Consider the following 56,638-nt stretch of genomic DNA (forward strand, 5'->3'; position numbering starts at 1 on the left):
TGCCGGGCTATTGTTATTGTTGCCGCCCGGGCACCAGCTTCCATCTGCTGGGCAGTTCATCGATCCAGTAACGTCCAGCACGAACATCACGTCGGTATTCGGAATTTCCATCTTGGCGGTGCAGGTTACGTGCATGGTGCGCTCGGTGATGCCGAAGATGCGCATGATGGTCATGGGCACGGAGACGTCCGCAAAGCCGGTGACCTCGCCGTCATCCTCAGAGAAATCGTGGTCGAGCAAGGTCGTGCCGTAGGCGCCGTCCGTGAAATTGGCGTTGAACAGTTCGAGCGCGCGGCTGCGGGTGCTGGTGCTGCCTTCTTCGGTCCAGCTTCCCGATCCCATCGCGCGGCGACCGGCCAGCACGCCGGCGTCACAAGCCTGTTGCAGTCGCGTCTTTGTGAGGTAGAGACGGCTCATGTCCACGCCGCCGCCAATCAGCCCCGCCAGCGGAATGAGTGCCGCTGCCGAGATTGCGATAACGTTGCCGCGCACGTCGCGGCCAAGCCTGGTCATGAAGCTTGCGCCTGCCCGGTTGCGCATTCCTGTCCTCACTGCCCTTGAAGCCACCCATCCGGCGAACGATTGCACCGCCACCGGCCCGATCCTCGCCTTATTCAGAAGTGGTGGACAAATGCCTAATTCGGTTGGTTGATCGTTGGTGAATGCGCCGCCTACCGCGCTCGGTGCCGATCACGAGCCCGCCCCGTTGCAGCGCCTGTTGCTCGCGCACGCGCCTGCAGCGGAGCGCTCATGGCATGCGCTGTGCTGGCAATTGGACGCCCGGTTGGCCGAGCTGATCCGTCGGCGGGCCGATCCGACGATCGCCGCCATTCGCCTTGCCTGGTGGGATGCCGTGTTGGTGGAACGGGATGACGCCAAGGGGCGCGGCGAGCCTCTGGTCGATGCCTGGCGCCAGCAAGCGGACGCCGGTGCCAGCACGGCGGCAGAACGGCTGATCGACGGATGGCGCGTGCTTGCCTCGCCCGATCCTCTCAGCGACGAGGATTTGCTGGACTATGCGCTGGCTCGTGGCGGGGGGCTGTTTGCGCTGCTGGCCGGAGGAGAGAGCGAGGCGGCCAATCGGCTCGGCGCGCTCTGGGCCTTGTGGGATCTGGCCGGTCACGCCAGCGAGGAGGCTCTTGGGCGCCGGAGCCTCACGCTTGCCTCGGATTTTCTGCCTCGGGATGCACGATCAGCCCGCAGTCTGCCGCGCCCCCTGCGTTTGCTCGCCGCTGTTGCCATGCCGGACGTCCGCGCCGCCCGGCTGCCATCGCGCGGCTTCACGCCCCGCCAGTACAGCCGCTTGCTGATCGCCGCCCTGCGCGGTTAATCTCCCTGCGGGGGGCCTGCGATGGGGCGATTCTTTGCCGGTGTACTTTCCGCGCTGCTGTTCGTCGCGGCGGGGCTGTTCTGGTGGCAGTCCGCCGTGGATGCGGACATGCAGCCGCGCGTCGCCAATGGTGGCCTGCGCGCAGAAGCGCCGCCCTTGCCCGGGCCGGGCGATCCCAATGCACGCGGGGCGCCGCCGCCCGACGTCCCGGAAGCCACAGAGCGCACCCGCGAGCAGAAGCGCTTCGACCGCTATGATCGCAATCGCGATGGCGTGGTGACGCGACTGGAAATGATGGCAAGCCGAACGAGCGCGTTCCGAAAGCTGGATAAGGACGGCAACAACCTCCTCTCGTTCGAGGAGTGGGCCGTGGCGACATCGACCCGGTTTGCCGGAGCGGATGCAAACCGCGATGGCCGGCTGGTCCCAGTCGAATTCGCGACGACTGCACCCCGGCCCAGCGCGACGCGCGCGGGGCCGGTTTGCAAGTGTGAAGAGGATTGAGCCGAAGAGGATTGAGCCGAAGCGGATTGGGCCGGAGGCGGGAAGGGGGCCGTAGCCCCCTTGGCCTTACTTGGCGGCGTCAGTCTGCTCGACCAGATCGAGCAGGCCGTTGACGATGCCACTTTCCGCGCAGCCGGGCTTCAGGCGCGAGGACACCACCTCGAAGGTATATTGGCCAAAAGCCGCATCGTTCGGGATGTAGCCCGATGGGCCAAAGCCGTTGGTCAGCGTCGCCATCATGGTGCGGCGCGAGGGCGCCTGTGCCTTGAAGCTGGTCGCGACGGGATTGAACACCTCGCCATTCACGCCGCCGATGAAAACATCGCCGATCTTCAGCATGCTGAGGTGAATGGGGATGTCTGCCGCGTCGACATAGGTGCCGGCATAGCCTGCGCGGCCCTTGTCGGTGCGCTCGCGACCGGGGCACACCAAGGTCTTGCTGGCGCCGGCGATGCCGTTCACCTTCTCGGGCCGTTCGAGGCGCAGGCGCATCGTCTGCAGCACTTCCTCACCGAGCATCTGGCCCATGGACTGGGCCATCTGCTTTTGCTGCTCCATCAGCTTGGCGACCTGCGGGTTCTTGCGGTCCATGCCGACACCACCGGGCGGCATGGCATTGCTGATGTCCTCACCGCGCTTGGCATAATCGGCGATGCGGATGGCGCGCAGATCGTAGGTCTGCTGGAAGAAGATGGGGTTCTGGTCACCCGCGGCACCCTCGGACCACACCGCCACCACATCATCACCCATCGCATTTTCGATGTAGCGGGAGGCGGCGCCGGGCAGATCGCCGCTCACCAGATCGAGATTGCCGGTGAGCACGGCATGGACCGCATAGTTATAGTAGACGGCGACCGGCTTTCCGGCCGCATTCTCGAAGCGCAGCACGGCCACGGTCTTGTCGGACGGGCCATCGACATTGGGGCCTTCCCACCAACGGCGGTTGTCCGGGTCGATGATGTTGCGGTTCACGTTGATGTAGGATTTGCCTTCCCCGAAGGCGACCTTGCCCGGCTGCATCTTGCCGACCGCTTCGCGCACCGCCTGGACGATCTGGTCCTCCAGCTTGGGGTGCGGACCCCAGGGCACGCTGTGCGTATGGGTCGCGGTGAGCATGACGCGCTCCGGCGCGATGCCGAGATCGCTGCTCAGGCGAGCGGTGACGCCGCTCCACAGGTCCGTCGGGATTGCACCCACATCCACCGTCACGAGCGCAGCGCGCTCGCCATTGCTCTCCAGCGCGATCGCGCGCACGTAGATGGGGTCGAGAACGCCGGTATAGGGTTCTTTCAGACTCTTGGCGGCCGGGGTCCAGTCGACCTTGGCGGCGCCGACTTTCAGTTCTGCCTGAGCGGGCGCAGCGAGCGCCGTGCCCATGGCCAGCATGGCGGCGCCGGCGATTAAAAATCTCTTCATTTCAAAGCCTCCTCATCCTCGTGCGGCTGCGGCGAGTCTCGCATCCAGCGGGTCGATGGGTGGGAGGGGTAGCGAAGCGAGGCGGGCAGGGCCAGTAAAAATGCAATCGATTGCCGTGAGAACCTCCTCCCTCAGCAGGACTGCGGCGGGGCGATGCCCAGGATCAGGTCAGCAGCCTTTTCCGCGATCATGATCACCGGCGCATTGGTATTGCCGCCCACGATGCGGGGCATGACAGAGGCGTCGGCCACGCGCAGGCCTTCGATGCCCCGGACCCGCAAGCTCGGGTCGACCACCGCCTGCTCATCGGTGCCCATGGCGCAAGTCGAGGAGGCATGATGGGCGAGCACGCTGCTGCGGCGGTTGTACGCGTCGATCTCCGCATCGCTCTGCACGCCACTGCCCGGCATGATCTCACTTCCGGCAAGGTTGCGCAGGGGCGCAGCGGCGAAGAACTCGCGCAACATACGCACCGCCCGGCGCATCGTCACCAGATCCCGTTCGTCCTCATACATGTTGATCCGGATCTCGGGCGCGTCCCCCGGGTTGGGCGAGCGCAGGCGCACGCTGCCCCGGCTTTCAGGCCTCAGCAACACGGCGAACGCGCTCATGGCATGGCCGGCGCCCTTGCGGATACCGGGAAACCAGACGCGGGCATCGAGCCGGGTGGGGTAGATATTGGCCTTGATATCCGGCCGCGCCAGTCCGGGCTTGGTCGGCATGAAGCCAAAGGCGGTGACCGGCAATTGCGTCGCCCGGTTCCCCAGGCCGAGGAAAAAGCGTCCCACGTTCAACAGCAGCCGGTCGAAGCGCAGATTGCTCTCGAAGCCGATGGGCTCGGTCAGCGTGTAGCCAATTCCGGTGAGGGGATGCTCCTGAAGATTGCAGCCAACCCCGGGCAAGTCGGCGACGACATCGATGCCGAGCGCGCGCAAGTCGTCCGCCGGGCCGATCCCGGAGAGCATCAGCAATTGTGGCGAGTTGTAGGTGCCAGCGCACAATATGACCTCGCGTCGCGCGCGCAGCAAAGTCGGGCGGCCTTTGTCGATGATCTCGACGCCCACCGCGCGCCCGGCCTCGATGACGATCCGGGTGACCGTGCAGCCCGTCCGAATGGCCAGATTGGGCCGGTGCGCGACGGGATGCAGGAACTGCCGCGCACTGCTGGCGCGGCGGCCCTTGTCCACCGTCACTTCCGGCGGCGCGAAGCCGTGACCGCTATTGGGTCCATGCTGATCGTCGAGGATGGGATGGCCAAGGGCGCGCGCGGTCTGCATCACCGCATCATGCAAAGGCCCAGTCGTCTCGACCGGGCTGACCGTCAGTGGCCCCTCGACGCCATGATCCGCGCTGTCGCCGCGCCAGCTCCGTTCGGAGCGCCGGAAATAGGGGAGCACCTCGTCCCAACTCCAGCCGGTGGCGCCGAGTGCCGACCATTCATCATAGTCTGCTGGATGGCCGCGCGCGTAGACCATGCCGTTGATCGAGGAGGTGCCACCCAACACCTTGCCGCGCGGCAGCCACAGGCGCCGGCCATCCAGCCCCGGCTCGGGCTCGCTCCAATAGGGCCAGGTCAGGAACGGCATGAATTGCAGCTTCATGAAAGCGAAGGGCATGCGGATCAGCGGGTGGCGATCGCGCCCGCCCGCCTCCAGCAGAAGAACCCGGTTTTCCGGCGCGGCCGACAGGCGGTTGGCGAGGACGCATCCCGCCGACCCCGCGCCGATGATGATATAATCTGCGCTTTCCGATTGCGGCACCGGCGCCTCTCTGAAATAGTATATTCTCGTGCTATACAATCCTCACGCCAAGGTGTCACGACTTTGAATGCTCCGCTGTATCAGGATCGTCTCTTCATCGGCGGCGCATGGGTCGAACCGCACGGCCGGGACATCGTCGAGGTTCGGTCTCCGGCGGATGGAACGCTGCTCGGGCGCGCGGCGCTCGGCGATGCGGTCGACGCAGATCGAGCCGTCGCAGCAGCCCGGCAAGCGTTCGCCTCATGGTCGCAGAGCAGCATCGCGGAAAGGCTCGACGTGCTCGCCCGGATGCGCGGCGCCTTCGATGTGCTGGCACCCGCGTTTGAGGATCACCTCATGCGGGAGATCGGCCTGACGCGCATGGTCGCGCAGGGGCAGAGCATGATGTGCCGGGCGCATTTCGATAGCATGACGGAGATTCTCGCGCGCTATCCCTTCGCCCGGACGATGCCCGGCGGCTTCGAGATCGTGCGGGAACCGATTGGCGTGGTGGTGGCAATCACCAGCTGGAATGCGCCGGTCAACCAGATGCTGTGCAAGGCCGTGCCGGCGATCGCTGCGGGATGCACGGTGATTGTCAAGCCGAGCGAACATGCGCCATTGTGCGGCGGCCTGCTCGCGGAGGCGATGGCACAGGCGGACCTGCCGCCCGGCCTGTTCAATCTCGTCAACGGTCGCGGCGCGGATTGCGGGCAGCGCCTCGCCGCGCATCCCGATGTAGACATGATCTCGATCACCGGATCGGTGGCGAGCGGCGCGGCGGTCGCGGCGGCGGCCGCACCGACGATCAAGCGGGTGCATCAGGAATTGGGCGGGAAGGGCGCCAATATCCTGCTGCCGGAAGCTGATTTTGCGGCGGTCGTCCCGCGCAGCGTGGCGGCGTGCATGATGGTGGCAGGGCAAGTCTGCGCCGCGCCGACCCGGCTGATCGTCCCGGCCGACCGGTTCGAGGAGGTTGCCGCGCTTGCCGTGGCCGCCGCGCAGGGCCTTGTCGTGGGGCCGCCTGATGATCCCGCGACGAGCTTCGGCCCGCTGATGAACGCGGCGCAGTTCGATCGGGTGCAGGGCCTGATCCGGCAGGCGATCGATGGCGGGCAGCCGCTATTGACCGGCGGCCTTGGACGACCAGACCATCTGCCGACCGGCTATTACGCCAGGCCGACCATTTTCGGCCCAGTCGCGCCGGATGCCGCCATCGCCACGCAGGAAATCTTCGGCCCGGTCCTGTGCATCCTCACCTATCGGAATGTTGACGAGGCCATCGAAATCGCCAATGCCACCGACTTCGGCCTCGCCGCCTATGTGCAGTCGGCTGATCCCGCGTCGGCGCGGGCCGTCGCAGCCCGTGTGCGGGCAGGCTATGTGTCGATCAACTTTCCGCCATGGACGGCGGCGGCGCCGTTCGGGGGATACAGAAGGTCCGGCAATGGCCGGCAATATGGTGTCTGGGGACTGGAAGAGTTTCTGGAGACCAAGACAATCATCGCAAGCTGAGAGGGCAGGAGCAATCATGGGTGTGGTCGTACAGAATATCGAACGTGCTGATCCTGAGGTGATTGACGGTTTGGCGGCGTGCGGTGTTGCGACGGTTCATGAGGCGCAGGGACGCACGGGTTTACTGGCCAGCTATATGCGGCCGATTTATGCCGGCGCGCGGATCGCGGGCAGTGCAGTGACGATCAGCGCGCCTCCGGGTGACAATTGGATGGTGCATGTCGCCATCGAGCAGTTGAAGGCCGGCGACATCCTGCTGCTGGCCCCGACCAGCTCCTGCGAGGATGGCTATTTCGGCGATCTGCTGGCGACCTCGGCGCAGGCGCGGGGGTGCCGCGGCCTGATCATTGATGCCGGCGTGCGCGATGTGCGCGACCTCACCGAGATGAACTTCCCGGTCTGGTCCAAGGCCGTCTATGCGCAGGGCACGGTCAAGAACACCCTGGGCAGCGTGAACATCCCGGTGGTCTGCGCCAACGCGCTGGTCAATCCCGGGGATGTGATTGTCGCTGATGATGACGGCGTGTGCGTCGTCCCCCGCGCCAACGCCGCCAAGGTGCTGGAAGCATCGCGGGCCCGTGAGGCGAACGAGGCTGGCAAGCGTACGCGCCTTGCAGCCGGAGAGTTCAGTCTAGACGTATTCGATCTGCGCCAGCGGATCATGGACGCCGGGTTGCGCTACGTCTGAGCCAAAGATTCGCTCGGATCGGGCTGCATCCAATATCGGCCTTGCGCGTTAGGCTATCGGGTTTCCGATCAAGCGTGGAGGCAATTGTGGCCGATCTCAGCAACGTCAAAGAGCATATGTCCATCATCGGCGCGGATGGCGTGCATATCGGCACGGTCGACCATGTCGAGGGTGACCGCATCAAGATGACGCGCGCGGACAGCGGTTCGCATGGTAAGCACCACCATTATCTGTCGGGCGGGCTCGTCGCAGAGGTGGAAGGCGACAAGGTGCGCTTGTCCGCAACCGGAGCAGCGGCCCTGCTGTTCGAAGAGGAGCAGGACGGGAAGCCGATCGCGGACATGAATCCCTGAGATGGCGAGCCGCGCGCAGGTCGCCGAGGCATGTTCTGCAGACCTGGCCGACCGCTTCCAATCCGTCCGCTCGCTTTCTGTCGATCTGGCGGCGCCGCTGAGCGATGCCGACGCGACGGTGCAGTCGATGCCCGACGCGTCGCCGGCCAAGTGGCACCTCGCCCATACGACCTGGTTTTTCGAAACCTTCCTGCTGCGCGACCATGTGCCGGGCTATGTCGCGCATGACGATCGCTGGGCCTATCTCTTCAACAGCTATTATGAAGCGGAGGGGCCGCGACACCCGCGTCCGCACCGCGGCCTGCTCACGCGCCCGACGCTTGCGGAAATCCGCGATTATCGGGCGCGGGTCGATGAGGCGGTCCTGAACGCGATGCCTCGGCTCGCGGCGGTTTGCCCGGACTTGCTCACCCTCGGCCTCCATCATGAGCAGCAGCATCAGGAACTGATGCTGACCGATCTCAAGCATCTGTTTTCGTGCAACCCGCTCGATGTCGCCCTGTGGCCAGCACAACCGAGAGGACATAGCGAGGCGCCGGCCGTGCGTTGGATCGAGCGGCCGAGCGGCCTTGTCGAGGTCGGTCATGCAGATGGCGCTGGCACCTTCGCCTTCGACAATGAGCAGCCGCGTCATCCCCATTATCTCGCGCCCCATGCGCTCGCCAATCGACCGGTCAGCAATGGCGAGTGGCGCGCGTTTATGGAGGATGGCGGTTATCGCACGGCATCCCTGTGGCTGTCCGACGGCTGGGACTGGCTCAATCGTGAGAGGATCGGCCATCCGCTGTACTGGCGGGAGTCGGATGGCGCCTGGGAGCAGTTCAGTCTTTCGGGCTGGCAGGCCGTGGATGATGCCGATCCCGTCACGCATATCAGCTTCTACGAGGCCGATGCCTTTGCGAGCTGGTCCGGCGCGCGCCTGCCCACCGAGCAGGAACTGGAAGCGGCGGCGCAGGGTGCCGATCCTCACGCTGGTATCCAGCTTGACCGGCCGGGACCGGTCGCGCCGCGATGCCCGGAAGACGGGCCAGGCCTTCTCTCGCTGTTCGGCAATGTCTGGGAATGGACCGGTTCGGCCTATCGACCCTATCCCGGCTTTCGTACCGCCGAGGGCGCGGTCGGCGAATATAATGGCAAGTTCATGAGCAGCCAGTTCGTGCTGAAGGGCGGGAGTTGCGCCACGCCGCGCGGCCATATGCGCGCCTCGTACCGGAATTTCTTTCACCCCCATCAGCGCTGGCAGTTCACCGGACTGCGGCTCGCAAAGGACTGCTGACCATGGCGACGATGCCCAAACTCGATCTGCTGGACCGATGCGCACCGGATGAAGGCACCAGTGCATTTTGCGAGGACGTCCTGTCGGGCCTGTCGCAGCGGCAAAAGGCCATCCCGGCGCGCTGGTTTTACGATCTTGTCGGCTCGGAACTGTTCGAGGATATCACGCGGCTGCCCGAATATTACCCGACCCGCACGGAAGTCGGCTTGCTCAAGGCCCATTGCGGCGATGTCGCAGGCCTGATCGGGGAGGGGCGGGTCGTTGTGGAGTTCGGCTCCGGCAGTTCGCTCAAGACCCCGCATCTGCTGCGGCAGGTCAGTCCTTCCGCTTATGTGCCGATCGACATTTCCGGGGAATTTCTCCTCCAGTCCAATGCCGATCTCGCACAATTGCTGCCGGACCTGCCGATCTATCCGGTCGAAGCCGACTTCACCAAAGCCGTGGCGCTGCCCTCCGCGCTGCGGGGCAGTGCGATGCTCGGCTTCTTTCCGGGCTCCACCATCGGCAATCTCGCGCCCTTCGCCGCGACGGACCTTCTGCGCTCGATGCGCGACACGCTCGGCCATGGCTCGTGGCTGCTCATCGGCATCGACCGGGTGAAGCCAATCGATCGCCTGATCGCCGCTTATGACGACGCGCAAGGCGTGACCGCGCAATTCAACCTCAATCTCCTGCACCGGATCAACCGGGAGCTGGGCGCCGACATTCCGGTGGACGATTTCCGCCATGTCGCCCGCTGGAACCCCTCCGCGAGCCGGATCGAAATGCATCTGGAGGCGCAGCGGGACGTCGCGTTCCAGGTCGAGGACCGCCTGTTCTTCATGCGCGATGGGGAAACCATCCATACTGAGAACAGCCACAAATATACTGAACAGTCCGCTCGCGCTCTGCTTTCAGCCGGTGGCTGGACCCCCCGACAGGTTTGGACAGACGCCCGGGAGGACTTCCTCCTGATCCTCGCCGAGGCTGAGACGATTCCCCTCGCTCCCTGACCTCGCTGGGGGGTCTGGTGCTCAGAAACCGCCATCCGAGTGGACTTTTTCAACGCAACACGCCGGTTTTGTGACGGATATGTCACACCTCGCCAATGAGGCAGTTAACTCGCGCTAAAGGTGTTGAGGGATCAATTCTCCCTTGATAGTCCGTCATCGTTGTTTTTCCAGCATGTCGAACGGGGGCGGGCATTGTCTTTGCGCGCGCGTCGTTCGGCAAAGCTTGTGCCTAGTGCCTGATCAGGAGAGGAGATTGTCCATGTCCCCATTCATTACCCGTTCGCGCGTTTTGAGGGCCGGTGCCGGTGCCAGCCTGAGCGCTCTCGCGCTCGGCATGGCTTTTGTCGCCACGCCCGCTTTCGCCCAGGACGTCGCGCAGCCGCAGGATGATGAGGCCGGCGAGGCGATCATCGTCACCGGCTCGCGCATCGCGCGCACCGGCTTCGATCAGCCCACGCCCGTCTCGGTCGTCGGCGGTGAGCAGATCGCGCGCCAGGCTGCCGTCAACGTCGCGCAGGTGCTGAACGAGCTGCCGTCTTTCCGTCCGCAGGCGACGCCGAGCACCAACGCGATCTTCGCCAACAACATCGGCGCCTCCACAGCCGACTTGCGCGGCCTTGGCGCCAACCGCACGCTCGTGCTCATCAATGGCCGCCGCGTGGTGGCCTCGACCGTGCAGGGTAGCTCCTTCGCCAATGCCGGCGCGGTCGACCTCAACATCATCCCGACCTCGCTGGTTGAGCGCGTCGACGTGGTGACCGGTGGTGCCTCGGCCGCTTACGGCTCGGATGCCGTCGCGGGCGTCGTCAACGTCATTCTCGACACCAACCTGACCGGCCTCAAGGGCTCGGCGCAGTACGGCATCAACGATGCGGGTGATGGCAAGGAATATCAGTTCGCCCTCGCCGGCGGCATGGGCTTTGCCGGTGGCCGTGGTCACATCGTCGCGGGCGTTGAATATTCCGACAACAAGGGCACAGGCGACTGCTACACCCGCGACTGGTGCGCGCTGGGCTACAACACGGTTGCCAATCCCTATCGTGTCGCGACCAATCCCTCACTCGGCCGGGTGGCGCCGGGTCTGCCGGCAACATTGATCCTGCCGAACACGACCACCGGTTCTTCGTCCTATAATGGTTTGATCCCTCTGGTTCCCAACACGCCGGCAAACGCGGCACTGATTGCCTCGGGACTTCCGGGTCTGGAGTTCCGGTCCAATGGTACGACGGGTCGTCACGACTTTGGAACCTACTACGGCTCCGGCCTCTTTCAGAGCGGCGGCGGTGACGGGCGTCAGCCTTTTTATGATAACTTCCCCATTGCCGCGCCTGTCGAGCGTCTGAACGCCTTTGCTCATGCAAAGTTCGAGGTCGCAGACGGCATCGAGCTGTTCACCGAAGGCTCGTACAGCCGGGTGAACGGTTCCACCATCGGCGCCCAGCGCCGCGATCTTGGCAATCTGACGATCCGGCAGGACAATGCCTATCTTCCTGATTCCGTCGCGAATACCATGGCGACGTTCGGCCTCGCATCCATTCCCTTCGGGCGTGTATGGGAGGATCTCGGACCGCAGCGTTCGACAGTGAAGCGTGATACGTACCGCGCGGTCGTGGGTATCAATGCCGAAATGTGGGGCGACTGGAAATTCGATGCTTATTACCAGTTCGGTCGCACCGATTACTGGCAGCGCGGTTACAACACCTCGATCACGCCGCGCATTCAGCTGGCGATCGATGCCGTCGATCAGGGTGAATTCACCACCGGCGTCGCGAATGGCAACATTGTCTGCCGCGGCACCCTCCAGGGCGTTGCCGCTGCTGCAGGCTGTGTGCCTCTGAACCCGTTCGGCGAGGGTAATGTCTCGGCTGCAGCCAAGGCTTGGACGCACGGCACGGTGGAGCAGGATACGCGCCTGACCCAGAACGTTGTGGCAGCCTCGATGAACGGTACGCTCTTCCAGGGTTGGGCTGGCCCGATCAAGGCGGCGACAGGCGTCGAATTGCGCCAGGACATCGCACGCGGCCGTGCCGACGCGATTTCCCGCGCGCTCCAGTTCTACACCGGTCCGGGCGCGCCGATCGATGGTAAGGTCGACATCTTCGAGGCATTCGGCGAGCTCGATGTGCCGCTCGCGCCAGGTGTGTTCTTTAACGGTGCCGTTCGCTACACCGATTATTCCACCAGTGGCGATGTGATTACCTGGAAGGCCGGGCTGGAAGCCGCGCCGCTCGACTGGCTGCGCTTGCGCGGTACGCGGTCGCGCGACATTCGTGCGCCAAATCTGTTCGAGCTGTTCGGCCCGACGCAGACCAGCTTCCAGAGCGTCAACCCGGCAGCCGGTGGCCAGGTGCTCGCCTCGGTACTGCTGGGCGGCAATCCCAATCTCGTCCCTGAAGAAGCGGATACGCTCACTGTTGGCGTGGTTCTCCAGCCCGACCTCGGCAGTGCCGGGCGCCTTCGGTTCTCGGTTGATTACTTCGACATCAAACTCAAGAACGCCGTTTCTCAACTTGGGGCGCAGGTGATCGTCACGGGTTGCGAGGTGAGCAATATCGCGACACTGTGCGATCTTATCACGCGCGCGCCGGTGCAGTCCGGTCAGACGCTGGGTACGATCCAGTCGATCACCAACCGCAACATCAACCTGGGTAGCCTCATCACGCGGGGCTGGGATATTGAGGCGGCCTACACGTTGCCGATCAACGTGTTGGGTGGTAGCGTTTCGCTGCGCGGCATGGCCACGATCATCGACGATCTGATCACCGACTCGGCAAGCGGCGTGATTGACCGTGCGGGCATGAACGGCTCGCCCGTGTCGCAGCCCTCGGGCATGCCGCGTTACATCATCAATGGCTATGTGACGTTCAACGCTGATCCTGCGACCCTGCAGGTTCAGGTGCGGCACATCTCCGGCGGTACCTACAACAATGCGCTCGTGGGGCCGGGCCAGTACGGCTACGATCCGAACCGTACGGACAGCATCAACGACAACTACATCGCGCCCTGGACCTACGTGAACCTGAACGGCAGCGTCGCGGTCTGGAACCGTGGCGACCAGAAGATGGAGATCTTCGGCGCGATCAACAATCTGTTCGACAAGGATCCGCCGGTGGACGCACCGTCCAGCTTCGGTCCGACCAACAACGTGCTGTATGACGTGGTTGGCCGTTCCTACCGCATCGGTGCCCGGTTCAAGTTCTGATCCGTTAATGATGTGCCCGGCGGTCCAACCGATCGCCGGGCATTTTTAATTTCCAGACGAGAGGATAGTCGATGAGCGATACGGCCGGCTTCACGCTGATCATGCAGGATAGCATTGATCCCACGACAGCACCGGGCAAGCCGCCACTGCCGCCGATTGCCCATGAGCAGTGGGAAGAGGACGGCCTCCTCATCGATCGCAATATCCAGGTGACGCTGCGCGACGGCGTTCACATCTATGTCGATCTCTATCGTCCCGCCGATGCCGCCGACGGCCCGCTGCCCGTGCTACTGGGGTGGAGCCCTTATGGTAAGCACGGCCTGTCCGATAAGCTCTTCCCGCCTCATTCGGGCGTGGAGGCCGGTTGGATGTCCCGCTTCACCGCCTTCGAGGCGCCCGATCCGGCCTTTTGGTGTGCGCACGGCTATGCCGTGTGCAATGCGGACTCGCGCGGCATGTGGCAGTCCGAAGGCGAGGTGCGCCACAACGGCCTTGGCGAGGGGGAAGATTGCTACGATCTCATCGAATGGCTCGGCGTGCAGGATTGGAGCAATGGCAAGGTCGGCATGACCGGCGTCTCCTATCTCGCGGCGATCCAGTATCTCGTCGGTCAGCTCAAGCCGCCGCATCTGGCCGCCATCAATCCGTGGGAAGGCTTCTCGGACTGGTATCGCGAATTCGCCTATCATGGCGGCATTCGCGAAACGGGCTTCCTGCCGCGCGGCAGCAGCAACCTGCGCTTTGGCCATCAGCGCTACGAGGATACCAACGCCAATGTGCAGGCGCATCCCTTGTACGATGCCTATTGGGCCAGCAAGGAAGTCGACCTGTCGGCCATCGACATTCCGGCGCTGGTGGTGGGCAGTTGGGCCGATCAGGCGCTGCACACGCGCGGCACCTTCGAGGCCTTCCGCCAGTTCTCCTCGGCGGACAAATGGCTGATCGGCCATGGCCGCAAGAAATGGGCACATTACTATATGCCCGAGAGCAAGGAGCTGGCCCGCGTCTTCTTCGATCGCTATCTCAAGGGCGTCGAGAGCGGCCTTGCCGACTGGCCCAAGGTGCTGCTCGAAGTCCGCGAAAGCGCGCAGACATGGACCATGCGCGGCGAGCAGGAATGGCCGCTGGCACGCACGGTCTACACGCCGCTCTATCTCGATGCCGCGACCGGCACGATGCAGGGCGAGCCCGTGGGCAATGCAGCCAGCGCCTCCTATGATCCGCTCGACGAAGCCGGCGAGGCCCGCTTCGATATTCGCTTCGACACGGACACCGAGCTGACCGGCTACATGAAGCTGCGCCTGTGGGTGGAAGCGCAGGGCGCGGACGACATGGACCTGTTCGTCGCGCTGCAGAAGCTGGATGCCGATGGCAATGCGGTGGGCATGACCTTTTACGCCTTCTTCGAAAATGGTCCGGTGGCACTGGGTTGGCTGCGGGCCAGCCATCGCGCGCTGGATGAAGCACGCTCGACGGCGTTCCAGCCGGTCCACAGCCATCTGGTCGAGGAGCCGCTGGAGCCGGGCGTTACGGTGCCGGTCGATATCGAGATCTGGCCGTCCTCCACGCTGTTCCGGGCGGGCGAGCAATTGCGCGTCGTCGTGAAGGGCATGGATATCTATCGCGAGGGCCTGCCGATGCTGCCCTTCGCGCGCCACGAAGAACTGCGCAACGCCGGCACGCATATCATCCACACCGGTGGTCAGTATGACAGCCATCTGCTGGTGCCGGTCATCCCCAAGGCGTGAATGCGAACGCCCGCGACGAGGAGCTTCCGCGTCGCGGGCGCGCTGGCGCAGTCTCAATGCTGGTGGAACTGAGAGGGTAGGCGGCCGCGCGTTGTTCAGGCTTTCGCTCTCTGATTTGCGGCGCGTAGCGTTTGAATAGCGGGCTGCTTCAGAGGTAGCGTTGCGACCAATTAAAATGCCTCCATGCCTTGAAAGGCATGATATACCATATCATAATAGTAGCATGGAATTGAATCACGCAGCCGCCGCATCTTCCCTCACGCAAACCCGGAGCAGAAACGACTGGCTGGATGGCTTTGCCGTCTGCGCCTCCGTCGCCTGCATGATCCACTGTCTGGGACTGCCGCTGCTGCTGGCAGCCCTCCCGGCCTTCGCCGATCAGATCGATCCGGGCGAGAGCTTCCACGCCGTCGTCCTCGCGCTCGCGGTGCCGACCAGTGCCTTCGCGCTGGTGAGCGGTTGGCGCAGGCACCGGGCGCCCGTGCCTTTGGCGATCGGCGCGGTCGGCCTGGCGCTGATGGCGGTCGGCATCCTGTTCGCCAGTCTAGAGATTCTGGAAACGGCGATCACGGTCTCGGGCAGCCTGCTGCTCGCGGGGGCGCACATCGCCAACTGGAGGCTACGGCGTGCGCGGAACCGGTGATGTCCTTCACGACACCGGAAATGGCTCCCGCCCGACATGCGCAAGGTCGAACGCGGTGGTTTGATAGGCCTCGTTGATCCAGTTGGCGAACAGCAGATGGGCGTGACTCCGCCAGCTGTTCAGCGGTGGACGCGTTGGGTCATTTTGCGGGAAATAGTCGACAGGCAAACAGGCCCCGCCATCGCGGGCATATTCGCGCGCGAGCGTGCCCGTATCATATTCCAGATGGTTGAACATGTGGAGCATGTGCCGGGCCTCGTCATAAACCAGACCCGCGCCTGTTCCGGCCGCATCGGCAAGGATCTGCAGATGCGGCGCCGTCTCCAGCTCCATCTGCGGCACCTCGGTCCATCGCGACACCGGCACGTCGAACACGTCGGACATGCCCCGCAGATATGGCGAGGTCGGCACGCAATTGCGATGCGGGAAGATCCCGAACGCCTTCTGCTCCAAGGTGCGCTTGCGCAGGCCATGGAAGTGATAAAGCGCCGCCTGCGCCGCCCAGCAGATCGTCAGGCTGCGGTGAACATGCGTTTGCGTCCAGTCGAAGATGTCGGTCAGTTCCGGCCAGTAGCGCACATCCTCATAATCGAGCCGCTCCACCGGCGCCCCGGTGACGATGAAGCCATCGAACCGCTCATGGCGTACCGCGCTCCACGGGCGATAAAAGGCGGCCATATGATCGGCGGAGGTATTGCGGGTGGCGTGATCCGTAATCCGCACCAGTGTCAGCTCGATCTGGAGCGGCGTGGCGCCGAGCAGCCGGGCAATCTGCGTCTCGGTGCTGATCTTGTCCGGCATCAGGTTCAGCAGGCCGATCCGCAATGGCCGGATGTCCTGCCGCGTGGCGGTGCCTTCGTCCATAACGAGGACGCCTTCCGCTTCCAGGGTACGGCGGGCGGGGAGGTGGTCTGGTATCTTGATCGGCACAGTGCGTCGGTCCTTGTCCGGGTCGACGCTGAGTGGCTTGATCCGCATAATTGCCGTTCGGCCACATCCTCCTTGCGGAGTGCCACCTTGCCCGGATTGGCAGGTTGGCGTTGGGCGTCGCCCCAACTCTTGATGTACGGATACTGCTAGAAGCTCGCGCGGGCTTTGGCAACCGCGCCTGCTATCAGTCTGTGAGATCGATGCCGAAAAATGCCTCGCCTTCCACCTGCTTGCCATCGACGAACCGCATCGTCTCCAGCGCGCGCCGGGATCGGCCGTTCCGCCGCGCGAGATAATGGACGTCCAGCACCTGTGCCTCGATGTCGCACACCGCCGCGAGGAGGGTGAAGTGCATGTCCGTGGTGACCGCAAGCGCATCGGACCAATAAGCGCGCAACGCGGCCTTGCCCTCGATAATGGGCGAGCCGGCAATCTCCCTGGCCAGGGGGCTGATGAAGCGCGCGTCCTCGGCGAAGTGCGAAAGCACCGCATCCAGATCACGCGCGTTCCAGTTGGCGATCCACTGGGTAGCGAAGCGCATCATCTCGTCGCGTGTCATGCGCCTATCTCCCTAGATCAGAAACAGCAGAGCGGTGAGCGCCGTGATGATGGCCATGGTCCGCACGAACAGGGTCATAGCCTTGCGGCTCTCGAGCAATTCGCGCGCGCCGGCGCCCATGGCCGCCCAGCCCGCGATGGAGGGCAGGCCGACCAGCGAGAAAGCGGCGACGATCACCGCAAGCTGCAGACCCAGCGGACGGTCCGGCACGGTAAAGGTGGCGATGGCAGGCACGGTGATGGCCCATGCCTTGGGATTGATGAACTGGAAGGCCGCCGCCTGCCAGAAAGTCATCGGATGCGCGCCTTCACGCCGGGCCATGCCTTCGGATTGCCAGAGTTTCACTGCAAGCCAGGCCAGATAGGCTGCGCCCACGATGCGCAGCACCCAGCGCAGGATCGGCCAGGCTTCGAAGATCGCGCCAAGGCCCAGCCCGCTCAAGGCCAGCATCGCCGCACAACCGAAATTGATGCCGAAAATATGGGGCAGCGTCCGCCGGAATCCGAACACCAGCCCGGATGAGGCGAGCATGATGTTGTTAGGCCCGGGCGTGGCCGTGCAGACGAAACTGTAGAGCGCCAAAGGCGCGAGCAGGCTGGTATCCATGATGATCTCCCGCTTCCGGAAATGATCGCGATTGATCCATGTGTCAAATGTGATATTGTACCGGTTTAATCTTATTGAGGATGGCAAATGAAGGGCTGGCGGCCGGAAGTGTCGGGCGACGATGCGCCGATGTACGAGCGTCTCGTCGCCGCGCTGGAGCGCGACGTGCGCGAGGGGCGGCTCGTCCCCGGTGATCGCCTCCCGCCGCAGCGGGACCTTGCCCATCGCCTGGCGCTGAGTGTCGGGACGGTCAGCCGCGCTTATGTCGAGGCGGAACGGCGGGGCTTTATCTCCAGCCATGTCGGGCGCGGTTCCTTCGTCGCGGACCGGGCGCGGCGGCAATCGCCGGCCGAGGCGGGCGGGCCATTGGACATGGCGCGCAACATTCCGCCGCTCGCGCCTGCCGCGCGCTGGATCGGTGAAGGGTTGAGTCGTGTGCGACAGCGCGCGGATCTGGCGACAGCCGTCAATTATGCCCCGCCCGAGGGGCTTGAATCCATCCGCGAGGCCGGCGCCTCCTGGCTCAGCCGTCGCCATGGCGTTCAGCGCGCCACGCGGGATCGCGTGATTCAGTGCAATGGCGGGCAACACGGCCTCGCGCTTGCCTTCGCAGCGCTGGCGCGGCCCGGCGATACGATCTTGTGCGAGGCGGCTACCTATCCCGGCATCCGGACGCTGGCCGATCATGCCGGCTATCGCCTGCGTGGTGTCGCCATGGATCAACGCGGGCTCGAGCCTGAGGCACTGGCCCGGGCCGCCCGCGAGACCGGTGCGCGCGTGGTGGTGTTGATCCCGACCCTGCAGAACCCTACCACCATCACGCTCGATGCCGCGCGGCGCGCAGAGATCATCGAGGTGGCGCGCGCGCAGGATCTGATGATCGTCGAGGACGATGCCTATCGTGTCTTCGCGGATCGGGACGCCCCGGAGAGTTTCGCCGATCTGGCGCCCGAGCGCACGCTCATGGTCGCGGCCGTGTCCAAGGCCGTCGCGCCGGGCCTTCGCCTCGGCTTTCTGCTGCCGCCGGAGGATACCGGGATCCTCGACCGATTGCTGCTCGGCGTCCGCGCCTTCGGTTATACGCCGCCGTCCTTGGGCGGTCTGGTGTTCAGCCAGTGGGAGCAGGATGGCACGGCCGATCGCATCGCCGACGAGCTGGTCGCCGAGACGGAGATGCGGACACAGCTTGCCCGCGACATTCTCGGCAAGGCCATGGCCGTGCCCGGCGCGTCGCGCAGCCTGCATGTGTGGATGCCGATGTCGATGCTCGATGCCGAGCGCCTGAGCGCCCGCGCCCTGCGCGCCGGCATCGCGCTCACCCCGCCCGACGCGCCGGCTGTCGATCCCTGTGCGCCCTCGGGCGTGCGGCTGTGCCTCGGCGCGATCCCGTCACGGGATCGTCTGGAACAGGCGCTTCACGAGGTGGTGGAGATGCTGACGCCGGCGGGCGACAGCGCCGCGCGAGGGCTGGTGTAAAGCGCGGTCGTCGGTCAGGCTGAGGCGTTGGCGCTGATCCTGCGCAGCACGAAATCCGCGCGCTCGTCCGGAGTCGTAAACGGTAGCGGCACGAGATTATATCCAAGGTCGGAATAAACCCGGGCCATGACCTCATGGGTTGCCAAGGCTTCCGACCAGTCCTGTTTGCGCTCGGTATCCTGCGCGTAAATGTCCGCCCAGGGCGGGGCGATGAAAACGTCCTTATTGTAGCGGCGCGCGCTAGCGGTTCGGTGCAAATTGTCGGGAATGGGAAGGCCGCACAGAGCACGATAACCGATGACATCCGGGATGCCTCGGTCGAAGAGGATCGGGCCCGATCGTCCCTTTGCGGCTTCATAGGACTTCACGTCGAACGCAAGCATCTTCTCCGCGAACGCCTCCCGGTCGGCCCAGGGCACGGCGCTGCCGCCTGCGGCCATCTGTTGCTGGATGATCGTGCGCCCGGCCTCGGCCATGGTCGCGATGCCGTGCCGGGCCAGCGCATCGAGCAGTGTGGTCTTGCCCGATCCGGGGCCGCCGGTGACGATGAAGAAGCGATCCACGCCGGCCGCTCAGCGCCCCGCCGCATTCGCGAAGGTCAGGACCAGCGTATCTCGCCAAGCCGGCAGATCCCCGGCCTCCGACTGGATCGGCGTGGTTCCGTGGCGCACCTGTCCATCATTGAGGAGCAGCGCCTCGCCGGCGTGCGCGAGCCGGTGTTCGATCAGGCACGCGCCTGAAACAGTTTCGACGCGGGTCTCACCGCCCGAATAATTGTTGCCGCCGACCAGCAGGATCAACACCCAGTCGCGTCCATCCTGATGCATCCCCTCAGGCGTCGGAAGGCCGGGGAGGTCGGGCAGGGCCTCAATGCGAAACTGATGGGCTTCGACCATCCATGCGTGCTCTTCGCAACCGCTGGCCTGCGAAATGCGCGCCGCAGTATTCCGCATCAGATCGCGCAATAACGCGCTCGTGGCCTGCCCGTCCGCCATGGGGGCAAACCAGCGTTCGACGCCGCCATTCAAGGGATTGTGATCGCGATCCTGATAATGGGCGCGATGCGGCAGGCGCGCGCAGGCGTCGCCATCGATCTCAAAGGCAGCGTAGCGGCGGCGGCGATAGGTTCCGCCATCGGCCATCCACATGTCGCGGGGCAGGTCGTCCCAACTCTGCGCGAACGAGCGCCATTCGGGCCGGGCAGGGAGCGCCAAGTCGCCGGGCTGCAGCAGCAGGGCTGTGGGACGAGTCAGGGTCTCGATGCGTGGCCTCATAGTGTGAGGCCGGCGTTTGTCGCGAATGCGCATGATTGAACCAATACATTAGTTCGTTTGGTCGGCGGACCTGCTGATACAATGACGCCGGCCTGTGGGCAACCCTGCCGCGCTCGTTCAGCTTGAAAGATCGTGCGCGCAGTCAGCGGAACCGGTCAAACGGCCTTGTCATCATCATCTTCCTGCTTGGCCGGCCCATTATCCTTCTTTGCGATGAAGCTCATTTTGCCATTGGGTTCGAGGATTGCCCAGGCGACCTCGGATATGTTGGCGATGCCCGCCAGCCGCATCTCGATTTCAACCTCGGCCCGGGTCACGCGATCGCGGCGCATGTTGGGGGTAATCAGTTCCCCATCCTTGATCAGCACGCGCGGTACGCCTTCCAGCAGCCGTTCGGCGCGTGGGGAAAGATAGGTGATCCAGCTCAGCGCCAGCGCCCAGAAGGCAATGGTGCCAATGGCGAGCGCGGCGCCGGTCATGCTGAGATCATTATGGGTGATGCCCTGCTGGACGAGATCGCCCATCACCACCAGAAGCACCAGTTCGAACGGTGTGACTTGGCTGAGCTCGCGTTTGCCCAGCAGCCGGAGCAGCATGTACATGATGAAGAACATCACGCTGGCGCGCAGGATGATATCCATCAGGGCAAGACCTTGATGTGGACGGGCAGGGCAGCGAGTTCGCGCTCCCCGTCGAGGGCGGCGATCCTGCCGCGCGTGCCGGCGAACAGCGGCGGGTTGATTTGCCCGTCGATCTTGAAGCGGAACGTCTCGCCGGGCTTTGCCTCGCCGAATGAGAACTGCCGAGAGCCGTCTTTATAGCGTTCCTCGCTTGCAGCCGGGATCATCGTGTTGATGGTCATCTCCCGCCAGAGGTCATCCGACACGGCAATAACCAGATCACCGATCGGTTTGCGCGGCGTCACCTCGACGATGGTCTCGAAGACCATGCCGTTGCGCAGCGTTTCCGGCGTTTGCACGAGGAGGGTGATGCGGTCGTTCGAGCTTTTGCGCACGGCAGGGGCCTGCCCCGCAAACAGACCGGTCAGACCGGCGCCCAAGATCACCGTGAGCAGGACCAGCGGCCAGGGATTGGCCCGCCGGCTGTTGCTCTCATGCTCTTGCGTGATGCCATCGGGTGCCGGTGTCGCCATGGGCGGCCTCACGCGGCCCGCTGCGGATCGGCGGCCACCTCGGCGAGCATCTCGCTCAACATGGCAAGCGCAACGCGCAGGCATTCGATCCTGGTCGCGCCGCGCCCGATGTCGCCGAAGTGATGGACGCTGTGGCGCGTCTCCGCCCGATGCGCGGCGCAGGCGAAATGGACCAGCCCCGGCTCATCGTCGGAGGAACCGGGGCCGGCAAAGCCGGTGATCGCAATCGCCAGTCGCGCTTTGGATCGGCGCAAGGCCCCTTCAGCCATCGCGCGCGCGACGGGTTCGCTCACCGCGCCGTAATCCTCGACAAGCTTATGGCTGAGCCCGAGCAGATCGCATTTGGCATCCTTGCTGTAGACGACGAAGCCCCGGTCAAAGGCGTTGCTGGTCCCCTCGATATCGGTCAGCAGCGATGCGAGCAGGCCCCCGGTGCAACTTTCTGCGGTGGCGATCCCGATCGCCGCCTGCCTGGCGGTTTCGAGCACGGCCATGGCTGCCGCAATGATGTCATCGGGTAGTGCCGGGGATAGGGTCTCGGCATAAGCTTCTGAGGGTTTCTCCTGCGGAAACATCATCTCTCGACCTGTTATCCTCATCGCTGGAGAGAAACTTCCATCCGTTCGACATCGTTCCCGGCGCCGGGGGGCTCCGCGAAGAGGCGACCGGCGGTCGCCCCGTCCCTTGACCGTTCCAGTCCAAGCTTGCGTTGCATCTGAGACCGCGCAGTTATTTGGTCTTCTGATGCCTTTGCGCTTCCTCGCCGGCTTCGATCAGGCTCTCGCCCGTGGCAACGGCTGCGTCCGCCGTCATGGTTACAGCGATCCCGCCCGGGCCCTCGAGGATGACATGATCCTCCTCAGCCGTGGCGACGCCGGGTTCGGCATAGGGCTCGATTGGGGAGTGGACAGTCATGCTGGTCCTCCTTGCTGGATATCTGCGCAGGGGGCGAGATACAGATAATCTGATGAAAAATTGCCCCGGCGGGCCAGACCGGCATAATCGTTGATCTGGACCAGTGAGGCGTGCCTCTCGCACAGTCCGGCTTCTCTTAATTGGCGGAGCACCCGATTGGTGTGAACGGTGGTCAGGCCGCAAATCTCGGCAATGTCGCCCTGCGTCAGGGTCAGCACGAAGCGATGTCCGTCCGATAATCCCACTGCATAGAGTCGGGCATTCATCTCGCACAGGAAATGGGCGACACGCCCGACCGCGTCGAGCCTCCCGACCCGGAACAACCAAGCACGATGAAGGGCGGCATCGATCAGCGTCGAAAACCACAGCTTGCGCGCCAGATCGGGCCGGGGGTCGAGTACTTCCCTCAAGGCTTTGTGCGGCACGATGGCGATGCTCGCGGTTGTGAGCGTGCCGATAGCATGGTCCAGCTCCCGCATGGGATAAGCATGGAGATCAACGAATTCGCCAGGCACATGGATGGCGACGAGTTGCCGCAAGCCTTTGCGATCATCGATATAGCGCGACATGATCCCTTCGACCAGGAAGCTGCTGACATCCACAATCTGACCCGCGTCGACAATCGTCGTGCGGGGCTCAAAGGTGCGAACCTCGAGAATCGTGTCTTCGAGCGCGGCTCGTTCTTCCGGCGTCAGGGCCACGCCGCGGCGGTTTGCAAGGAGGCGATCCATCAACATCGAGTGGCTAACGGATAAGCCGCGCTGGCGATCCAGCCCCGATCGGCTTTCACTATGATCAATGTTAATTCCTAGCCTTAACAGGCAACTGTCATCCGGACGGCGTGTTGGTGAAGCACGAGACGAACTCGTTCACATCCCAGCAATGACAAGGAACCGCGATGGCGAAACAGGCAACGCGTGCGGCGAAAGGCCGTGCGCCTATGAAATCCGATCAGCAGCGGTCATCGGCAAACAGCCCTTCTGCAGATGCCGCCTTTGAGGACATGCCTGTTTTTGAAGGACCGATGGGCGAGGGTGGCGAAACGCGGCAGACCGCTGGCGGTGATGTCGCGACGCTGACGACCGCGCAGGGCGTTCCCGTTTCCGATGACCAGAACAGCCTCAAGCAGGGCGCGCGCGGCCCCGCGCTGCTGGAAGACTTCCATTTTCGCGAGAAGATGTTCCACTTCGATCATGAGCGTATCCCGGAGCGCGTGGTTCATGCGCGCGGTTATGGCGCCCACGGCTTTTTCGAGCTGACAGACAGCCTGTCCGACGTCACCCGTGCCGATCTCTTCCAGCGGGTAGGCGAGCGGACCGAGGCCTTCGTGCGCTTCTCGACCGTGGCTGGGTCCAAGGGCTCGTTCGATCTCGCGCGCGATGTGCGCGGCTTTGCGGTGAAGCTCTACACCAAGGAGGGGAATTGGGACCTCGTTGGCAACAATATCCCGGTCTTCTTCATCCAGGACGCGATGAAGTTTCCCGACCTGATCCATGCCGCCAAGCCCGAGCCGGATCGCGCCTTTCCGCAGGCCCAGACGGCGCACGACAATTTCTGGGATTTCATCAGCCTGACGCCGGAATCGATGCACATGGTCATGTGGATCATGTCCGACAGGACGATCCCGCGCTCCTTCCGCTTCATGGAAGGCTTTGGCGTCCACACCTTCCGGCTGGTCGATGCAGACGGAAAGTCGACATTCGTCAAGTTCCACTGGAAGCCCAAGCTGGGCCTTCAGTCGGTAGCTTGGAACGAAGCGGTCAAGATCAACGGCGCCGACCCCGACTTCCATCGGCGGGACCTCTGGGCCGCCATTGAAGCCGGCGACTTCCCGGAATGGGAACTGGGGCTCCAGCTTTTCGATCAGGAATTTGCTGACAGCTTCGATTTCGATGTGCTCGATGCCACCAAGATCATTCCCGAGGAACTGGTACCGATCCGCGTCGTGGGTCGTCTGGTGCTCGATCGTCTGGTCGATAACTTCTTCGCCGAGACCGAGCAGGTTGCTTTCTGCACGCAGAATGTCGTGCCGGGCATCGACTTCAGCAACGACCCGCTGTTGCAGGGGCGCAATTTCTCCTATCTGGATACGCAGCTCAAGCGCCTCGGCTCGCCCAATTTCACGCATTTGCCGATCAACGCCCCGCGCTGCCCGTTCACGCATTTCCAGCAGGATGGGCATATGGCGATGCGCAATCCCGTCGGCCGCGCCAATTACGAGCCCAATAGCTGGGGCGCGGAAATCGGCGGTCCGCGTGAGGACCCGCAGCGCGGGTTCAAGAGCTATGCGGAGGCGGCCGACGGCGACAAGCTGCGCATCCGCCCGGAAAGTTTTGCCGATCATTATAGCCAGGCCACGCAGTTCTATGCGAGCCAGACGTTGATCGAGCAAAAGCATATCGGCGATGCGCTGGTGTTTGAGCTCTCCCGCGTGGAGCGGCCGGACATCCGCTCCCGCATGGTTTCGCATCTGCTGAACATCGATGCGGACCTCGCGGCGACCGTCGCAAACGGGCTGGGGCTGGCCATGCCGCAGGCGGCGACCGCGGCGGTACAGCCGCGGACCGATCTGGCGCCGTCCGATGCGCTGAGCATCATCAAGCGTGGGCCGCAGAGCTTTGCCGGCCGCAAGCTCGGCCTGTTGGTGACCGACGGCGCCGATGCGACGCTTGTCCAGGCGATCATCAATGCGGTGGATGAAGCCGGTGCGATGATCGAGTTCATTGCCCCCAAGATCGGCGGGGTCACCCTGTCCGACGGCAAAATCCTCGGCGCCCACTACAAGGTGGATGGCGGGCCTTCGGTCCTGTTCGATGCCGTCGCGGTCGTCGCCTCGGCCGAGGGCGGGCAGTTGCTCGCGCTCGATGCCACGGCGAAGGACTTCGTGACGGACGCTTTTGCCCACTGCAAGTTCATGGGCCTGAGCAAGGAAGCAGAGCCGCTGCTGACCAAGGCCGGTCTGATGCCCGACCTCGATGAAGGCTGCTTCGCCCTCAAGAGCAAATCCGATGCGACGGCATTCGTCGCGGCGCTGGCGCCGCTGCGGTTCTGGGCACGCGAGCCGCTCGTCGATCTCGATGCCGTTGCCTGAGTTCCTTCGGAAAGGAGATTAATCATGTCCATCATCGATAAGGTCATCGCCGCTGTCACCCCGCCCGAAAGCGAGGAGGCGCGGGCCGAGGCCCGGGCCAAGGCCGAGGAGCTTGCGACGCGCGGCAGCTGGCTTGCGCATATTCTCGATCATCATCGGCAGATCGAGGCTCTGTTCGCAGCCGCGAAGGCCGCCACCACGGCCGAGACGCGTCGCGATGCGCAGGAGCGGCTGGCGCTGCTCCTCACGGGCCATTCCATCGCGGAGGAAGCGGCGATCTATCCCGCGCTGGCCGCGGACAAGCAGGTCGGCCATGCCGAGCTTGCCTATCAGGAACAATCCGCCGCCAAGATGGAGATGGGCTTGCTCGAACGACTGGACCCCATGAGCCAGGATTATCTCGACAAGCTCGAGCATATCCGCGGCGCAGTCGCCCATCACATCTATTCCGAGGAGGGAACCTGGTTCCCCAAGCTGATGGAGGACGTCTCGTCCAGCGAGCAGGCGATGATCACCCGCCGCTATTCTGAGGAGTTCGTCCGATATGTGGGCAACGGTCCCAGCTGAGACGCGTTGACTGATCATACGCTCACTGAGCCAACCCGCGACAGGAGAAGTAGAATGCCCGATGCGCGCGACGACGCACCGCTGACGACCTCCAAAGATCGCCACGCGGTCGATGAGGCCGCGGCGACCCTGGTCGAACCCAAAGGCGACAGTCTGGTCGGCCGCTCCGTGACGATCAATCGCCCCCGTGCGGAGCTGTATGCTTATTGGCGCGACTTCACCCGGCTGCCGACCTTCATGGACAATGTCGTGCGGGTCGACATGATCGATGATGTGACCAGCCATTGGGTGGTGAAGGCGCCTGGCGGCCGGACCGTCGAGTGGGATGCAGTCATCACCGAGGAGCAGCCCGACGCGTTCATCGCATGGGCCTCGACCGAGGGTGCCGACGTGCCGAACAGCGGTCGCATCGATTTTCGCGATGCAGGCACGCGCGGCACCGTGGTCACGGCGACGATCCTCTACGATCCGCCCGCAGGGTTCATCGGCAAGGTCATCGCCAAGATGTTCCAGCGCGAGCCGGCCATTCAGGCCCGGCGCGACCTGCGGCGCTTCAAGCAACTCATGGAAACCGGCGAGATCGCCACGTCGGCGTGGACGCACAAGCAACTGGAAGAGGAGACGGCCTGATGCGCGCGCTCACCTGGCACGGCAAGCATGACGTCCGCGTGGACACCGTGGACGATCCCGAAATCATCAATCCGCGCGATGCGATCATCAAGGTCACATCCACCGCAATCTGCGGCTCGGACCTGCACCTTTATGATGGCTACATTCCCACGATGAAGTCCGGCGACATTCTCGGCCATGAGTTCATGGGCGAGGTGGTCGAGACCGGACCCGGCTCGACGCTCCAAAAAGGGCAGCGGGTGGTTGTGCCGTTCACCATTGCCTGCGGGAGCTGCTACCATTGCGGCAAGCACCAATATTCCGCCTGCGACAATTCCAACCCGGCCGACAATCAGGACATCGCACAGACGCTCTACGGCCAGCCGATGAGCGGGCTGTTCGGCTATAGCCACATGACAGGCGGCTATGCCGGCGGGCAGGCGGAATATGTCCGCGTGCCATTCAGCGACGTTGGCCCGATCGTCATTCCCGATGGGATCGACGACGACAAGGTGCTGTTCCTGTCCGACATTCTGCCGACAGGCTGGCAGGCCGCGGAGTTCGCGCAGATCGAGCCCGGCGATACGGTCGCTGTCTGGGGATGCGGGCCGGTCGGACTATTCTGCGTGCAGGCGGCTTTCCTGATGGGCGCCGAGCGGGTGATCGCCATCGACCATTTCCCCCGCCGCCTTGAGCTGGCGGCAAAGTTTGGCGCGGAAACCATCAACTTCGAGGAGAGCAAGACCTACGAGGCGCTGATGGAGATGACCGGCGGCATTGGCCCCGACGCCTGTATCGACGCGGTTGGGCTGGAGGCGCACGGCCTTTTCGCTGACAATGTCTGGGACCAGATCAAGGTCTCCACCTTTACAGGCACCGACCGCACCCATTCGATCCGCCAGGCGATCATTGCCTGCCGCAAGGGTGGCCGCGTATCGATGCCGGCGGTCTATGGCGGCTTCGTCGACAAGTTTCCGCTCGGCGCCTTCATGGAGAAGGGGCTGACGCTCAAGACCGGCCAGACCCATGTGCAGCATTATCTGCCGGGCCTGCTCAATGCGATCATGGAGGGGAAGATCGATACCACGTTCCTCATCAGCCACCGCATGCCGCTGAGCGAGGCCCCGCAGGGCTACAAGATGTTCCACGATCACCAGAACGAAGTGACCAAGGTGGTGCTGAAACCAGGGCTCGACCGGGTCGCCGCATGACTCATGCAAGGAGACGGATGATGAAACTCTATTTTGCGATACCGTTGGCGGCCTGTGTATTGGCTGGGTGCAGCCAGGGCAGCACACCGGCAAATGATACAGCCATGACCAACAACGACATGGCCATGACGGGAAATGCCACGAACATGTCCGTGGGCGCGCCGCCACCGGGCGAGATGTCCGCCACGCCCACCGACGCGACGGGCTATCTGGCCAAGGCAGGCGCCGGCGACCTGTTCGAGATCGAATCGTCCCGCGCCATCCTGGCGAAAAATCCGGACAAGCCGGTTGCCGACTTCGCGAACATGATGGTCGATGCGCACGGGCAATCCACCGCTAAGCTCAAGGCAGCGGCTGAGAAGGCTGGCCTGACCGTCACGCCGCCGGCGCTCGACGCCAACCAGCAAGCCAAGCTGGACGCCATCAAGGCCGCGGACGGCTCTGCTGCCACCACGGCTTATCTGACGGCCCAACGCGAAGCCCATGCAGCGGCGCTTGCGCTCCATCAGGGTTACGCCGCCAACGGCGACACGCCGGCGCTCAAGGCTGCTGCGGGCGAGATCGCTCCGGTCGTCCAGAAGCATATCGACATGCTGGCAAAGATGCCGGGCGCATAAGGAGGCATGGGATGGGCGAGAAATTCGCAATCGTCACGGGCGCGTCTACCGGCATCGGTTTCGAACTCGCCCATCTCATCGCGCAGGATGGCTATGACCTGCTCGTCGTCGCTGACGAGCCGCTGATCGACGCGGCCGCGCAGGACTTCAGGCGCCATGGCGGCGACGTGCGATCGCTTGAGGCCGATCTCTCCACGCTCGACGGCGTGGATCGGCTTCTGGCCGCAGCGGAAGGCCGGAGGATCGAAGTGCTTTGCGCCAATGCCGGGGTCGGCACGGGCGGACCCTTTCTGGAGCAGGATGTCGCCATGTGGCGACGGTCTGTCGACACCAATGTCACCGGCACCGTCTATCTTCTGCAGAAGGTGCTGGCCGACATGGTCGCGCGCAATGACGGCAAGATTCTCGTCACCGGCTCCATCGCGGGCTACATCCCGGGCACCTTCAATGCCGTGTACAACGCGACCAAGGCGTTCATCGACAATTTCACCGAAGCGCTGCGCAACGAGATCAAGGAGGCCGAGGGCGTTACCCTCACCACATTGATGCCCGGCCCCACGGACACCGAGTTCTTCGAGCGCGCCGGTCTGCTGGATACGCAGGTCGGCCAGCAGGACAAGGCCGATCCCGCCAAAGTCGCACGCGATGGCTGGAAGGCGCTGCTGGATGGCAAGGGGCATATCGTCTCGGGCCTCTCCAACAAGCTGCAGGTCGCCGCCGCCGGCGTCGTGCCACAGGCGATGCTCGCCGAGCAGCATCGCAAGCTGGCTGAGCCCGGCAGCGGAAAGGACTGAGCCATGGCCGACAAGAAATGGTCTCAGGATGTGACCGAACATTCGGACGCGCTCGATCTGGATGAGGGCGTCTTCAAGCAGGACGATCCGGCGAAGATCGCAGCCTCGCTCAAGCGCTCGGCGGAGCATAGCAAGCGGCGCAAGGGCACCGCGCTCCAGTCCGCGATGAGCATGCTCACCTTTTACATCAACCGCGCAGGCGACAATCTCGGCAAGGAGCAACGCCAGATCCTTGAGAAAGCCAAGGATGAGCTGCGCGAGGCTTTTGGCAAGGAGCCAAAGACTGCTGGAAAGGAGCAAGCCCATGGATAAGGATCGGGAGGCGGAGGCCAATCCCCCCAAGGACAAGGGCGAGAAGGGCAATCCAACCGAGATGCCCCGTGGTCCCATGGGCGATGCCCGACCGGACGCTGCCGAGAATGACAATCGCACCGGCGGTGGTCAGTCGCAGGAGAAGGTGGAAGATCGGCCCATGGTCGGCTCGGTCAAGCCAGAGGATTATCCCGAGCAGCAATAGTCTGTTGCGGGAGGGTGAATACATCGCCTCACTTGGCATTCTGAAGCATTTGCGCCATCATCGCGGGATGAAGATAGCACCGTGTACCATCTGCATCGTGCTTCCGCGTCACTGACGTGAGAAGCTGAGGCGGGCGATCCAGTTATTGCCCGAGCACGTTGTCTCGCGCCAGCGGCGGCCCCCAACGCTGGCGATCAAATCTTCAGGCCAGACCAACCATGCAAAATATATTTGAAAGCCCCTTCAAGGGCATCACGCTCGATCGTCTTGTTGCGCACCCGAACATCCGCGTGGGACGCTACAGCTATTATTCCGGCTATTATCATGGCCATGGTTTCCACGATTGCGCCCGCTACCTGTTGCCCGATGAAGGCGCGGACAAGCTCATCATCGGCTCGTTCTGCTCCATCGGATCAGGCGCTTCCTTCATCATGGCGGGCAATCAGGGCCATCGCAGCGACTGGATCAGCACCTTCCCCTTCTTCTGGATGCCGGACGTGCCGGCATTTGCCGGTGCGGACAATGGCTATCGGCCGGCAGGCGATACGGTCATCGGTCATGACGTGTGGATCGGGTCGGAAGCGGTGATCCTGCCCGGCATCACCATCGGGCATGGCGCGATCATCGGCACGCGCAGCGTCGTGACGAAGGACGTCGCCCCCTATGCCATCGTTGGCGGCAACCCCGCCAAGCTGATCCGGCAGCGCTTCGCCGATGCGGAGGTCGCCCGCCTGCTTGAGCTGTGCTGGTGGGACTGGAGCGATGACGACTTGCAACGCGCCATGCCCATCCTGACCAGCGGCGATATCCCGGCTCTCTCCGAACATTGGCGCACCAACATCGCTGCCGACAGATAAGGGCGGAGCCTCCGGCAGGCGCTGGCGTCAGGGACGGCGGCAGGCTAGATCACAGCTTGTCGGCGCACTGGCGCCGCGCGGTCCGCTCGGATGATGGGGGAAGGAACATGGCGGGGCTTTTTGCGGCATCCGATGGCGTGGCCCGTTGTGGCTGGTGCGCGGCATCGGAAGATTACATCGCCTATCATGACGATGAATGGGGCTATCCCGTGTCCGACGATCGGCGGCTGTTCGAGAAGCTGAGCCTTGAAGGCTTCCAGTCGGGGCTGAGCTGGCGCACGATCCTGACCAAGCGCGAGAATTTTCGGGCCGCGTTTCACGGCTTCGATTTTCATCGCGTCGCGGCCTTTGATGAGACGGATGTCGAGCGCCTGCTGCAGGATGCCGGCATCGTCCGCCACCGCGGCAAGATCGACGCGGTGATCAATAACGCGCAGCGCGTGCAGGATCTCGTGCGCGAAAGCGGCTCCTTCGCAGCCTATGTCTGGAGCTTCGAACACCGAGACGAGGTTCCACATCTCGCCTCGACGTCCCCCGCATCCCTCGCCATGTCCAAGGACCTCAAGAAGCGCGGCTGGAAATTCGTTGGCCCGACCACGGTCCATGCCTTCATGCAGGCCATGGGGCTGATCAACGACCATGCCGAAGGCTGCGCGATCCGGGCGCGGGTTGCCAAGGCTCGCGCCGGGTTCCAACCCCCGCAGGGCTGACGGGCCGTGCGGGGCCGGGGCGATCAGTCCGGCGCGCGCCTGTTGGCCTCGATCGCCGAGACCTCAGGGCCATATTCGTTGATCGTCGCGCGGCGCATGTCGCGCTTGTAGCGATAGCGCTCGAAGGACGTCGCGCTGTGCATCGTGCAGCGATTGTCCCACACGACCATGTCGCCCGGCCGCCATTTATGCGCGTAGACATAGCGCTCCTGCGTGGCGAAGCGGTAGAGCTCGTCAAGGAAGGTGCGGGCCTCGTCTTCCGGCCACCCTTCGATGCCCACGCCGTGCCAGCCCATGTACAACGCCTTGCGCCCGCTGGCCGAGGTGCGGACCAGTGGATGAGCCATGCGCGGATAATTTTTCCGCATCTCTTCGTCCTCGAACTTGACGCCGTTCAGCTGCAGCGCGCGGAAGAGGTCGTGGTCCACCTTGAGGTCGGCGACCTTTGCCTTCATGTCCTCCGACAGATCGTCATAGACGGCGCGGGTGTCGATGAACTCCGTATCGGCACCCTCCGGCGGCGTGACATAGGCCAGCAACATCGACCATTTCGTGGGCCAGGAATTGAACGGGCTGTCGGTATGGAACAGCTCGAAATCGGCCGGTTGGGCGACATCCGGCTTGGGCTGGATGATCTCGCCCTCGGCGGTAAGATTGCTGATGTCGTAAAGCTCCGGCGCGATCCGCTTGCGCCCGGGCGGTGCCAGTTCCAGCGGCCCGAAGGACCGGGCGAAGGCGATATGATCCTCGTCCGACAGGCTGGCATTGCGGATCACGCAGACGGCATATTCCGCCATCGCTGCCTCGAAGAATTCGACGGTTTCGGGCGGGAGGGGGCCGGAGGTATCCAGATCGGTGATCTCGGCCACGAACCGGGGGTGCAGTTGGTTGATCATCATCGCTCCGCTCATTCCTCATCCCACTCTTTTCTCAGCCCGGCGCGTGCAGGTGCTGCCTGCGCGCAAAGCCATTCTTCCTCGATCTGGCATGAGCGTCGGGCCCCAAAATAGTGTGTTCTTTTGCAGCGGCCACTTCATGCCTGTCGTCAGGCTGCTTTCATGATGCTTTGGGACCGCAACCAATTCACAGCACTATTTTCGTCCCGCGTGCTTAGCCCAAAGGCCAGTGGACAAGAGAGGATGTCATCGACCGGACTTCGTCTGCGACACGCGAGCAATGCGGCGCAGTACCGGATGGTGCATCCCGAAACAGCCGCAAGGCCGGGAGGGTGAACATGACTGCAGGCCATCGTCTTTCATTCACGTCGCGCGCGCAATTCGCGCTTCTGCTGCTCAGCAGCGCCTCGATGCTGGGGCTGGCCCAGCCGGCCGGCGCGCAAGCCGGCTCGGCGAGCGCGGATGTCGGAGCGCAGGATAGCAATGGCGATAATGAGCGCGCGATCATCGTCACCGGCACCCGCATCGGCGGCGAAGCACCGGTCGGCACGGCGCTCGTTCAGCTGGGCAAGGAGGAGATCAGGGCCACAGGCCTCTCCAGCACCGCCGACATTCTGGGCACGGTGCCCTCCATCCTGCGGCTGGGCGGCGGCGACAATTATGCCGGTGGACAGGCGCAGCAGGCGAACACGATCAACTCCTTCAACTTCAACAAGTCGCCCAATGTCCGCGGCCTTGGCGTCGGCGCGACGCTCAGCCTCGTGAACGGCCACCGCGTGCCGTATGAAGGCGGCAACATGAACTCGTTCGACGGGGATAATTACCCCGCGCAGATGATCCAGCGGATCGACGTGGTGCAGGACGGCGGCTCGGCCCTGTATGGTGCGGACGCGATCGCGGGGACGGTCAACTATATCCTGCGGCGGCCGGAGGACACGCTCGAAATCCACGGCGGCTATCGCAAGAATGACGGTCAGGATGGCTGGTATGTAACCGGCATTGGCGGCGTGCGCTGGGGCGAGGGCAGTGTGGGGGAGGGCGGAATCATCCTCTCCTACCAGCATTCCTATCAGACGGCCTTCGCGGCCTCGGCCCGCCCGGATCTCTACAATGACGATCTTTCGCCCTACGGCGGCGCGCCTTCATCGCTTTACTCGGCGCCGGGCAATGTCGTCATCAACGGCATCTATTACGGCATCCCGGCGGGTCAGGACGGGTCGAAGCTGACTCTCGCAGATCTCAAATCCACGCCCAATTATTTCAATACCTGGAGCGGTATCGAGGTTATTCCGCAGGTTGAGGCAGACCGCTTCGCGATGAACTTCGAGCAGAATGTTACCGACTGGCTTCGTGTGTTCGCGGACGCGCTGTATGTACGGCGCGACTTCACCATTAACGGTCCCAACTCCTCGACCAGCAACCGCGTCACCAATCTCGGCCAGTTGCCGCGCATTCCCAACAGCAATCCGTTCAGCCCGTGCAATCCCAGCCATTATGCGGGGGGCGTCGTCACCGGCCCGGCCAACCTTCTAGCCGCCTGCGCGACGGGCGCGCTCTCCGTGGCTTACAGCACCGTCTACGACATCGGGTCCCCGCGCCGCTTCGGCAAAACGGAAACCTGGACCTATGGCGGCGGTGTTGACATCAAGCTGCCCTACGACTGGTCGGTAACCCTGTCGGCCTTCGCCGGCACGCATGATGCGCCGTCGACCACCACGCAGACCGGCGGCGCGCCGGCGCCGGTCTTCGCGACGTTCAACTTCTTCTGCGACCCCACCGCCTTCCAATGCACCGATCAGGCGACGGCAGATTCGATCAATGCGCGCGGCACCTCGCTCATCAACCGGACCAAATATGACATGCAGGTCTATTCGGCGACCGCCGACGGCCCGCTCTTCTCCCTCCCGGCCGGGCAGGTGAAGCTGGCCGTGGGTGTCGAGCGCTATGAAGGCTCGCTGCTCAACGAGAATAATTTCGGCGGCAACAACTTCAATCCCCGCAGCGTCTCTTCGGTGTTCGGCGAATTGTTCGTGCCGGTCGTGAGCCCGGATGCGGAAAGCGGCCTCATCTACAAGCTCGAGCTCAATGGCTCGATCCGCTACGATGATTATAGCGACGCCGGCACCACGACCAATCCGCGTCTGGGCTTCAATTTCTGGCCGACGCGCGGCCTCAAGATCTTCGGTAGCTGGGGCACGTCCTTCCGGGCGCCGGGCCTAGCCGATAATGATCCCTTCTCGCAGACCGGCGTTATCCCGCTGGTGACGGCGGGCAATCAGCTCTCGCCGGTGATCTGCGCGGCGTGTCAGGGCGTGCCGATGGGCGCGATCTATCAGTCAATTGGCGGAGCCAATCGCGATCTCGCACCCGAGACCTCCGAGACCTATGCCATCGGCGTCGACTGGACACCGCCCTCGCTGCCGGGTCTCACCATGTCCGCCAAATATTGGTGGCTGAGCTATGAAGGCCAGATCACCACGCCGGCCTTCAACGTCGGCAGCGTGCCGGCGATCAACCAGCAGATCTATAACTCGCAGATCATCTACAACCCGGCCTATTTCCCGACACTGGCCGCGAACAACCCGACTGCCTTCTTTGGCGATTTCCCGACGATCAATCAGGCAAACCCGTCCTGCGCCGCAGCCTTCGGGAAGAATGTGACCACGCAGGCGCTCTACGATGCGATGATCAGCTGCTACAACACCGGCGGGGAGCGGGGCGGTCTGTTCGGTCCGCCGACGGCGCCGGGCAATGTGTTCGCGCTGGTGAGCGGTCGCCGGATCAACGCGGGCAAGACGGTCGGCCGGGGCATCGATTTCAACATCGATTACGCCTTCGATAGCAGCATGGGCCGGTTCAACCTCGGTGCGGTTGCCTCCTACACGATGAGCTGGAAGGTGTCCCCGTTGCCCGGCGCTGACCTCGTGCAGGAAGTGAACCAGCTCGGCTTCCCGCTCACCTTCCAGGCGCGCGGCCAGCTGGGATGGCGGCGTGACATCGGCATGGGCGATCTGTTCGCCAGCACCTTCATCAACTTCCGCAATTCCTATGAGATCGATCAGGCACAACTACCGGTCGGCGTCGACCCGTCCTATGCCAAGATCGGCTCTTACACGACCTTCGACCTGACCATCGGCTTCGACACCGGGGACCGGGGCGGCTCATGGCTGACGGACAATTTTAGCATCGTCCTCAGCATGCAGAACGTCTTCGATAAGGACCCGCCACTGGTCGTCAATCAGGCGGGCCTTGCCGGCAGTGCGATCCGCTTCGATCCGACCTATGGCAGCGCGCTGGGCCGTGTGATGCAGATCCAGGTCGGCAAACGCTTTTGACGCGGGGTTCGCTGGGCGGGGTGGCGGCCTGCATGCTGCTTGCGGCATGCACGGCCTCCTCGGGCGACGGGTCACCCTCGCTCGCACCGCCCGTGGCTGCCGCGAGGGAGGGAAGCGTCGTGCCGGTCATGGGTCACCCTGCGCCACTGTCTCTGCTGGAGGACAAGGACCCGCGCCTGGCCCGGAACAAGCGCCTCGCGTTCGACATGTGGCGCAGCATCGTCAATGCCGGCCATGTCGAACGGGCGGACGATCTGCTGACGGAAACCTACATCCAGCACAGCCCGGTGCTGCCGAGCGGGCGCGCGGCCTTCAAGCAGATCTTCTCGGCCGTCCCCCGCCGCGATATCCCGGCCTTGGTCTCCCCGCCGCTCGTTACCATGGTGGCAGAAGGCGATCTGGTGGTGATGGCCTTGCGGGAAGAACTGCGCGAGCCGGACGGGGCCGGGCGCTATACCAGCACGCACTTCAACCTGTTCCGGGTGGAAGGGAATCGTCTGGCCGAGCATTGGCACTCGGTCGAGGCCCCGCCCGGACCAGATCTGCCTTCGCCGGAGGAGAGTGGTCCGCAGCCGGTGACGGGCGCGACCGGGCCGGCCCAACAAGCGCTACTCCAATCCGCCGATCCGACGCTGGCAGCCAACAAGCGGCTCGTGTTCGATGCCTGGCGCCATCTGGCCGACGCGGGTGACGCGGCCGCCGCTAAGAAATATCTGGCCGGCGACTTCATCGAACATGATCCACGCGCCACGCACGGCGAGCCGGCGATTGTCGCCGCAGCCAAGGGTCGCACAGCGGCACCGCTTGCGCAGGCCATGCAGGCTACACTGGTCGCCATGGTCGCGCAGGGCGATCTCGTGGTCGTCGTGACCGGCCATGAGCATCCGCATCCAAGCCGGGCAGGGGCCAGTTATACGACAACCCGGTTCAACATGTTCCGGATCGCGCGGGGGCGCCTTGCGGAGCATTGGACCGGCGCGATGAAGCCGGGACCGTGCCCGGCCCCCTATACCGATTGATGACATGCTGCGTGGAGAGACAATTTGACTGACATCGCCGCCGCGCAGCCTGATCCGGATCGCGCCGCCAGCCCCGTTTATCGCCCCCATTATTCGGACGAAGCCTGGCCCGCCGCGCGTCAGGCCTATCATGTCGCTTGGGTGCTGGCCGCCGTGCAGATGTGCGCCCAGCTCAATAACGGCGTCATGACGCTGCTGGTGGAGCCCATCAAGCGCGACCTGCAATTGACCGATATGGAGATGAGCTATCTGCTCGGCTTCTCGGTCAGTCTCTTCTACGTGCTGATCGGCATTCCCGCCGCTCGACTGGTGGACCGGCATAATCGCAAGCATCTGCTCGCGGTATCCGTTTTCCTGTGGAGCCTCGCCAGCGCGGCGTGCGGCCTTGCCCAGAATTTCTGGCAGTTCTTCGCGGCACGCTTTGGCATTGGCGCGGGTGAATCGATCAGCGGGCCGCTCTCCTATTCTCTTATGGCCGACTATTTTCCGCCGGAAAAGCTGCCCCGCGCCATCGCGATCTACAATGTCGGCTTTCAGGGCGGCACGGCGCTCTCGCTGCTGCTGGGCGCGGTGATGATCCATCTGCTTTCCGGGATGCCCGCCATTCACCTGCCCCTGCTCGGTGCCGTGCGCGAGTGGCAGGTCGTGTGGGTGGTGACCGGCCTCATGGGTATCCCGATCCTGCTGCTGGTCGCCACGATCATTGAACCCAAGCGCCGCGGATTCAGCGCGGCAGCGGTCGTGGGAATGCAGCCACGCAAGGTCGGCCTGCGCGAGACCTTGCGCTATCTGCTCGCCCATTGGCGGCTTTACGGCCCGATGTTCCTCGGCCTGTGCTTCACCGCCATGCACATGTTCGGCACGGCGGCGTGGAGCGCGGCCTTTTATGCACGGACCTATGGATGGGCGCCGGCCAGCACGGGGCTCTACACCGGGCTGCTCAGCCTCGTCCTCGCCATTCCGGCGCTGTTCGGCGCGGTCTGGCTCAACGATCATTTCCGCAATCGCGGCCATGCCGATGCGAACATGCGGGTGCTGGCCATCGGCTTTACCGCATCGGCGCCCTTCATGATCGCGGCGCCACTCATGCCCAGCCCGTGGCTGGCGCTCGGCATGGGCGGCATCGGCACGGCCTTGATGCTGATGGCGGCGCCATCGCTCAACTCGGCCTTGCAGGTGGTGACGCCCAACGAGATTCGGGGGCAGATCACCGCGCTCTATCTGTTCACCATGACGGCAGTGGGCGGCGGGCTCGGACCGACCTACTTCGCCTTCCTCACCCAATATGTGTGGGGGGACGAGGCGCTGTTGCGATATGCCATCGCAACTTCTGCGGCGATTTCCTTCCCGCTGGCGGCGATCACCTATTGGGCAGGGGTGAAGCCCTATCGGCGGCGCATCCTGGAGATGCGGGCCGATGGCGCGCCGCTCTGAACCGCCCACCGCATCTGCCTATTGTCGCCACTATTTTCGCGCCCGGCGCAGCGGCACTCGCTGGGGAAATCAATGGCATGCCTCTTCGGAGAGGCCGCGCCGGCCAAGCTGACACATATCGAGGGAGAGAATGATGGCGGACAAGCGTGGAACGATCGTGATCGTGCATGGTGCGTGGGTTGGCGGGTGGCGCTGGCGCAAGGTGGCCGATCTGCTGCGCGAGCGCGGCCATTATGTGTTCACGCCCACGCTGACCGGTCTGGGTGAGCGCGCCCACCTCACCAGTCGCGACGTCAATCTGGCGCTGCACGCGCAGGATATCGCCAATGTCATCCGCTATGAGGAACTGGAGAATGTGCTGCTGGTCGGCCACTCCTATGGCGGCATGCCGATCTCGCAGGCGACCGAACTGATCCCCGAGGGGGTGATCCAGTCGATCCTCTATATGGACGCTTTCATGCCGGAGAACGGCCAGTCGCTGAACGATCTGGTGCCCGGCGAGCCGCACCTCCCGCCCGAGGAAGGGGATTATCTCGTGCCGCCGCCCCGGCTGCTGCTGCAGGGCTTCAATGCGCATATGGACCCTGCGTCCCGCGCGTCTTACGAGGATCGGCGCACGGCGCAGTCCGTCTACTGTTTCTCGCAAAAGGCGGAGCTGACCGGTGCCCGCGACCGCATCCCGCAAAAGACCTATGTGATCGCCACCGGCTACAAGAACGATACGTTCGCCCCCGTGGCCGAACGGTTGCGCACCCAGCCGGACTGGCGCGTGGAAGAAATGCCTTTCACGCACGATCTCCAGCATGTCGCCGTGACCGAATCTGCCGACATGATCGAATCCGCGCTGCCCTGAGGCCACTCGGCTCGGCTCAGCCTTGCAATGTAGGCACTATTTTCAAGCCGGCCGGTCCGCACACTGGCTCGAATTGAACGAAAGGCGGCCCCAGGGGCATCGCCAGATCGGACGGATAGCCCGTCGACTGCGATGCCCTGGCCGCCATGAGGAGAGAGAATCGTGAATAATCAGGCTGCCGCCGTCGCCTCGCGCCCGACCTCGGTTGAGAGCTTCATTCGCTATTCGGAGCGCGCGGCCGATGGGGGCTGGATCGAGAAGAACGGCTCCTATTCCTTCTCGATGGAAGACCATGACGTGACCGTGCACAACGCCCGGCTCGCGGACATCTCGTTCGATGCGCAGGGCTTCACCCTGGTGAAGCACGCCACAGATGTCGATTTCACCGACAAGGATGATTTCGAGCGCCGCTATTATCCTGAGGTCGCGCGTCTGGTGAAGGACCTGACCGGCGCCAGCGAAGTCTTCGCCTTCATGGGCATTTTGCGTGGTGGCGAGGATGCCAAGGGCGGCGGCCCGGCGCTGAGTGCCCATGTGGATTTCAACGGGCCTGCACTGCAACAGTGGATCGCGCGGCTCGCGCCCGATCGGGCCCAGGAGATGGCGGCCAAACGCCTCGTCAACATCAATGTCTGGCGTGGCACCAAGCCGGTCGAGAATTATCCGCTGGCGGTCTGCGACAGCCGCAGCGTCGAGAAGCGCGACTTCTTGAGCGTATCGCTGGGCCAGCCAGAAGGCGGCTTCCGCCAGGGCATGCCGGCCGGCCTCAACATGGCCTACAATCCCCGGCATCAATGGTATTATTATCCGGATATGCAGCCCGATGAGGCGCTGATCTTCCGCCTGTACGATACCGGTAATCCCGATTGGCAGATGACCGGCCATACCGCCTTCGAGGATCCGACCAGCCTGCCGGGTTCCCCGCGCCGGGAGAGCTTCGAGGTCAGGACCATCGCGGTGTTCGACGCATGATGGCGCAGCGCTCTCCTGTCCGCTCCGCCATCCTGCGCGTCGGATCAGCCCGAGGCTGCGCCGGCCGGGGCGCCGATGCGGAAATGGCCTTCCTCCAGCCGGGTCAGCTTCGCCTGTCCGCTCTGCTGCCAGGGGTCCTTCGCCAGTCGATCGAGCACTTCTTCGCGGCTGTCCGCCAGAAACACGAACAGCACATCCTCGGACTCGGCCAGCAGGCCCGCCATGGCGATGAAGCCCTCCTTTTCGAGCGCGCCCATATAGCCGGCGTGGTCCGCAAAGCCGGGCTGCTCATGCGCTTCCTTGCTGGGGTCCCAAAGGTCTGTTCGCTCGACCAGAGCGACGAAGGTCTTTTTCATAAGAACGCCTTTCAAGTTTTTCAGACTGACTCAGTATAAGTTCAGTCTAACAATATATTCAAGCGTTACGTTGGAGAATTAATCATGAAGGTCTTTGTATTCGACTGGACCGCTTATCAAGAGAATGTTGATAAGTATCGCGAGGATGGTGTTCTTCCGCGCTTGGGTGCAAGTCATTTTGATCCACAGGCTGCCGCAAAGACTTACAAGAACCATCTCGAAGCATGGGCGGAGATGGACAAGCAGGGTTTTGATGGCATTGCGATCAATGAACATCATGGCACGCCCTTCGGTCTGGGCAATTCGCCCAATCTGATGGCGGCGGCGCTGTCGCAGGTGACGGAGCGCCTGAAGATCCTGGTCTACGCCAATCTCTTGCCGATCCACGAGCCGCTGCGTCTGGCGGAAGAGATCGCCATGCTCGATTGCATGAGCAACGGACGGCTGATCTGCGGCGTGGGCCGGGGTGCGCCCCGCGAATATAAGATCTTCAACGTGCCCATGGGTGAATCACGCGGCCGCTTCAATGAGGGCTTCGAGGTGATGCGGCGCGCCTGGACGCAGGACAGCTTCTCCTTCGACGGGGAGTTCTACAAGTTCGAGGACGTCTCGCTGTGGCCGCGCACCTTCCAGCAACCCCACCCGCCGATCTGGGTGCCGCTCACAGGGTCGAAGGAGTCCATCGAATGGGCCGCCGAGCATGATGCGACCATTACGCCGGGTATCTTCCGTGGGGCCATGCGCGAGGATACCATCCGCTATTTCGCCGAATGCCAGGCCCGCCATGGGCGCGAGGTCCAGTCGGACAAGATCAGCATCATGGTCGACTGCTATGTGGCCGATTCCAAGGAGCAGGCCATCGAGGAATATGGCAGCCACCTGATGTATCTGTTCAACACGCTCCTGCGCTACGATCAGGTCTGGCAATCGGATGTGCGCAAGACGAAATATTATAGCTCCACCGCGTTCGAACATCTGCGCGAAGGCGCGAAAGGCACGCTGGCTGAGGATGACACGGTGTTCAACGAGTGGACTATGGACACGGTCCGTGGCGCAGCCCAGCACATGCCGATCGGCACCGCCGACGAGATCGTCGCGCGCATCATCGATGAGTGCAACGATGCCGGCGCCAACAATGTGCTGCTGGTGTGCAACCGCGGCGACATGCCCCACGACATGTACATGAATCAAGTGCGCCGCATCGGCAAGGAGGTCTTGCCCCGCCTGCAGGCGCACAATGTCACCTTCGTTCCCCATGCCGAGCGGCAGCAGGCAGCGGAATAGCAGTCGGCCAGAACTACAGTAGAACCGACGGACGAAATGGGGGGTGACGATGGCGACGACGACACAGCATGATCCGGCAGAGCCGGTCGCAGACGAAACGCATCCGCTGCTGCGACCCGGCTACAAGAAGTGGGCCGTGTTCGTGCTGCTGCTCGTCAGCATTTTCAACTTTGCCGATCGCGCGATCCTCGCGGTGCTCGCCCAGCCGATCAAGGAAGACCTCGGGCTCACCGATACCGACCTCGGCATTCTGCAGGGGCTGGGCTTTGCGATCATGTATTCCGTGCTGGGGGTGCCGCTGGGGATGTTGGCCGAGCGCGTCAACCGGACGCGGCTGATCGCCATCTGCGTCGCCGCCTGGTCTGCTATGACGGCGATCTGCGGTCTTGCGGCGGGCTTTACGACTCTGTTGCTGGGGCGGATCGGTGTGGGCATCGGCGAGGCGGGCGTGCAACCGCCGACATCATCGCTCCTCTCCGATCATTACAAGGCCAATCGTCGCGCCTCGGTGCTGGCCGTCATCTCGCTCGGCTCGCCGTTCGGCTTTCTGCTCGGCCAGTCGCTGGGCGGTTGGGTGGCGACGCAATGGGACTGGCGCACGGCCTTTTTCGTCATGGCCGCACCCGGCATCATGGTTTCTCTGCTGGTCTGGTTCACCCTGCGAGAGCCACCGCGCGGATTGGCCGATGGCCGCATCACCCGCGCACCCGTGCCCTCGCTGGGGACAGTGCTGCGCTTCCTGTTGGCCAAGAAGACCTACATTCACTTGCTGGCGGGGGTAACCATTGCCGGTTTCACCCTCAACGCCATCGCCAACTTCGTGCTGCCTTTCTATCTGCGCAGCTTCGAGATCAACCTGGCGACGCTCGGGGTGATCTTCGGCATCGTCACCTTCACCTCCAACGGCATTGGCATGCTGCTGGGCGGGTTCGGCTTCGACTGGCTGTCGCGTCGTGACATGCGCTGGGTGCTCTGGGGCCCGGCGCTGTGCATGGCGCTGTGCGTGCCCATCTATTTCGGCGCCTTCATGAGCCGGGAACTGTATGTCTCGCTCGCCTGCATCTTCTTCGGAAATATGGCGCTTATCACGTTCATGGCTCCCACAATGGGCACGATGCAGAACCTTGCCGGGCCGCAGATGCGCGCCATGACCGCCGCGATCACCGCGCTGGTTGGTGGCCTGCTGGGTGCCGGCCTTGGACCGACCGTCACCGGGGTGCTCAGCGACTTCTACGCAAGGCGCGCTTATGGCGCGGCTGATTTCGCGACATCTTGTCCGGGGGGCAGGGGGCCAGATGGCATAGGCACGGCTCTCGATGCCGCCTGCCTCACGGCGTCATCGACCGGTTTGCGGTACGCACTGGTCACGGTGCTGGTGCTGTTTTTCTGGGCCGCCCTGCACTATGTTCTCGCCGCGCGGGATCTGCGCAAGGATGTCTACCGGCCGGAAGACGAGGCAGGGGTGGCATAAGAGCACCCCCTTTGCACCCGCTCAGATCGGGCGCGTCGAACTCATGGAGAGCATGACGCGCGAGGCTTCTGCCTTGGCCCAGCCCAATTGCGCATCGCCCCCCATCGGCAGCCGGTCGAGCAGCATGCGCAGCAGCGCGAAATATTCGGCCTGCTTGTGCGCCGGCAGGCGCTCCAGCAGGAAGGGATGGAACCGCGCCTCATAAGCCGCGAGGCAGCGCGAGAAGAGATCGATGATCGGGCTTCTGGCCAACTTGGAGACATATTGGACCAGCGCCAGCAGATCATAGCGATCGATGGGGTCGCTGCGCTGTGCGCGGTCGAGAAGTTCCCGCAGCCGTGCTCGCTCCGCCGCACTGGCGCGGCTCACGGCCAGCGCGGGCACGAAACGGTTCAACTGGAACAGCGTCGTGCCAGCGGTCTGGGGATCGACCTGCCGGCTGATGAGGAAGGCAAGGACAAGCCGGATGCTGCCGGTGCCGCGCAGATCCCGCACGATCAGGCCATTGCCCCGACCCCGGCGGCACTCGACGAGCCCGCTATCCTGCAACTGGCGGATCGCCTGACGCAGGGTGACGCGGCTGACGCTGAAGCGCTCGCACAAGTCCCATTCGGAGCCCAGCCGCTGGCCCGCATTGCCGCTCGGCAGGATTTCGGCCGCCAGCCGGCGGGCGACGAGGAGAGCAAGAGTCCGGTCGGCATCCTGACGGGACGCCTCGATGGTCGGCGGTGAAAGCGGCGCATCGCGCGCGGCCAGCCAGTCGCCGAGGCGCCGGTGAAGCCTGTCGGCCTCTTGCTGTACGGCCGCCACGTCACGGTTGGCGACGGCCTGATTGATCGCTTCGGTCTGCCGCTTGGCTTGCCCAAGCCAATCGCCGTCATGCGATTCGACGCCGGCAAACAGCATCGTCAGTTCGTTGAGGCATTGCACGAACAGCGGCAGCACGGGGTCTCCACTCATCGCCGCCAGATCGGACCGCACCCGCAAATGCCAGGCAAGGCCGCCCTCGCGTTCGTCCGGCGCGTCCAGTCGCATCCCATGGTCTGAACGATCGGCTGTGGCCGCAAGCGTTGCGAGCAGCGGGTCGACAGCTTCGCGCGCATCCAGCACCTGCTCGCACGTCACGCCAGCCAGCTGGAAGTAATTGGCGAGCTCAAGCCCGATCCGGCCCACGTCGGGCTGCGCCACCATGAAGCCACCGCTCGGTCCGGGACGTAGCCGCCCAAGCCCCCGGCGCTCGAGCAGGGCAACCGCTTCGCGCATCGCTGCGCGCCCCACCGCATAATGCTCGCACAGCCCCCGCAGTGACCCCATCACGCCACCGACGGGCAAGGGGCTGGAGGCGATATCGTCCTCGATCCTGCGGGCCAGCCGCTCGGCCAGGCGGGCGGTGCCGGCATCCTCGCTGGTGGACGCGCTATATATCTTTTCCGCTGTGTTCATGCGATCCTCTACGGACCGATTGAAACTGTCTGATCCTTGTTATGCAAGCGAAATTCAGCCAGCGACAACTATATTTTCGCTCGGAATTGTTGCCACTATTTTAGTCTGCCCAAGTCCGCCAAGCTCTGGCACACTCGTATCTGTCATACGCATGATGGAACTCAGGAAGATATCTTGAAAAGGCAGCTGCTCGGCGACCTAAGCGCCAAGGTCGTGATCTCTCCATTACGTCGCAAGCTGCCCCCGCTGCCGGTGATGACGGTTCAAGGTCGCCTCGCGTGACCATTTCCATGCCGGTCCCCGACCCGCATATTCTGGATCGTCGCACGGACATCGTGCGGGCGATGCAGGCCATCGTGCCGGGGGAGGGGGTCGTCTCCCATCCCGATGGCCTGCGGCCGTTCGAGACCGATGCGCTCACCGCTTATCGGCAGATGCCGCTGGCCGCGGTGCTGCCTGAGACGGTCGCGCAAGTCTCGCAGATACTGGCCTGGTGCCACGCCCATGATGTGAAGATCGTCCCGCGTGGGGCAGGGACGTCGCTTTCTGGCGGCGCGCTGCCACTGGCCGATGGCATCCTGCTCGGCCTCTCCCGCATGAACCGCATCATCGAGATCGATTATGCCAACCGGGTCGCCGTCGTGCAGCCCGGCGTTACCAACCTTGCGATCACCAAGGCGGTAGAAGCGCAGGGCTTCTATTATGCGCCGGACCCCTCCAGCCAGATCGCCTGCTCCATCGGCGGCAATGTCGCTGAGAATAGCGGCGGCGTGCATTGCCTCAAATATGGGCTTACGACCAACAATGTGCTCGGCGTGGAGATGGTGCTGATGACCGGCGAGATCATCCGCTTGGGCGGCCGCCATCTCGATGCGGCCGATCTCGATCTGCTGGGCGTCATGACCGGATCGGAAGGGCTGCTGGGCGTCGTGACGGAAGTCACCGTCCGCATTCTCCCCAAGCCGCTGCAGGCACGAGCAATGCTGATCGGCTTCCCGAGCATCGAGACGGCGGGGCGCTGCGTGGCGGATGTGATCGGCGCCGGCATTATTCCGGCAGGCATGGAGATGATGGACCGCGCCGCCGTCGGCGCTGCCGAAGCCTTCGTGAAGGTCGGCTATCCGCTCGATGTCGAGGCCTTGCTGATCGTCGAGATCGATGGCGTCGATGCTGAATGCGATCATCTCGCGGCGGAGATCAGCGCCATTGCGACGGCGAATTGCGCCGTGAGCCTTCAGGTCTCGCAGGATGAGACGCAGCGCCTCGCCTTCTGGGCGGGGCGCAAGGCCGCTTTTCCCGCCGTGGGCCGCCTCGCGCCGGACTATTATTGCATGGACGGCACCATTCCCCGCCGCCACCTGCCGCATGTGCTGCGACGCATCTCCGAGCTGGCGGCAGCGCATGGCCTTGCCGTCGCCAATGTCTTTCACGCCGGCGATGGCAATCTCCATCCGTTGATCCTCTACGATGCCAACCAGCCCGGCGAGCTCGATCGCGCGGAAGAGCTCGGCAATGAGATCCTTCGCCTGTGCGTCGAGGTGGGCGGCGTGCTCACCGGCGAACATGGCGTCGGAATCGAGAAACGCGATCTGATGCCGGAGATGTTCAGCGAGACCGATCTCGCGCATCAGCAGCGGGTGAAATGCGCGTTCGATCCGGCCTTGCGCCTCAACCCCGGAAAGGTCTTCCCCACCTTGCATCGCTGCGCCGAGCTCGGCCGCATGCATGTGCACAAGGGGCAGGTGCCTTTCCCCGACCTTCCGAGATTTTGATGACCACCAATATGGTCACGCCGACTGGCATCGCTGAGCTCTGCGCGGTCATCCGCGATGCGGGTCGCGAAGGCATGCCGGTGGAACTGCGCGGCGGCGGGACAAAGGCGGATATCGGCCAGCCGGACCGGCAGGGGCTGATGGTGAATATGTCGGCTTTTGCTGGGATCATCGATTATGATCCCGCCGAACTTGTGCTCACGGTGGGGGCGGGTACGCGCCTGTCCGAAATCGATCACATTCTGGCAGAGCAGGGCCAGATGCTGGCGTTCGACCCGTTCGATTATGGTCCTGTCTTTGCGCGCCCATCCGGCGCCTCGACCATCGGGGGTATCGTCGCAGCCGGCGTCTCCGGCTCGCGCCGCCTCTCGGCCGGGGCCGCGCGCGATCATATGCTGGGCTTCGAGGCCGTCTCGGGGCGTGGCGAGGCCTTTATCGGCGGCGGCAAGGTGATGAAGAATGTCACTGGCTACGACCTGCCCAAGCTGATGACTGGCAGCTGGGGCAGGCTGGCTGCGCTCACCAGCCTCACCGTGAAGGTCATGCCCCGCCCGCAGACATGCGCGACGCTGCTGTTGCGCGGACTGGACGACGAGGCGGCCGTCGCCGCAATGGCCCGCGCCATGGGGTCCCCGGCCGATGTCGCCTGCGCCGCGCATCTGCCCGAGGCGGGGCTCACGCTGCTGCGCATCGAAGGTTTCGCGCCATCGGTGGTCGCGCGAAGCGACATGTTGCGGGCGCTGCTCAGGCAGGGGGATCTGCTTGCAGACGGCGCCGACGAGCCTTTGTGGGCGGCGGTGAGGGGCGGCGGCACCCTGCAGGGCGAGGCCATATTGTGGCGGATCAGCACCGCGCCGTCCCGTGGGCCGGAGGTCTTCCGGGCGCTCCAGCATCTGGGCGCGCGACGCTGCTATGACTGGGCCGGGGGCCTGATCTGGCTGAGCTTGCCGGAAGATGCCGATCAGCACTGCGTGCGCCAGGTCGTCGCGCAGACGTGGGGGCACGCGACGCTGATCCGCGCGCCAGCCGCGCTGCGCGCCAGCATGTCGGCCCTCCATGTCGAAGAGCCCGGCGTCGCCGCACTCTCGGCGCGGGTGCGGGCGGCGTTTGATCCGCTGGGCGTCCTGTCACCCGATCGCTTTGGAGTCGCCCATGCGCACTGATTTCACGGCCGAGCAATTGGCCGATCCTGCGATGGCGACCAGTGAGCGCGCGATCCGCAAGTGCGTCCACTGCGGCTTCTGCACCGCGACCTGCCCGACCTATGTGCTGCTCGGCGATGAGCGGGATTCGCCGCGCGGGCGCATCTACATGATGCAGGATATGCTCCAGAATGAGCGCGTGCCCTCCAGCGAGACCGTGCGCCATATCGATCGCTGCCTATCCTGCCTGTCCTGCATGACGACCTGCCCGTCGGGGGTGAACTACATGCACCTCGTCGACCATGCGCGCAGCTGGATCGCGACGCATTATAGGCGCCCCTGGCACGAGCGGCTGATGCGGCGGCTGCTGGGCGCGGTCCTGCCGCACCCGCGCCGCCTTGCCCTGGCGCTGCGCCTCGCGCCGTTGGGTCGCCCCTTCGCACCGCTGCTGGCGTGCTGGCCGGCCACGCGCCCTCTGGCGGCGATGCTGCGATTAGCGCCGCCGAAACGCGCAAAGGTTGCGGAGAGTCCGCCACCCGCGACCGGCAGTCTGGGCCGGGTCATTCTCCTGCAAGGCTGTGCAGAGCCGGTCCTGAAGCCCAACATCCGCGCTGCCACGCACCGACTGCTTTTGCGCGCCGGCTATGGGGTCCTGTTCGCCAATGGTGAGGTCTGCTGCGGCGCGCTGGTGCGGCACATGGGGCAGGACGCCGAGAGCCTGAACGCCGCGCGTCGGAATGTCGATGCCTGGACTCCTCATATAGACGCCGGCCTGAAAGCCATCATCATCACCGCCTCGGGCTGCGGCACGACGATCAAGGATTATGGCTTCATGCTGCGCGACGACCCGCTTTATGCGGAGAGGGCCGCCCGCCTATCGGCGCTGGCCTGCGATATCAGCGAGTTTCTCGCGAAAATCACGCTTCCGCGGGGACGTCCGCAGGGCATCCGCGTCGCCTATCAATCGGCCTGTTCGCTCCTGCACGGGCAGTCGGTCGACCACGAGCCGCGCGCGCTGCTGGAGCGTGCTGGTTATGAGGTCGCGACCCCCGCCGAGCCCCATTTGTGCTGCGGCTCTGCCGGCACTTACAATATCCTGCAGCCGGAAATCTCCGCACAACTGCGCGATCGCAAGGTCGCCAATCTGCGAGCCTTGCAGCCAGATGTCATCGCCACGGGCAATATCGGCTGCGCGATGCAGATCGGCAGCGCCACGGACATTCCCGTACTGCACATCGTTGAACTGCTGGATCGGGCGTTGGGCGGGGCGGACGCCAGGTCTATCACCTGACGCCCAAGCCCTTCATTCGCCGCAACTTCGATCAGTGCGGCGCGAGCCCCATTTCTACGCCGGTTTTGTCGTGCAGCGCAAAGCGGTCGACAATGTCGGCGCTGGCGCGGTTGTAGCCCACGACCTCGACCTCGCGCCCATCGCGGCGGAGGCGCGCGACGATCTTGTCGAGCGCGCCGACGGCCGAGATGTCCCAGAAATGTGCGCCGGTCACGTCGATGACGACGCGCGTCGCCGTGCCTTCCGATTGGAACGCGCGGGTGAAGCGGTCGACCGACGCGAAGAAAATCTCGCCGGTCACCCGATAGGTGGCCAGCGCGCCGTCCGCAGTTTCGTCACGCTCGACGGCGAACATGCGCTGGACCTTACCGGCGAAGAAGATGCCGGAGAGCAGCACCCCGGCCAGCACGCCAAGCGAGAGATCATGCGTGGCGACGACCACGATGACCGTGGTCAGCATCACCACTGACGAGGTTGCAGGATGGCGGCGCAGATTGGGGATGGAGTTCCAGCTGAACGTACTAATCGAGACCATGATCATCACCGCGACCAGCGCCGGCATCGGCACCCGGCCTACGAACGGCCCGAGGACGGCCAGAAGGAAGAGGAGGAAGGCGCCCGCAACGAAGGTCGAGAGGCGTCCACGGCCGCCCGACGTGACGTTGATCACCGACTGGCCGATCATCGCGCACCCGCCCATGCCGCCAAACAGGGCGGCGACGATGTTGGAGCCGCCCTGGCCGGCGCATTCGACCCGCTTGTTGCTGTCGGTGTCGGTCATGTCGTCGACGATCTGCGCGGTGAGCAGGGATTCCAGCAGGCCGACCGCGGCCATCGTCAGGGAATAGGGCAGGATGATCCGCAGGGTATCGAGGGTCAAGGGCACGTTGGGCAGCGCCAGGCTGGGCAGTCCCTCGGGCAGCTTGCCCATGTCGCCAACTGTGTTGACGGGCAGGCCCATGCCGATGCTGATCGCGCTGAGCACGAGGATGGCGACGAGCGGCGAGGGGATGGCCCTCGTGATGCGCGGAAAGCCATAGATGATGACCAGGCCGCCCGCGACCATGGCATATGTCTGCCACCCGACATTGGTCAGCTGAGGCAACTGAGCCAGGAAGATGAGGATCGCCAGCGCGTTGACGAAGCCCGTGATGACCGAGCGGGACACGAACTGCATCACCAGATCGAGGCGCAGCAGACCCGCGATCATCTGGATAAGGCCCATCAGGATGGTGGCCGCGAAGAGATAGTCGACCCCATGCTCGCGGACGAGCGGCACGACGAGGACGGCGACAGCCGCCGTGGCCGCAGAGATCATGCCCGGGCGGCCGCCGATCAGCGCGATGGTCATGGCGATGGCGACAGACGCATAAAGGCCAACGCGCGGATCGACGCCGGCGATGATCGAAAAGCCGATTGCCTCCGGAATGAGCGCGAGCGCGACGACGATACCCGCCAGGATGTCGCGACGGGCGGTCGGTCCGTCAGTGAACCACTGGCGGCGGTAAGATGTCAGATGAGAGGTCATGCGGATTCCACAACAAGGCACATGGCGCACATTGGGGCGCAAAGAAGGTTGCATGTGTGATGTTGTCCGGCGGATCGGCGGCCGGAATAGCCACCCGGGGTTTCACCGGGTCCTTGCGATTGCCCGCCTGTTACATGGCCGAACCCGGCCGGGCAAGGGGCTGTCGGTTGTCAGCAAGAACCACCGCTCGGAATCGCCTTGGGATCGGCCGCATAGTCCTGACCGCCCTATCGGCGCTCACCGCCCGTCGGTTAGCGCAGCCGCGGCGCGGTCCGCGGAAGGATTCACGCTGATTCCCTGCGCTTTGCGTTCGGAATAGCGATCGACCAGTTGCGCCGCATGCGGTCGCATGAGCACGGTGATCTGCACCAGTTCCTCCATCACATCGACGATGCGGTCATAATAGCTGGAGGGCTTCATACGGCCGGCCTCATCGAACTCCTTATAGGCCATGGCCACCGACGACTGGTTGGGGATGGTGAACATCCGCATCCAGCGGCCCAGCAGGCGGAGCGTGTTGACCGCGTTGAAGGACTGCGATCCGCCCGACACCTGCATGACCGCGAGCGTCCGGCCCTGTGTCGGGCGCACGCCTTTCGTCTCCAGCGGCAAATGATCGATCTGCGCTTTCATGATGCCGGTGATCTGCCCATGCCGCTCAGGGCTGCACCAGACCTGTCCCTCCGACCACAGCGACAGCGCGCGCAGCTCATGCACGGCGGGGTGATCGTCGCCGGGCAGCTGATCGGGCAGGGGCAGGTCCGATGGATCGAAGATGCGCGTTTCCGCGCCGAAGAACCGCAGCAGGCGCGCGGCTTCCTCGACCGCAAGGCGCGAGAAGGACCGCTCCCGGAGCGACCCATAAAGCAGCAGGATGCGCGGCGGCGGCTGATCCTCGCCAATCCCGAGGGCGGGCCTGGGTATCGCATAGGCACGGTCGAGCGCGGGAAGATGGTCAGGCTCGGGCAGGATGCGCACACGGCTCACGAAACGAGGTTCCTTTCATACCAGGGCCGGCTGCGCTTCACGATGGCGACCACGGAGAGCATCACCGGCACTTCGACCAGCACGATCATCAGCCAGATCAGCGCGGCAACGATGAGGTTCACTTGTGCCACTTCGGCCGACGCGATCGCGGCGAAGACACCGGGCACGGCCGTGGCAAGCAGAATCCCGACGACGATGCACAGGGCCACCCAGAGCGAGAGATAGCACTCGAACGTGCCCATCAGCTCACCCGCTGCCCCGCGGCATCGACGACCGGCTCGCCATCCTCCTTCGTGAAGGCGCCGCGCTGCGCATCGGGCAGGATATCGAGAACAAGCTCGGACGGGCGACAAAGCCGCACGCCCAGCGGCGTCACCACCAGCGGGCGATTGATGAGGATCGGGTGCGCCATCATGGCATCGAGCAGCGCGTCATCGCTCAGGCGCTCATCGTCCAGCCCGAGTTCGGCAAACGGCGTGCCCTTTTCGCGCAGCAACGCGCGCGGCGTCAGCCCGGCCCGCGCGATCATCTGGGTGAGCAGCGCCCGTGTCGGCGGGCATTTCAGATATTCAATGACATGCGGCTCGACCCCGGAATTGTGGATGAGTGCCAGTGTGTTGCGCGAGGTTCCGCAATCGGGGTTATGATAGATGACGATGGTGGTCATGATCCCGTCCTTCAGCAGCAGGAGAGTTCGGCAAGCAGCGGCTCGCACAAATCCGCGCGGCCCTGGCAGCAATCCTTGGCAAGAAAGAGCATCAAATCGCGCAAAGCCGCGATATTGGCGCGCTGGATTTGCTGGCGCCCCCGCTTTTCGGAGGTCACCAGCCCTGCCTTCGCCATGACCGCCAGATGGGTCGAGAAGGTGCTCTGCGTCAGCCCGCTCGCCTCGACAAGTTGCCCCGTCGAAAGGCCCTCCGGCTCATGCCGCACGAGCAACTGGAAGGTCGTCAGCCGGGTCGGGTGGGAGAGGGCCGCCAGAATGCCGAGGGCGTTATCGGTGTTCATCCATCGGGAATATTCGATAGAACGGGCGCGCGTCAATATCGAACGGGAAAACCCGATGCTACTTCCAGATGACGAACGGCGGCCGGCGCCGGACGCCTGGAATCTAAAGCGGAAGCAATGTCTCGCTTCGCTCTAGAGACTGAAATTTAGGAGAAAAATGGTGGACGCACTTGGGCTCGAACCAAGGACCCGCTGATTAAGAGTCAGCTGCTCTACCAACTGAGCTATGCGTCCACTTCGGCGGCTCGTTGATCGTTTGATCAACATCCCGTCGGGAGGTGGGCCGTTAACATGGTGTTTTCAGGATGCCAACAAAAAATCCGAGGCGCGGCGAAAAAAGATGCTGCTTTGCGAGAAAACCGCGTGCGGTTCAGTCGGTGTCGCGGGTGCCGGGGCCGACGGGGGCATCGATGTCACCATCCTCGCTTGTATTGGCGCCGTCTTCGCTCCCGGTCTGCGCCGGGGTGGCGGGAGTCGGGGCGGCCGGGGAGGCCGCATTGCCGGGCTCGGGCATGAGGGGCGCAGACTCAAGGCCGCGCGCAATGCGGAAGGCGTTGAGCTGGCGCTCCATGCGGATCTGCGGCGTGCCGCCCCAGGTCGCTTCGAAGCGCTGCAGCTTCTCCATCGCCTTGGCGGGATCGTAGAGATAGGTGATGCAATCGCCCGAAATCATCGGCGCGTCCTGCACCCGGTCCATGTGGCCGCCATGTTCGATGATCGTGGCGATGGCGTAGCGCGGATTATCATGTGGCGCGAAGCCCTGGAACAGGGCGTGATCGCGCAGGCGGAAGGGCTGGCTTGCCGCGCGCTGGCCGCGGGTGCTGATCGCCCCGACCTGCGCCGTGCCGGTCTTGGCGGCGAGCATCACGCCGGGAACATCCAGCCGCGCTGCACGGCCGGTGCCGCCGCCGTTGACCACATCCTTCATGGCATTGCGGATGACCGTAAGATGCTCGAGCGACACGCCCAGCGGCTCGCCCTGATGGCGCTTGCCGTCGACGATGAAGTGCGGATCGAGATCGAGCCCGGTGGCGAGGCGCGCGGCCATCACGCACATCTGCGTCGGGTTCACCAGCATATAGCCCTGGCCGATGGTCGCGTTTACCGTGTCATAGGTCTGCCAGGGCTGGTTGTATTTCTTCATCTTCCAGGCTGGGTCCGGCACGGTGCCATAGCTCTGGTTGGGGAAGGGCAGGTCGAAGCGCTGGCCGAGGCCCAGCCGCCGCGCCATCATGGCGATGGCGTCCATCCCGATCTTCTGGGCGAAGTAATAGAAATAGATGTTGCAGCTCTGCTCGATGGCGCGGTGCATGTTCGTCGTGCCGTGGCCCCGGCGCGCATGGCAGTGGAACAGGCGATTGCCCACCCGCAGCGCCCCGGTGCAGTTCACCGTCGCCTCGGCCGGCAGCCCGGCTTCGAGGAAGGAGAGGGCGATCATCGGCTTGACGGTCGATCCGGGCGGATACAGCCCGCCCAGCGTTTTGTTGCGCAGCGGCACATGGTCGTCTTGCGAGAGCATCTGCCATTCGTGATGCGAAATGCCCTCGGAGAAGCTGTTGGGGTCGAAGCTCGGCATTGAGGTCGAGCAGAGAATGTCCCCGGTGTGGCAATCCATGATCACCACGGCGCCGCTCTGCGTGCCCAGCCGGCGGCCGGCGAACTCCTGCAGGCCGGCATCGATGGTCAGCTTGATGGAGCGGCCCGGCGTATCGGGCCGGGTTTCGAGGTCGCGCACCATCGCCCCGCGCGCCGTCACTTCCACGCGGCGAGCACCGGGCTTGCCGGTGAGAATCGAATTGAGCGACTTCTCCAGACCCTGCTTGCCGAGCTTGAAGCCCGGCGTGATCAGCAAGGGGTCGCGCGATGCATTATATTCGTCGGCTGACGGCGTGCCGACATAACCGAGTAGATGGCCGACTGGCGGCCCAGCAGGATAATAACGCGAAAAGCCTTGCGAGGGCACGACGCCGGGAAAATCGGGCAGCCGCACGGAGAGCGCCGCATATTGCTCGTAGCTCAAGTCATCGGCCACCTGCACGGGCTGATAGCCCGCCGCGCGGTCGAGATGCTCGTTGATGCGGTCCACATCATTGGGCGTCAGGGCCAGCAGCGTGGCCAGCTCGCGCACCACCCGCTCCCGGTCGCGCAGGCGATCCGGAATGATGTCGACACGGAAATTGGTGCGGTTCGAGGCCAGCGCCTGCCCGCGCCGATCCAGAATCCAGCCCCGCCGGGGCGGGGTGATGGTTAGGTTGATGCGGTTGCTGTCGGAGAGGAGCTGGTACTTCTCATTCTCCGCAATGGCGATCCACCCCATGCGTCCCACCAGCAGGCCGCCCACTGCCAACTGCGCCCCACCGAGCACGAAGGTGCGGCGGTTGAAGCTGTAGGCCTGGCTGGCGGGGGTGACGACTTTGTTGGGGAACAGGATCTTGCGGAAGGAAATCACGGAAGCCGCCATTTGTCCAACGCGGCACAAATGCGCACGATGAAGGGGAACAAGGCGACACTATAGAGGAACTGGGGAAGGATTTGAATGATTTCCCCGCCATGGCCGGAGAGATGCACGGCAAGCCAGCCACCGGCCAGCGCAAAGCCGATCGCCAGCGAGCCGAGCAGCCAGCCATGCCAATAATCGCGCCACAAGTTCCGCTGCCCCTCAAAGTCGAAGGCGAGCAGCAGGATCGTCCACAGAAATACGGCGCTGCCGACCGGCTGCCCGTTCATCAGATCATCGACCAGCCCCAGCGGCACCCCGATCCACAGCGGCCAGATGTCCGGACGCAGCACGCGCCAGGCGATCAGCATCATCAGGCCGAACGGCGGGAGCAGGGGGGTCTGCGCGATGACCGGCATGAGCGGCGCCAGCATCGATCCCAGAATGACGGACGCGACCGGCACGCCGCGCAGGTGCAGCCAGGTCCGCTTACGGCCGATCCGGTTGCTGTAGCGGCTGTTCATGGCGCGGCGGGCGGCTGCGCGGCATTGCCGGCACGCTCGGCTTCTTCCGGGCGGAACGGAGCCTGCACGACCACCAACTCCACGCGCGAGGGGTTGGCGAGCGGAATGGCGATGGCCTTCTCGCCTTCGCGCCGCGCGACGATCGCCACGGGGATATTGGAGCGATACAGGCCGCCAATGCCGGACGTGACCAGCACATCACCGGGCTTGAAGGGATTGCGCTCGGCATTGAGCGCGCGGATCTCGACCGTGCCGTCACCCCGGCCGGAGCTGATGCCTGGGATATTGTCGCTCGTCCGCCGCACCGGCACGATATTGCCTTCATCGATGAGCAGCAGCACGTCGGCGGTGTTCGGCCCGGCACGCAGCACGCGGCCAACCAGGCCCTCCGGCGCGCGCACCGGCATGCCCGCACTCACGCCTTCGCTGCGGCCCATGTCGAGGCGCGCCAGGCGGGCGGCGCTCGCCGGCGTCGAGGAAATCAGATGGCCCGCAGCGACCACGCCCTGATCGGTTTCGGTCAGCTTGAGCAGGTCGCGCAGGCGGATATTCTCCTGGCGGATCGCTTCGGCCTCGATGAGGCGCGTGCGGTTCGCTTCCACCTGCCGACGCAGGGCGGCATTCTGCGAGCCTGCGTTGATATAGGCGGCAAACTCTTCCTCGATATTGCCGACGCCGACGACGACTGAGCGCAGGTTGCTGGAGATCGGGCGCGTGACTTCCGCCGCCGCCGAACGCAGACCAGCAAAGCCTGCGGGATCGGCAATCGAGAGGATCAGCATAAGCAGGCCAGCGACCGCGCCGAGCAGCGCGATCACATAGCTGGCGAACAGTCCATATTGCGCTTTCCGGTTGAAGCCGGGGCGCCTGTTGCCGGGTGGCGCCATGCGAACAACCTCGGGCTTAGGCGGTCTGGAGCACGCCGCGGAAGACCGGGTCCTCCATCGCGCGCCCCGTGCCGATGGCGACGCAGGTCAGCGGGTCTTCCGCCACGGTCACGGGAAGCCCCGTCTCGTCGCGCAGTTCCTCGTCCAGCCCCTTGAGCAAGGCGCCACCGCCAGTGAGGACGATGCCCTGATCGACAATATCGGCGGCCAGCTCCGGCGCGGTGTTTTCAAGCGCGATGCGCACGCCTTCCACGATGGTGCCAATGGGCTCGGCCAGCGCATCGGCGATCTGGCCCTGATTGATCGCGATTTCCTTGGGCACGCCGTTCACGAGGTCGCGGCCCTTGATGTGGATCGTCGCGCCCACGCCGTCGGCCGGCTTCTGGGCGATGCCATATTCCTTCTTGATCCGCTCGGCCGTGGCTTCGCCGATCAGCAGATTGTGGTGGCGACGGACATAGGAGACGATGGCTTCATCCATCTTGTCACCGCCCACGCGCACGCTGGTGGTATAGGCAAGGCCGCGCAGCGAGAGTACGGCGACCTCGGTCGTGCCGCCACCGATGTCGACGACCATCGAGCCGATGGGCTCGGTGACCGGCATGTCGGCACCGATCGCAGCGGCCATTGGCTCCTCGATCAGGAAGACCTGGCTCGCGCCGGCATTGCTGGCGGCATCACGGATCGCGCGGCGCTCGACGCTGGTC

56 protein-coding genes, 1 tRNA gene, 1 riboswitch and 1 other annotated feature (2 of these 59 cut by a window edge) are annotated in these 56,638 nt (G+C 64.2%); of the genes, 31 read left to right on the forward strand and 26 right to left on the reverse strand.

Annotated features, from left to right (window positions below):
* Window positions 1–513 carry the start of a Tad domain-containing protein gene (locus tag M2337_RS10570; RefSeq protein WP_264570192.1) on the reverse strand. It extends 1,677 nt beyond the left edge of the window, so the window shows 513 of its 2,190 coding nt (coding positions 1–513); it begins with the start codon at window positions 511–513; its stop codon lies off the left edge, out of view.
* 145 nt (window positions 514–658) lie between these two features.
* Here M2337_RS10570 and M2337_RS10575 point away from each other — a divergent pair, with 145 nt between their 5' ends.
* Window positions 659–1,330, forward strand: a complete 672-nt coding sequence (locus tag M2337_RS10575; RefSeq protein WP_264570193.1) for a hypothetical protein — start codon at window positions 659–661, stop codon at window positions 1,328–1,330.
* 21 nt (window positions 1,331–1,351) lie between these two features.
* The gene (locus tag M2337_RS10580) at window positions 1,352–1,834 is read left to right on the forward strand and encodes an EF-hand domain-containing protein (RefSeq protein ID WP_264570194.1); all 483 of its coding nucleotides are present in this window, start codon (window positions 1,352–1,354) and stop codon (window positions 1,832–1,834) included.
* Between the two features lie 66 nt (window positions 1,835–1,900).
* Here M2337_RS10580 and M2337_RS10585 read toward each other — a convergent pair whose 3' ends face one another.
* A complete protein-coding gene (locus tag M2337_RS10585; RefSeq protein WP_264570195.1) occupies window positions 1,901–3,250 on the reverse strand; it encodes a neutral/alkaline non-lysosomal ceramidase N-terminal domain-containing protein in 1,350 nt (449 codons plus the stop codon).
* Window positions 3,251–3,381: 131 nt separating this feature from the next.
* Entirely contained in the window at window positions 3,382–5,010 is a 1,629-nt protein-coding gene (locus M2337_RS10590; RefSeq protein WP_264570196.1) for a GMC family oxidoreductase, read from the reverse strand.
* Window positions 5,011–5,073: 63 nt separating this feature from the next.
* Here M2337_RS10590 and M2337_RS10595 point away from each other — a divergent pair, with 63 nt between their 5' ends.
* The 8 genes from M2337_RS10595 to M2337_RS10630 all read left to right on the forward strand — a co-directional run bounded on the left by M2337_RS10595 (window position 5,074) and on the right by M2337_RS10630 (window position 15,406).
* Entirely contained in the window at window positions 5,074–6,504 is a 1,431-nt protein-coding gene (locus M2337_RS10595) for an aldehyde dehydrogenase family protein (protein ID WP_264570197.1), read from the forward strand.
* A gap of 13 nt (window positions 6,505–6,517) precedes the next feature.
* Window positions 6,518–7,192, forward strand: coding sequence for a 4-carboxy-4-hydroxy-2-oxoadipate aldolase/oxaloacetate decarboxylase (gene ligK / locus M2337_RS10600; protein WP_319799460.1), 675 nt, complete (start codon window positions 6,518–6,520; stop codon window positions 7,190–7,192).
* 86 nt (window positions 7,193–7,278) lie between these two features.
* Complete coding sequence (locus M2337_RS10605; protein WP_181559551.1) at window positions 7,279–7,545, forward strand: DUF2171 domain-containing protein; 267 nt, start codon at window positions 7,279–7,281, stop codon at window positions 7,543–7,545.
* Window position 7,546: 1 nt separating this feature from the next.
* On the forward strand, window positions 7,547–8,821 hold the full coding sequence (gene egtB, locus M2337_RS10610; RefSeq protein ID WP_264570199.1) for an ergothioneine biosynthesis protein EgtB: 1,275 nt from the start codon (window positions 7,547–7,549) through the stop codon (window positions 8,819–8,821).
* A 2-nt stretch (window positions 8,822–8,823) separates the two neighbouring features.
* Entirely contained in the window at window positions 8,824–9,813 is a 990-nt protein-coding gene (gene egtD, locus M2337_RS10615; RefSeq protein WP_413716195.1) for an L-histidine N(alpha)-methyltransferase, read from the forward strand.
* A 259-nt stretch (window positions 9,814–10,072) separates the two neighbouring features.
* The gene (locus M2337_RS10620) at window positions 10,073–13,015 is read left to right on the forward strand and encodes a TonB-dependent receptor plug domain-containing protein (RefSeq protein WP_264570200.1); all 2,943 of its coding nucleotides are present in this window, start codon (window positions 10,073–10,075) and stop codon (window positions 13,013–13,015) included.
* A 71-nt stretch (window positions 13,016–13,086) separates the two neighbouring features.
* Window positions 13,087–14,763: a CocE/NonD family hydrolase gene (locus tag M2337_RS10625; RefSeq protein ID WP_264570201.1), complete on the forward strand. Its 1,677-nt coding sequence runs from the start codon at window positions 13,087–13,089 to the stop codon at window positions 14,761–14,763.
* Window positions 14,764–14,986: 223 nt separating this feature from the next.
* Window positions 14,987–15,406: a MerC domain-containing protein gene (locus M2337_RS10630; protein ID WP_264570202.1), complete on the forward strand. Its 420-nt coding sequence runs from the start codon at window positions 14,987–14,989 to the stop codon at window positions 15,404–15,406.
* 6 nt (window positions 15,407–15,412) lie between these two features.
* Here M2337_RS10630 and M2337_RS10635 read toward each other — a convergent pair whose 3' ends face one another.
* The 3 genes from M2337_RS10635 to M2337_RS10645 form a co-directional block, all read right to left on the reverse strand.
* Entirely contained in the window at window positions 15,413–16,336 is a 924-nt protein-coding gene (locus M2337_RS10635; RefSeq protein WP_264572242.1) for a homoserine O-succinyltransferase, read from the reverse strand.
* Window positions 16,337–16,372: 36 nt separating this feature from the next.
* Window positions 16,373–16,477: riboswitch (SAM-I-IV-variant riboswitch) on the reverse strand.
* A gap of 43 nt (window positions 16,478–16,520) precedes the next feature.
* Window positions 16,521–16,895, reverse strand: coding sequence for a nuclear transport factor 2 family protein (locus M2337_RS10640; protein ID WP_264570203.1), 375 nt, complete (start codon window positions 16,893–16,895; stop codon window positions 16,521–16,523).
* A 12-nt stretch (window positions 16,896–16,907) separates the two neighbouring features.
* Window positions 16,908–17,501 carry a LysE family translocator gene (locus tag M2337_RS10645; protein WP_264570204.1) on the reverse strand — a complete coding sequence of 198 codons (594 nt, stop codon included), beginning with the start codon at window positions 17,499–17,501 and terminating at the stop codon, window positions 16,908–16,910.
* An 87-nt stretch (window positions 17,502–17,588) separates the two neighbouring features.
* Between M2337_RS10645 and M2337_RS10650 the strand changes: the two genes are divergently transcribed.
* A complete protein-coding gene (locus M2337_RS10650) occupies window positions 17,589–18,977 on the forward strand; it encodes a PLP-dependent aminotransferase family protein (RefSeq protein ID WP_264570205.1) in 1,389 nt (462 codons plus the stop codon).
* Window positions 18,978–18,991: 14 nt separating this feature from the next.
* Here M2337_RS10650 and M2337_RS10655 read toward each other — a convergent pair whose 3' ends face one another.
* From M2337_RS10655 to M2337_RS10685, 7 genes are all read right to left on the reverse strand, one after another.
* Complete coding sequence (locus M2337_RS10655; protein WP_264570206.1) at window positions 18,992–19,540, reverse strand: AAA family ATPase; 549 nt, start codon at window positions 19,538–19,540, stop codon at window positions 18,992–18,994.
* Between the two features lie 9 nt (window positions 19,541–19,549).
* Window positions 19,550–20,251, reverse strand: coding sequence for a 2OG-Fe dioxygenase family protein (locus tag M2337_RS10660; protein ID WP_264570207.1), 702 nt, complete (start codon window positions 20,249–20,251; stop codon window positions 19,550–19,552).
* Window positions 20,252–20,406: 155 nt separating this feature from the next.
* A complete protein-coding gene (locus M2337_RS10665; RefSeq protein ID WP_264570208.1) occupies window positions 20,407–20,892 on the reverse strand; it encodes a DUF421 domain-containing protein in 486 nt (161 codons plus the stop codon).
* Window positions 20,892–21,404, reverse strand: a complete 513-nt coding sequence (locus M2337_RS10670; RefSeq protein WP_264570209.1) for a hypothetical protein — start codon at window positions 21,402–21,404, stop codon at window positions 20,892–20,894. The genes M2337_RS10665 and M2337_RS10670 overlap by 1 nt, the downstream gene beginning before the upstream one ends.
* 8 nt (window positions 21,405–21,412) lie before the next feature.
* Window positions 21,413–21,982 carry a CinA family protein gene (locus M2337_RS10675; protein WP_264570210.1) on the reverse strand — a complete coding sequence of 190 codons (570 nt, stop codon included), beginning with the start codon at window positions 21,980–21,982 and terminating at the stop codon, window positions 21,413–21,415.
* A gap of 151 nt (window positions 21,983–22,133) precedes the next feature.
* Window positions 22,134–22,319 (reverse strand): hypothetical protein, encoded by a 186-nt coding sequence (locus M2337_RS10680; RefSeq protein ID WP_181559564.1) that lies wholly within the window; start codon window positions 22,317–22,319, stop codon window positions 22,134–22,136.
* Window positions 22,316–23,056 (reverse strand): Crp/Fnr family transcriptional regulator, encoded by a 741-nt coding sequence (locus M2337_RS10685; protein ID WP_264570211.1) that lies wholly within the window; start codon window positions 23,054–23,056, stop codon window positions 22,316–22,318. Before M2337_RS10685 ends, M2337_RS10680 begins: the two co-directional genes overlap by 4 nt.
* Before the next feature lie 266 nt (window positions 23,057–23,322).
* On the opposite strand from M2337_RS10685, the gene M2337_RS10690 reads away from it, so the two are divergent.
* From M2337_RS10690 to M2337_RS10735, 10 genes are all read left to right on the forward strand, one after another.
* Entirely contained in the window at window positions 23,323–25,410 is a 2,088-nt protein-coding gene (locus M2337_RS10690) for a catalase (RefSeq protein ID WP_413716196.1), read from the forward strand.
* Window positions 25,411–25,434: 24 nt separating this feature from the next.
* Window positions 25,435–25,977, forward strand: a complete 543-nt coding sequence (locus tag M2337_RS10695; RefSeq protein ID WP_264570212.1) for a hemerythrin domain-containing protein — start codon at window positions 25,435–25,437, stop codon at window positions 25,975–25,977.
* Window positions 25,978–26,031: 54 nt separating this feature from the next.
* A complete protein-coding gene (locus M2337_RS10700) occupies window positions 26,032–26,607 on the forward strand; it encodes an SRPBCC family protein (RefSeq protein WP_264570213.1) in 576 nt (191 codons plus the stop codon).
* Complete coding sequence (locus M2337_RS10705) at window positions 26,607–27,797, forward strand: zinc-dependent alcohol dehydrogenase (protein ID WP_181559568.1); 1,191 nt, start codon at window positions 26,607–26,609, stop codon at window positions 27,795–27,797. Before M2337_RS10700 ends, M2337_RS10705 begins: the two co-directional genes overlap by 1 nt.
* A gap of 104 nt (window positions 27,798–27,901) precedes the next feature.
* Window positions 27,902–28,414, forward strand: coding sequence for a DUF4142 domain-containing protein (locus M2337_RS10710; protein WP_264570214.1), 513 nt, complete (start codon window positions 27,902–27,904; stop codon window positions 28,412–28,414).
* 11 nt (window positions 28,415–28,425) lie between these two features.
* Window positions 28,426–29,208, forward strand: coding sequence for an SDR family NAD(P)-dependent oxidoreductase (locus tag M2337_RS10715; RefSeq protein WP_264570215.1), 783 nt, complete (start codon window positions 28,426–28,428; stop codon window positions 29,206–29,208).
* A gap of 3 nt (window positions 29,209–29,211) precedes the next feature.
* The gene (locus M2337_RS10720; RefSeq protein WP_181559571.1) at window positions 29,212–29,520 is read left to right on the forward strand and encodes a DUF3175 domain-containing protein; all 309 of its coding nucleotides are present in this window, start codon (window positions 29,212–29,214) and stop codon (window positions 29,518–29,520) included.
* On the forward strand, window positions 29,513–29,725 hold the full coding sequence (locus tag M2337_RS10725; protein ID WP_264570216.1) for a hypothetical protein: 213 nt from the start codon (window positions 29,513–29,515) through the stop codon (window positions 29,723–29,725). The genes M2337_RS10720 and M2337_RS10725 overlap by 8 nt, the downstream gene beginning before the upstream one ends.
* 218 nt (window positions 29,726–29,943) lie before the next feature.
* Window positions 29,944–30,582 carry a type B chloramphenicol O-acetyltransferase gene (catB, locus tag M2337_RS10730; RefSeq protein WP_264570217.1) on the forward strand — a complete coding sequence of 213 codons (639 nt, stop codon included), beginning with the start codon at window positions 29,944–29,946 and terminating at the stop codon, window positions 30,580–30,582.
* A 107-nt stretch (window positions 30,583–30,689) separates the two neighbouring features.
* Window positions 30,690–31,292, forward strand: a complete 603-nt coding sequence (locus tag M2337_RS10735; RefSeq protein WP_319799435.1) for a DNA-3-methyladenine glycosylase I — start codon at window positions 30,690–30,692, stop codon at window positions 31,290–31,292.
* A 23-nt stretch (window positions 31,293–31,315) separates the two neighbouring features.
* Here the strand turns inward: M2337_RS10735 and M2337_RS10740 are convergent, their stop codons facing one another.
* A complete protein-coding gene (locus tag M2337_RS10740) occupies window positions 31,316–32,191 on the reverse strand; it encodes a TauD/TfdA dioxygenase family protein (protein ID WP_264570218.1) in 876 nt (291 codons plus the stop codon).
* A gap of 335 nt (window positions 32,192–32,526) precedes the next feature.
* Between M2337_RS10740 and M2337_RS10745 the strand changes: the two genes are divergently transcribed.
* The 5 genes from M2337_RS10745 (at window position 32,527) to M2337_RS10765 (ending at window position 39,801) form a co-directional block, all read left to right on the forward strand.
* Window positions 32,527–35,523 (forward strand): TonB-dependent receptor plug domain-containing protein, encoded by a 2,997-nt coding sequence (locus M2337_RS10745; protein WP_264570219.1) that lies wholly within the window; start codon window positions 32,527–32,529, stop codon window positions 35,521–35,523.
* A gap of 32 nt (window positions 35,524–35,555) precedes the next feature.
* Entirely contained in the window at window positions 35,556–36,542 is a 987-nt protein-coding gene (locus tag M2337_RS10750) for a nuclear transport factor 2 family protein (protein ID WP_264570220.1), read from the forward strand.
* Between the two features lie 24 nt (window positions 36,543–36,566).
* Window positions 36,567–37,976, forward strand: coding sequence for an MFS transporter (locus M2337_RS10755; RefSeq protein ID WP_264570221.1), 1,410 nt, complete (start codon window positions 36,567–36,569; stop codon window positions 37,974–37,976).
* 133 nt (window positions 37,977–38,109) lie between these two features.
* Window positions 38,110–38,829, forward strand: coding sequence for an alpha/beta hydrolase (locus tag M2337_RS10760; RefSeq protein ID WP_264570222.1), 720 nt, complete (start codon window positions 38,110–38,112; stop codon window positions 38,827–38,829).
* 162 nt (window positions 38,830–38,991) lie between these two features.
* Window positions 38,992–39,801 (forward strand): CmcJ/NvfI family oxidoreductase, encoded by an 810-nt coding sequence (locus M2337_RS10765; protein ID WP_264570223.1) that lies wholly within the window; start codon window positions 38,992–38,994, stop codon window positions 39,799–39,801.
* A 44-nt stretch (window positions 39,802–39,845) separates the two neighbouring features.
* On the opposite strand, the gene M2337_RS10770 is transcribed toward M2337_RS10765, so the two are convergent.
* Window positions 39,846–40,157, reverse strand: coding sequence for a hypothetical protein (locus tag M2337_RS10770; RefSeq protein ID WP_181559580.1), 312 nt, complete (start codon window positions 40,155–40,157; stop codon window positions 39,846–39,848).
* An 84-nt stretch (window positions 40,158–40,241) separates the two neighbouring features.
* Here M2337_RS10770 and M2337_RS10775 point away from each other — a divergent pair, with 84 nt between their 5' ends.
* Together M2337_RS10775 and M2337_RS10780 are read left to right on the forward strand one after the other, a co-directional pair.
* Window positions 40,242–41,441, forward strand: a complete 1,200-nt coding sequence (locus M2337_RS10775) for an LLM class flavin-dependent oxidoreductase (protein WP_264570224.1) — start codon at window positions 40,242–40,244, stop codon at window positions 41,439–41,441.
* 49 nt (window positions 41,442–41,490) lie between these two features.
* Window positions 41,491–42,912: a spinster family MFS transporter gene (locus M2337_RS10780; protein ID WP_264570225.1), complete on the forward strand. Its 1,422-nt coding sequence runs from the start codon at window positions 41,491–41,493 to the stop codon at window positions 42,910–42,912.
* 21 nt (window positions 42,913–42,933) lie between these two features.
* Here the strand turns inward: M2337_RS10780 and M2337_RS10785 are convergent, their stop codons facing one another.
* Entirely contained in the window at window positions 42,934–44,355 is a 1,422-nt protein-coding gene (locus M2337_RS10785; RefSeq protein ID WP_264570226.1) for a FadR/GntR family transcriptional regulator, read from the reverse strand.
* A 278-nt stretch (window positions 44,356–44,633) separates the two neighbouring features.
* Here M2337_RS10785 and M2337_RS10790 point away from each other — a divergent pair, with 278 nt between their 5' ends.
* Genes M2337_RS10790 through glcF form a run of 3 tightly spaced genes read left to right on the forward strand, consistent with a single transcriptional unit; the run spans window position 44,634 to window position 48,560 of the window.
* A complete protein-coding gene (locus M2337_RS10790; protein ID WP_264570227.1) occupies window positions 44,634–46,127 on the forward strand; it encodes an FAD-linked oxidase C-terminal domain-containing protein in 1,494 nt (497 codons plus the stop codon).
* On the forward strand, window positions 46,127–47,290 hold the full coding sequence (locus M2337_RS10795) for an FAD-binding protein (RefSeq protein ID WP_264570228.1): 1,164 nt from the start codon (window positions 46,127–46,129) through the stop codon (window positions 47,288–47,290). Before M2337_RS10790 ends, M2337_RS10795 begins: the two co-directional genes overlap by 1 nt.
* Entirely contained in the window at window positions 47,280–48,560 is a 1,281-nt protein-coding gene (gene glcF, locus M2337_RS10800) for a glycolate oxidase subunit GlcF (RefSeq protein ID WP_264570229.1), read from the forward strand. The genes M2337_RS10795 and glcF overlap by 11 nt, the downstream gene beginning before the upstream one ends.
* Window positions 48,561–48,591: 31 nt before the next feature.
* Here the strand turns inward: glcF and M2337_RS10805 are convergent, their stop codons facing one another.
* The 10 genes from M2337_RS10805 to M2337_RS10850 all read right to left on the reverse strand — a co-directional run.
* On the reverse strand, window positions 48,592–50,088 hold the full coding sequence (locus M2337_RS10805) for a SulP family inorganic anion transporter (protein ID WP_264570230.1): 1,497 nt from the start codon (window positions 50,086–50,088) through the stop codon (window positions 48,592–48,594).
* Between the two features lie 60 nt (window positions 50,089–50,148).
* Window positions 50,149–50,204, reverse strand: a sequence feature (sul1 is cis-regulatory element that is thought to sense ions involved in sulfur or methionine metabolism; They are found in Alphaproteobacteria).
* A 121-nt stretch (window positions 50,205–50,325) separates the two neighbouring features.
* Complete coding sequence (gene arsH / locus M2337_RS10810; RefSeq protein ID WP_319799436.1) at window positions 50,326–51,075, reverse strand: arsenical resistance protein ArsH; 750 nt, start codon at window positions 51,073–51,075, stop codon at window positions 50,326–50,328.
* A complete protein-coding gene (locus tag M2337_RS10815) occupies window positions 51,072–51,317 on the reverse strand; it encodes a hypothetical protein (protein ID WP_264570231.1) in 246 nt (81 codons plus the stop codon). Before M2337_RS10815 ends, arsH begins: the two co-directional genes overlap by 4 nt.
* Window positions 51,317–51,742, reverse strand: coding sequence for an arsenate reductase (glutaredoxin) (arsC, locus tag M2337_RS10820; protein ID WP_181559588.1), 426 nt, complete (start codon window positions 51,740–51,742; stop codon window positions 51,317–51,319). The genes M2337_RS10815 and arsC overlap by 1 nt, the downstream gene beginning before the upstream one ends.
* An 11-nt stretch (window positions 51,743–51,753) precedes the next feature.
* Window positions 51,754–52,083 carry an ArsR/SmtB family transcription factor gene (locus M2337_RS10825; RefSeq protein ID WP_181559589.1) on the reverse strand — a complete coding sequence of 110 codons (330 nt, stop codon included), beginning with the start codon at window positions 52,081–52,083 and terminating at the stop codon, window positions 51,754–51,756.
* A 158-nt stretch (window positions 52,084–52,241) separates the two neighbouring features.
* Window positions 52,242–52,317 (reverse strand) — tRNA-Lys (locus tag M2337_RS10830).
* Window positions 52,318–52,453: 136 nt separating this feature from the next.
* Window positions 52,454–54,544 carry a penicillin-binding protein 2 gene (mrdA, locus tag M2337_RS10835; protein ID WP_264588597.1) on the reverse strand — a complete coding sequence of 697 codons (2,091 nt, stop codon included), beginning with the start codon at window positions 54,542–54,544 and terminating at the stop codon, window positions 52,454–52,456.
* Window positions 54,529–55,044, reverse strand: coding sequence for a rod shape-determining protein MreD (locus M2337_RS10840; protein ID WP_264570233.1), 516 nt, complete (start codon window positions 55,042–55,044; stop codon window positions 54,529–54,531). Before M2337_RS10840 ends, mrdA begins: the two co-directional genes overlap by 16 nt.
* Window positions 55,041–55,931 (reverse strand): rod shape-determining protein MreC, encoded by an 891-nt coding sequence (gene mreC / locus M2337_RS10845; protein ID WP_264570234.1) that lies wholly within the window; start codon window positions 55,929–55,931, stop codon window positions 55,041–55,043. Before mreC ends, M2337_RS10840 begins: the two co-directional genes overlap by 4 nt.
* A 16-nt stretch (window positions 55,932–55,947) precedes the next feature.
* Window positions 55,948–56,638 carry the 3' portion of a rod shape-determining protein gene (locus M2337_RS10850; RefSeq protein ID WP_181559593.1) on the reverse strand. 353 nt of this gene lie beyond the right edge of the window, so the window shows 691 of its 1,044 coding nt (coding positions 354–1,044); the start codon falls outside the window, past its right edge — the gene reads right to left on this strand; its stop codon occupies window positions 55,948–55,950.

Origin of the sequence: Sphingobium sp. B2D3A, from assembly GCF_025961795.1 — a bacterium.
Classification (GTDB): domain Bacteria; phylum Pseudomonadota; class Alphaproteobacteria; order Sphingomonadales; family Sphingomonadaceae; genus Sphingobium.

Bases quoted from the DNA above. Each gene is read 5' to 3' on its own strand.
- M2337_RS10625 (WP_264570201.1), top strand. From the start codon at position 13,087: ATGAGCGATACGGCCGGCTTCACGCTGATCATGCAGGATAGCATTGAT.
- catB (WP_264570217.1), top strand. From the start codon at position 29,944: ATGCAAAATATATTTGAAAGCCCCTTCAAGGGCATCACGCTCGATCGT.
- M2337_RS10750 (WP_264570220.1), top strand. From the start codon at position 35,556: ATGCTGCTTGCGGCATGCACGGCCTCCTCGGGCGACGGGTCACCCTCG.
- M2337_RS10695 (WP_264570212.1), top strand. From the start codon at position 25,435: ATGTCCATCATCGATAAGGTCATCGCCGCTGTCACCCCGCCCGAAAGC.
- M2337_RS10700 (WP_264570213.1), top strand. From the start codon at position 26,032: ATGCCCGATGCGCGCGACGACGCACCGCTGACGACCTCCAAAGATCGC.
- egtD (WP_413716195.1), top strand. From the start codon at position 8,824: ATGGCGACGATGCCCAAACTCGATCTGCTGGACCGATGCGCACCGGAT.
- M2337_RS10715 (WP_264570215.1), top strand. From the start codon at position 28,426: ATGGGCGAGAAATTCGCAATCGTCACGGGCGCGTCTACCGGCATCGGT.
- M2337_RS10620 (WP_264570200.1), top strand. From the start codon at position 10,073: ATGTCCCCATTCATTACCCGTTCGCGCGTTTTGAGGGCCGGTGCCGGT.
- M2337_RS10705 (WP_181559568.1), top strand. From the start codon at position 26,607: ATGCGCGCGCTCACCTGGCACGGCAAGCATGACGTCCGCGTGGACACC.
- M2337_RS10740 (WP_264570218.1), bottom strand. From the start codon at position 32,191: ATGATGATCAACCAACTGCACCCCCGGTTCGTGGCCGAGATCACCGAT.
- M2337_RS10580 (WP_264570194.1), top strand. From the start codon at position 1,352: ATGGGGCGATTCTTTGCCGGTGTACTTTCCGCGCTGCTGTTCGTCGCG.
- M2337_RS10735 (WP_319799435.1), top strand. From the start codon at position 30,690: ATGGCGGGGCTTTTTGCGGCATCCGATGGCGTGGCCCGTTGTGGCTGG.
- M2337_RS10775 (WP_264570224.1), top strand. From the start codon at position 40,242: ATGAAGGTCTTTGTATTCGACTGGACCGCTTATCAAGAGAATGTTGAT.
- egtB (WP_264570199.1), top strand. From the start codon at position 7,547: ATGGCGAGCCGCGCGCAGGTCGCCGAGGCATGTTCTGCAGACCTGGCC.
- M2337_RS10645 (WP_264570204.1), bottom strand. From the start codon at position 17,501: ATGGATACCAGCCTGCTCGCGCCTTTGGCGCTCTACAGTTTCGTCTGC.
- mrdA (WP_264588597.1), bottom strand. From the start codon at position 54,544: ATGGCGGCTTCCGTGATTTCCTTCCGCAAGATCCTGTTCCCCAACAAA.
- mreC (WP_264570234.1), bottom strand. From the start codon at position 55,931: ATGGCGCCACCCGGCAACAGGCGCCCCGGCTTCAACCGGAAAGCGCAA.
- M2337_RS10760 (WP_264570222.1), top strand. From the start codon at position 38,110: ATGGCGGACAAGCGTGGAACGATCGTGATCGTGCATGGTGCGTGGGTT.
- M2337_RS10815 (WP_264570231.1), bottom strand. From the start codon at position 51,317: ATGGGCACGTTCGAGTGCTATCTCTCGCTCTGGGTGGCCCTGTGCATC.
- glcF (WP_264570229.1), top strand. From the start codon at position 47,280: ATGCGCACTGATTTCACGGCCGAGCAATTGGCCGATCCTGCGATGGCG.
- M2337_RS10680 (WP_181559564.1), bottom strand. From the start codon at position 22,319: ATGACTGTCCACTCCCCAATCGAGCCCTATGCCGAACCCGGCGTCGCC.
- M2337_RS10675 (WP_264570210.1), bottom strand. From the start codon at position 21,982: ATGATGTTTCCGCAGGAGAAACCCTCAGAAGCTTATGCCGAGACCCTA.
- M2337_RS10795 (WP_264570228.1), top strand. From the start codon at position 46,127: ATGACCACCAATATGGTCACGCCGACTGGCATCGCTGAGCTCTGCGCG.
- M2337_RS10710 (WP_264570214.1), top strand. From the start codon at position 27,902: ATGACCAACAACGACATGGCCATGACGGGAAATGCCACGAACATGTCC.
- M2337_RS10650 (WP_264570205.1), top strand. From the start codon at position 17,589: ATGAAGGGCTGGCGGCCGGAAGTGTCGGGCGACGATGCGCCGATGTAC.
- M2337_RS10725 (WP_264570216.1), top strand. From the start codon at position 29,513: ATGGATAAGGATCGGGAGGCGGAGGCCAATCCCCCCAAGGACAAGGGC.
- M2337_RS10840 (WP_264570233.1), bottom strand. From the start codon at position 55,044: ATGAACAGCCGCTACAGCAACCGGATCGGCCGTAAGCGGACCTGGCTG.
- M2337_RS10690 (WP_413716196.1), top strand. From the start codon at position 23,323: ATGCCTGTTTTTGAAGGACCGATGGGCGAGGGTGGCGAAACGCGGCAG.
- M2337_RS10825 (WP_181559589.1), bottom strand. From the start codon at position 52,083: ATGAACACCGATAACGCCCTCGGCATTCTGGCGGCCCTCTCCCACCCG.
- M2337_RS10745 (WP_264570219.1), top strand. From the start codon at position 32,527: ATGACTGCAGGCCATCGTCTTTCATTCACGTCGCGCGCGCAATTCGCG.
- M2337_RS10785 (WP_264570226.1), bottom strand. From the start codon at position 44,355: ATGAACACAGCGGAAAAGATATATAGCGCGTCCACCAGCGAGGATGCC.
- M2337_RS10670 (WP_264570209.1), bottom strand. From the start codon at position 21,404: ATGGCGACACCGGCACCCGATGGCATCACGCAAGAGCATGAGAGCAAC.
- M2337_RS10685 (WP_264570211.1), bottom strand. From the start codon at position 23,056: ATGTTGATGGATCGCCTCCTTGCAAACCGCCGCGGCGTGGCCCTGACG.
- M2337_RS10630 (WP_264570202.1), top strand. From the start codon at position 14,987: ATGGAATTGAATCACGCAGCCGCCGCATCTTCCCTCACGCAAACCCGG.
- M2337_RS10805 (WP_264570230.1), bottom strand. From the start codon at position 50,088: ATGACCTCTCATCTGACATCTTACCGCCGCCAGTGGTTCACTGACGGA.
- M2337_RS10585 (WP_264570195.1), bottom strand. From the start codon at position 3,250: ATGAAGAGATTTTTAATCGCCGGCGCCGCCATGCTGGCCATGGGCACG.
- M2337_RS10780 (WP_264570225.1), top strand. From the start codon at position 41,491: ATGGCGACGACGACACAGCATGATCCGGCAGAGCCGGTCGCAGACGAA.
- M2337_RS10770 (WP_181559580.1), bottom strand. From the start codon at position 40,157: ATGAAAAAGACCTTCGTCGCTCTGGTCGAGCGAACAGACCTTTGGGAC.
- arsC (WP_181559588.1), bottom strand. From the start codon at position 51,742: ATGACCACCATCGTCATCTATCATAACCCCGATTGCGGAACCTCGCGC.
- M2337_RS10640 (WP_264570203.1), bottom strand. From the start codon at position 16,895: ATGACACGCGACGAGATGATGCGCTTCGCTACCCAGTGGATCGCCAAC.
- M2337_RS10665 (WP_264570208.1), bottom strand. From the start codon at position 20,892: ATGGATATCATCCTGCGCGCCAGCGTGATGTTCTTCATCATGTACATG.
- M2337_RS10660 (WP_264570207.1), bottom strand. From the start codon at position 20,251: ATGAGGCCACGCATCGAGACCCTGACTCGTCCCACAGCCCTGCTGCTG.
- M2337_RS10720 (WP_181559571.1), top strand. From the start codon at position 29,212: ATGGCCGACAAGAAATGGTCTCAGGATGTGACCGAACATTCGGACGCG.